At 60.3% G+C, this 56872-nt stretch carries 56 protein-coding genes (2 of these 56 only partly in view); 31 read left to right on the top strand and 25 right to left on the bottom strand.

The annotated features are described in order from the left end of the window. From AC1RQI_RS04345 to rpsB, 6 genes are all read right to left on the bottom strand, one after another. Window positions 1-595, bottom strand: the 5' portion of a protein-coding gene (locus AC1RQI_RS04345) for a phosphatidate cytidylyltransferase (RefSeq protein ID WP_481903802.1). 242 nt of this gene lie to the left of the window's left edge; only the first 595 of its 837 coding nucleotides appear in the window; it begins with the start codon at window positions 593-595; its stop codon lies off the left edge, out of view. Beyond that, complete coding sequence (gene uppS / locus AC1RQI_RS04340; protein ID WP_481903801.1) at window positions 596-1420, bottom strand: polyprenyl diphosphate synthase; 825 nt, start codon at window positions 1418-1420, stop codon at window positions 596-598. Window positions 1421-1440: 20 nt separating this feature from the next. Further along, a complete protein-coding gene (gene frr, locus AC1RQI_RS04335; RefSeq protein ID WP_416635626.1) occupies window positions 1441-1962 on the bottom strand; it encodes a ribosome recycling factor in 522 nt (173 codons plus the stop codon). Window positions 1963-2015: 53 nt separating this feature from the next. Next, window positions 2016-2750, bottom strand: coding sequence for a UMP kinase (pyrH, locus tag AC1RQI_RS04330; RefSeq protein WP_416635214.1), 735 nt, complete (start codon window positions 2748-2750; stop codon window positions 2016-2018). 119 nt (window positions 2751-2869) lie between these two features. Next, the gene (gene tsf, locus AC1RQI_RS04325) at window positions 2870-3730 is read right to left on the bottom strand and encodes a translation elongation factor Ts (RefSeq protein WP_416635215.1); all 861 of its coding nucleotides are present in this window, start codon (window positions 3728-3730) and stop codon (window positions 2870-2872) included. 54 nt (window positions 3731-3784) lie between these two features. Continuing rightward, window positions 3785-4540, bottom strand: coding sequence for a 30S ribosomal protein S2 (rpsB, locus tag AC1RQI_RS04320; RefSeq protein WP_416635216.1), 756 nt, complete (start codon window positions 4538-4540; stop codon window positions 3785-3787). Between the two features lie 336 nt (window positions 4541-4876). On the opposite strand from rpsB, the gene map reads away from it, so the two are divergent. From map to dapE, 4 genes are all read left to right on the top strand, one after another. Continuing rightward, window positions 4877-5647, top strand: a complete 771-nt coding sequence (map, locus tag AC1RQI_RS04315; protein WP_481903800.1) for a type I methionyl aminopeptidase — start codon at window positions 4877-4879, stop codon at window positions 5645-5647. Between the two features lie 30 nt (window positions 5648-5677). Beyond that, complete coding sequence (locus AC1RQI_RS04310; RefSeq protein WP_481903799.1) at window positions 5678-8398, top strand: [protein-PII] uridylyltransferase; 2721 nt, start codon at window positions 5678-5680, stop codon at window positions 8396-8398. A 308-nt stretch (window positions 8399-8706) separates the two neighbouring features. Continuing rightward, window positions 8707-9738, top strand: a complete 1032-nt coding sequence (dapD, locus tag AC1RQI_RS04305; protein ID WP_481903798.1) for a 2,3,4,5-tetrahydropyridine-2,6-dicarboxylate N-succinyltransferase — start codon at window positions 8707-8709, stop codon at window positions 9736-9738. 7 nt (window positions 9739-9745) lie between these two features. Continuing rightward, on the top strand, window positions 9746-10897 hold the full coding sequence (dapE, locus tag AC1RQI_RS04300; RefSeq protein WP_481903797.1) for a succinyl-diaminopimelate desuccinylase: 1152 nt from the start codon (window positions 9746-9748) through the stop codon (window positions 10895-10897). Window positions 10898-10915: 18 nt separating this feature from the next. Here dapE and AC1RQI_RS04295 read toward each other — a convergent pair whose 3' ends face one another. The 4 genes from AC1RQI_RS04295 to AC1RQI_RS04280 form a co-directional block, all read right to left on the bottom strand. Further along, window positions 10916-11392 carry a cold-shock protein gene (locus AC1RQI_RS04295; protein WP_481903796.1) on the bottom strand — a complete coding sequence of 159 codons (477 nt, stop codon included), beginning with the start codon at window positions 11390-11392 and terminating at the stop codon, window positions 10916-10918. 8 nt (window positions 11393-11400) lie between these two features. Beyond that, window positions 11401-12441, bottom strand: coding sequence for a hypothetical protein (locus AC1RQI_RS04290; RefSeq protein WP_481903795.1), 1041 nt, complete (start codon window positions 12439-12441; stop codon window positions 11401-11403). A gap of 55 nt (window positions 12442-12496) precedes the next feature. Next, window positions 12497-13912: a mannose-1-phosphate guanylyltransferase/mannose-6-phosphate isomerase gene (locus tag AC1RQI_RS04285; protein ID WP_481903794.1), complete on the bottom strand. Its 1416-nt coding sequence runs from the start codon at window positions 13910-13912 to the stop codon at window positions 12497-12499. 78 nt (window positions 13913-13990) lie between these two features. Next, window positions 13991-14371: a histone-like nucleoid-structuring protein, MvaT/MvaU family gene (locus AC1RQI_RS04280; RefSeq protein WP_416635224.1), complete on the bottom strand. Its 381-nt coding sequence runs from the start codon at window positions 14369-14371 to the stop codon at window positions 13991-13993. Window positions 14372-14693: 322 nt separating this feature from the next. Between AC1RQI_RS04280 and AC1RQI_RS04275 the strand changes: the two genes are divergently transcribed. Then, window positions 14694-15689 (top strand): IS30 family transposase, encoded by a 996-nt coding sequence (locus tag AC1RQI_RS04275; protein ID WP_481903793.1) that lies wholly within the window; start codon window positions 14694-14696, stop codon window positions 15687-15689. A gap of 281 nt (window positions 15690-15970) precedes the next feature. On the opposite strand, the gene AC1RQI_RS04270 is transcribed toward AC1RQI_RS04275, so the two are convergent. Both AC1RQI_RS04270 and AC1RQI_RS04265 read right to left on the bottom strand, forming a co-directional pair. After that, on the bottom strand, window positions 15971-18529 hold the full coding sequence (locus AC1RQI_RS04270) for a spermidine synthase (RefSeq protein WP_481903792.1): 2559 nt from the start codon (window positions 18527-18529) through the stop codon (window positions 15971-15973). A gap of 711 nt (window positions 18530-19240) precedes the next feature. Beyond that, window positions 19241-19687: a pilin gene (locus tag AC1RQI_RS04265; RefSeq protein ID WP_481903791.1), complete on the bottom strand. Its 447-nt coding sequence runs from the start codon at window positions 19685-19687 to the stop codon at window positions 19241-19243. A 378-nt stretch (window positions 19688-20065) separates the two neighbouring features. Here AC1RQI_RS04265 and pilB point away from each other — a divergent pair, with 378 nt between their 5' ends. The 12 genes from pilB to AC1RQI_RS04205 all read left to right on the top strand — a co-directional run bounded on the left by pilB (window position 20066) and on the right by AC1RQI_RS04205 (window position 32151). Then, on the top strand, window positions 20066-21799 hold the full coding sequence (gene pilB / locus AC1RQI_RS04260) for a type IV-A pilus assembly ATPase PilB (protein WP_481903790.1): 1734 nt from the start codon (window positions 20066-20068) through the stop codon (window positions 21797-21799). 3 nt (window positions 21800-21802) lie between these two features. After that, the gene (locus AC1RQI_RS04255) at window positions 21803-23020 is read left to right on the top strand and encodes a type II secretion system F family protein (RefSeq protein WP_481903789.1); all 1218 of its coding nucleotides are present in this window, start codon (window positions 21803-21805) and stop codon (window positions 23018-23020) included. 11 nt (window positions 23021-23031) lie between these two features. Further along, the gene (locus tag AC1RQI_RS04250) at window positions 23032-23922 is read left to right on the top strand and encodes a prepilin peptidase (RefSeq protein WP_481903788.1); all 891 of its coding nucleotides are present in this window, start codon (window positions 23032-23034) and stop codon (window positions 23920-23922) included. A gap of 1 nt (window position 23923) precedes the next feature. Continuing rightward, complete coding sequence (gene coaE / locus AC1RQI_RS04245) at window positions 23924-24541, top strand: dephospho-CoA kinase (RefSeq protein WP_481903787.1); 618 nt, start codon at window positions 23924-23926, stop codon at window positions 24539-24541. Next, window positions 24538-24882 (top strand): CidA/LrgA family protein, encoded by a 345-nt coding sequence (locus AC1RQI_RS04240; RefSeq protein ID WP_481903786.1) that lies wholly within the window; start codon window positions 24538-24540, stop codon window positions 24880-24882. Before coaE ends, AC1RQI_RS04240 begins: the two co-directional genes overlap by 4 nt. After that, entirely contained in the window at window positions 24879-25565 is a 687-nt protein-coding gene (locus tag AC1RQI_RS04235) for an LrgB family protein (protein WP_416635232.1), read from the top strand. The genes AC1RQI_RS04240 and AC1RQI_RS04235 overlap by 4 nt, the downstream gene beginning before the upstream one ends. Before the next feature lie 65 nt (window positions 25566-25630). Continuing rightward, on the top strand, window positions 25631-26632 hold the full coding sequence (locus AC1RQI_RS04230; RefSeq protein WP_481903785.1) for a hypothetical protein: 1002 nt from the start codon (window positions 25631-25633) through the stop codon (window positions 26630-26632). Window positions 26633-26634: 2 nt separating this feature from the next. Continuing rightward, the gene (gene tsaA, locus AC1RQI_RS04225; RefSeq protein WP_416635234.1) at window positions 26635-27339 is read left to right on the top strand and encodes a tRNA (N6-threonylcarbamoyladenosine(37)-N6)-methyltransferase TrmO; all 705 of its coding nucleotides are present in this window, start codon (window positions 26635-26637) and stop codon (window positions 27337-27339) included. Between the two features lie 74 nt (window positions 27340-27413). Further along, a complete protein-coding gene (locus tag AC1RQI_RS04220) occupies window positions 27414-27995 on the top strand; it encodes a YfaZ family outer membrane protein (protein ID WP_481903784.1) in 582 nt (193 codons plus the stop codon). Between the two features lie 92 nt (window positions 27996-28087). After that, window positions 28088-30181 (top strand): hypothetical protein, encoded by a 2094-nt coding sequence (locus AC1RQI_RS04215; protein ID WP_481903783.1) that lies wholly within the window; start codon window positions 28088-28090, stop codon window positions 30179-30181. Window positions 30182-30229: 48 nt separating this feature from the next. After that, a complete protein-coding gene (locus AC1RQI_RS04210; RefSeq protein ID WP_481903782.1) occupies window positions 30230-31123 on the top strand; it encodes a glucosaminidase domain-containing protein in 894 nt (297 codons plus the stop codon). Window positions 31124-31221: 98 nt separating this feature from the next. Then, the gene (locus AC1RQI_RS04205) at window positions 31222-32151 is read left to right on the top strand and encodes an acyltransferase (protein WP_481903781.1); all 930 of its coding nucleotides are present in this window, start codon (window positions 31222-31224) and stop codon (window positions 32149-32151) included. 51 nt (window positions 32152-32202) lie between these two features. Here the strand turns inward: AC1RQI_RS04205 and AC1RQI_RS04200 are convergent, their stop codons facing one another. The 3 genes from AC1RQI_RS04200 to zapE all read right to left on the bottom strand — a co-directional run bounded on the left by AC1RQI_RS04200 (window position 32203) and on the right by zapE (window position 36754). Next, on the bottom strand, window positions 32203-33561 hold the full coding sequence (locus tag AC1RQI_RS04200; protein ID WP_481903780.1) for a DUF1329 domain-containing protein: 1359 nt from the start codon (window positions 33559-33561) through the stop codon (window positions 32203-32205). A 56-nt stretch (window positions 33562-33617) separates the two neighbouring features. Next, window positions 33618-35417, bottom strand: a complete 1800-nt coding sequence (locus tag AC1RQI_RS04195) for a DUF1302 domain-containing protein (RefSeq protein ID WP_481903779.1) — start codon at window positions 35415-35417, stop codon at window positions 33618-33620. A 212-nt stretch (window positions 35418-35629) separates the two neighbouring features. Then, window positions 35630-36754 (bottom strand): cell division protein ZapE, encoded by a 1125-nt coding sequence (zapE, locus tag AC1RQI_RS04190; protein ID WP_481903778.1) that lies wholly within the window; start codon window positions 36752-36754, stop codon window positions 35630-35632. Window positions 36755-36938: 184 nt separating this feature from the next. On the opposite strand from zapE, the gene AC1RQI_RS04185 reads away from it, so the two are divergent. Further along, window positions 36939-37406 carry a Z-ring associated ZapG family protein gene (locus AC1RQI_RS04185; RefSeq protein WP_416635242.1) on the top strand — a complete coding sequence of 156 codons (468 nt, stop codon included), beginning with the start codon at window positions 36939-36941 and terminating at the stop codon, window positions 37404-37406. A gap of 13 nt (window positions 37407-37419) precedes the next feature. On the opposite strand, the gene AC1RQI_RS04180 is transcribed toward AC1RQI_RS04185, so the two are convergent. From AC1RQI_RS04180 to mlaD, 8 genes are all read right to left on the bottom strand, one after another. After that, window positions 37420-38181, bottom strand: coding sequence for a Nif3-like dinuclear metal center hexameric protein (locus AC1RQI_RS04180; RefSeq protein WP_481903777.1), 762 nt, complete (start codon window positions 38179-38181; stop codon window positions 37420-37422). Further along, on the bottom strand, window positions 38178-39254 hold the full coding sequence (gene hisC, locus AC1RQI_RS04175; protein WP_481903776.1) for a histidinol-phosphate transaminase: 1077 nt from the start codon (window positions 39252-39254) through the stop codon (window positions 38178-38180). Before hisC ends, AC1RQI_RS04180 begins: the two co-directional genes overlap by 4 nt. A 9-nt stretch (window positions 39255-39263) precedes the next feature. Then, window positions 39264-40571, bottom strand: a complete 1308-nt coding sequence (gene hisD, locus AC1RQI_RS04170; protein ID WP_416635247.1) for a histidinol dehydrogenase — start codon at window positions 40569-40571, stop codon at window positions 39264-39266. Between the two features lie 10 nt (window positions 40572-40581). Next, complete coding sequence (hisG, locus tag AC1RQI_RS04165) at window positions 40582-41226, bottom strand: ATP phosphoribosyltransferase (RefSeq protein ID WP_416635628.1); 645 nt, start codon at window positions 41224-41226, stop codon at window positions 40582-40584. A gap of 23 nt (window positions 41227-41249) precedes the next feature. Beyond that, window positions 41250-42512 carry a UDP-N-acetylglucosamine 1-carboxyvinyltransferase gene (murA, locus tag AC1RQI_RS04160; protein ID WP_481903775.1) on the bottom strand — a complete coding sequence of 421 codons (1263 nt, stop codon included), beginning with the start codon at window positions 42510-42512 and terminating at the stop codon, window positions 41250-41252. A 28-nt stretch (window positions 42513-42540) separates the two neighbouring features. Beyond that, window positions 42541-42786, bottom strand: coding sequence for a BolA family protein (locus AC1RQI_RS04155; protein ID WP_481903774.1), 246 nt, complete (start codon window positions 42784-42786; stop codon window positions 42541-42543). A gap of 111 nt (window positions 42787-42897) precedes the next feature. After that, on the bottom strand, window positions 42898-43593 hold the full coding sequence (locus AC1RQI_RS04150) for an MlaC/ttg2D family ABC transporter substrate-binding protein (RefSeq protein ID WP_481903773.1): 696 nt from the start codon (window positions 43591-43593) through the stop codon (window positions 42898-42900). Window positions 43594-43628: 35 nt separating this feature from the next. Beyond that, window positions 43629-44078 carry an outer membrane lipid asymmetry maintenance protein MlaD gene (gene mlaD / locus AC1RQI_RS04145; protein WP_481903819.1) on the bottom strand — a complete coding sequence of 150 codons (450 nt, stop codon included), beginning with the start codon at window positions 44076-44078 and terminating at the stop codon, window positions 43629-43631. A 120-nt stretch (window positions 44079-44198) separates the two neighbouring features. On the opposite strand from mlaD, the gene AC1RQI_RS04140 reads away from it, so the two are divergent. From AC1RQI_RS04140 to AC1RQI_RS04080, 13 genes are all read left to right on the top strand, one after another. Then, a complete protein-coding gene (locus AC1RQI_RS04140) occupies window positions 44199-45182 on the top strand; it encodes a calcium/sodium antiporter (protein ID WP_481903772.1) in 984 nt (327 codons plus the stop codon). Between the two features lie 8 nt (window positions 45183-45190). Continuing rightward, window positions 45191-46165, top strand: a complete 975-nt coding sequence (locus AC1RQI_RS04135) for a KpsF/GutQ family sugar-phosphate isomerase (protein ID WP_481903771.1) — start codon at window positions 45191-45193, stop codon at window positions 46163-46165. Between the two features lie 12 nt (window positions 46166-46177). Beyond that, window positions 46178-46714: a KdsC family phosphatase gene (locus tag AC1RQI_RS04130; protein WP_416635258.1), complete on the top strand. Its 537-nt coding sequence runs from the start codon at window positions 46178-46180 to the stop codon at window positions 46712-46714. Window positions 46715-46731: 17 nt separating this feature from the next. Beyond that, window positions 46732-47316, top strand: a complete 585-nt coding sequence (lptC, locus tag AC1RQI_RS04125) for an LPS export ABC transporter periplasmic protein LptC (protein ID WP_481903770.1) — start codon at window positions 46732-46734, stop codon at window positions 47314-47316. A 23-nt stretch (window positions 47317-47339) separates the two neighbouring features. After that, window positions 47340-47885: a lipopolysaccharide transport periplasmic protein LptA gene (gene lptA / locus AC1RQI_RS04120; RefSeq protein WP_481903769.1), complete on the top strand. Its 546-nt coding sequence runs from the start codon at window positions 47340-47342 to the stop codon at window positions 47883-47885. An 8-nt stretch (window positions 47886-47893) separates the two neighbouring features. Next, window positions 47894-48619 (top strand): LPS export ABC transporter ATP-binding protein, encoded by a 726-nt coding sequence (gene lptB / locus AC1RQI_RS04115; protein WP_416635262.1) that lies wholly within the window; start codon window positions 47894-47896, stop codon window positions 48617-48619. Between the two features lie 149 nt (window positions 48620-48768). Then, window positions 48769-50319, top strand: coding sequence for an RNA polymerase factor sigma-54 (locus AC1RQI_RS04110; protein ID WP_481903768.1), 1551 nt, complete (start codon window positions 48769-48771; stop codon window positions 50317-50319). A gap of 66 nt (window positions 50320-50385) precedes the next feature. Then, window positions 50386-50694, top strand: a complete 309-nt coding sequence (hpf, locus tag AC1RQI_RS04105) for a ribosome hibernation-promoting factor, HPF/YfiA family (protein WP_416635265.1) — start codon at window positions 50386-50388, stop codon at window positions 50692-50694. A 15-nt stretch (window positions 50695-50709) separates the two neighbouring features. Further along, a complete protein-coding gene (ptsN, locus tag AC1RQI_RS04100; protein ID WP_416635266.1) occupies window positions 50710-51189 on the top strand; it encodes a PTS IIA-like nitrogen regulatory protein PtsN in 480 nt (159 codons plus the stop codon). A 34-nt stretch (window positions 51190-51223) separates the two neighbouring features. Next, complete coding sequence (rapZ, locus tag AC1RQI_RS04095) at window positions 51224-52096, top strand: RNase adapter RapZ (RefSeq protein ID WP_481903767.1); 873 nt, start codon at window positions 51224-51226, stop codon at window positions 52094-52096. 15 nt (window positions 52097-52111) lie between these two features. Next, the gene (locus AC1RQI_RS04090) at window positions 52112-52381 is read left to right on the top strand and encodes an HPr family phosphocarrier protein (RefSeq protein WP_416635269.1); all 270 of its coding nucleotides are present in this window, start codon (window positions 52112-52114) and stop codon (window positions 52379-52381) included. Beyond that, complete coding sequence (gene yjgA, locus AC1RQI_RS04085) at window positions 52378-52902, top strand: ribosome biogenesis factor YjgA (RefSeq protein WP_481903766.1); 525 nt, start codon at window positions 52378-52380, stop codon at window positions 52900-52902. The genes AC1RQI_RS04090 and yjgA overlap by 4 nt, the downstream gene beginning before the upstream one ends. Window positions 52903-53162: 260 nt before the next feature. Next, on the top strand, window positions 53163-53456 hold the full coding sequence (locus AC1RQI_RS04080) for a ComEA family DNA-binding protein (RefSeq protein ID WP_416635272.1): 294 nt from the start codon (window positions 53163-53165) through the stop codon (window positions 53454-53456). On the opposite strand, the gene AC1RQI_RS04075 is transcribed toward AC1RQI_RS04080, so the two are convergent. Both AC1RQI_RS04075 and AC1RQI_RS04070 read right to left on the bottom strand, forming a co-directional pair. Beyond that, window positions 53453-54295, bottom strand: a complete 843-nt coding sequence (locus AC1RQI_RS04075) for a carbon-nitrogen hydrolase family protein (RefSeq protein WP_481903765.1) — start codon at window positions 54293-54295, stop codon at window positions 53453-53455. The two genes, AC1RQI_RS04080 and AC1RQI_RS04075, sit on opposite strands and share 4 nt — an antisense overlap. Further along, window positions 54292-56872: the 3' portion of a YhdP family protein gene (locus AC1RQI_RS04070; protein ID WP_481903764.1), read on the bottom strand. It continues 1409 nt past the right edge of the window; the window shows 2581 of its 3990 coding nt (coding positions 1410-3990); its start codon lies beyond the right edge, outside the window; its stop codon occupies window positions 54292-54294. Before AC1RQI_RS04070 ends, AC1RQI_RS04075 begins: the two co-directional genes overlap by 4 nt.

Genomic DNA, 56872 nt, shown 5'->3' with positions numbered 1-56872 from the left:
ACCAGGCCACGCCTAGCGCGAGTAACGCGACGACCGCCAGGCCGCCCCACACGCCCGCCCAGGTCTTACCCGGGCTGACTGCCGGAGCAAGCTTTCGGCGCCCGAAGGCTCGACCGGCGAAATAGGCCCCGATGTCGGCGCCCCAGACAACCAGAAAGGTATAGAGGATCAACAGAAGATTGTTGCTGGTATCCCCCAGGACCAGCTCGCCGGCGCGCAGATGGTTCAGCGCCAGCCAGGCCCCAACGAGTGCCAGCACACCTAAAGCCAGCCGCACTGGCCTGGGTTTCCAGAGCGCGGCTGCTTCTGGGTAGGCGGTCACCAAGCCGGCCACCCCAAGCCAGAAAACGGCCAGTACGCCCAACAGAGGGACAACCGGCAACGTCTTGAACACGCCCATCAACGCTACCACCGTGAGCGCGAACACCCAGCGGTGAACACGTCCGGCAAAACCGGAAAGGTTGGCCCACTCCCAAGCGGCAATGGCCAGCAATGCCCCTGTAAAAACAGCAAACCCTGTGGGAGGCAACAGAAAAAGACCGCAAAGGACGACAGGCGCCAGAACGACAGCCGTGATCACCCGCTGTTTGAGCACCTAACCTCCTGATCCATACGAACTCTGGGCCATCATTGGAGACCGGACGTCCGCACCGCCAGGGTTCGCGGACGCCTCAACTTGTTCATGGGTGCGCCCAAAACGCCGTTGACGCCCCGCGAAATCGGCCAACGCCTGGCGCATTGCGGTATGCTGGAAGTCTGGCCAGTACAGCGGTGAAAAATAGAACTCCGTATAGGCGAACTGCCACAGCAGAAAATTACTGATGCGCTGCTCCCCACCGGTGCGGATCAATAGATCCGGCATGGGACGGTCTCCCAGGCTGATGTACTGCTGCACGAGCCTCTCATCCACCTCTTCCGGCCGAATACGCTGCGCTGCAACCTCTTCCGCGATGCGCCGGCTCGCCTGGGCGATATCCCAGTGCCCACCATAATCCGCGGCAACCACCAGCTCCATGCCATCACAGTGCCCGGTTTCCCTTTCCGCTCGAACCATGTGCTCCTGAAGGGACTGACTGAACCGTTCCCGATTGCCAATGAAGGAAAGGCGGACATTGTTCTCGCGAAGCCGCCTTACCTCCTTGCGTAACGAACGCAGAAACAGCGTCATCAGGGCGTACACTTCCTCTTGCGGGCGACGCCAGTTCTCACTGCTGAACGCGAACAGGGTGAGAATCTCAACACCGGATTTGCCGCAGGTCTCAATAGCCGCCCGCACGGATTTGACGCCAGCCCGATGACCACTGATTCCCGGCTGACCCCTTGCACGCGCCCAGCGGTTATTACCGTCCATGATCACTGCCACATGACGCGGACAATCAGGCAGTGGCGGTATGGCTGTTTCCTGTTCGGTCTCGCTCATACTTTCCCAGGCACCCGGCCTCAGATCGCCATCAGGTCGTTTTCCTTGGCCTTGAGGAGTTCGTCGATCTTTGCAACGTACTTATCCGTAAGCTTCTGGATATCACCCTCAGCCTTCTTCTCTTCGTCCTCGGTGATTTCCTTTTCCTTAAGCAGTTCCTTGACGTCACTGTTCACGTCGCGACGCACGTTACGCACCGCTACCCGGCCCTGTTCCGCCTCGTTGCGCGCGTGACGCACGTACTCCTTGCGCTTGTCCTCGGTCAGCGTAGGCATGGGGACACGGACCACTTCCCCCGTTGTTGCGGGGTTAAGGCCCAGATCCGCCATCATGATGGCCTTCTCGATCTTGGGCGCCATGTTCTTTTCATACGGTGAAACGGCAAGCGTCCGGCCGTCTTCCGCGGAGACATTAGCCACCTGCTTGAGCGGCGTCATCATGCCATAGTAATCAACCTGCACATCATCCAGGATGCTCGGATGAGCCCGTCCGGTCCGGATACGCGCGAAGGCCTTGCTCACAGAGTCAACCGCCTTCTGCATGCGTTGTTCAGCGTCTTGCTTGAGCTCGTCTAACACGGTTTCCGCCCCTCTGTTCAGGCTTCCTCAATAAGTGTTCCTTCGTTACCACCAAGCGCGATCTCACGTAACGCGCCCGGCTTCCCCATATTAAACACACGCACGGGCATGTTGTGATCACGGCACAGGCAGATGGCGGTAAGGTCCATCACACCAAGGCGACCCGCCAGAACCTGATCATAGGTCAGCCGGTCGTACTTGAAGGCTTCGGTGTTGGAGACCGGGTCATCGTTGTAGACCCCGTCCACCTTGGTAGCCTTGAGCACCACATCCGCGTCGATCTCGATCGCCCGCAAACATGCTGCCGAATCAGTCGTGAAGAACGGGTTCCCGGTGCCGGCGCAGAACACCACCACATCGCCGCCCTTGAGTTCACGCATGGCCTCACGGCGATCATAGTGACCCACGATGCCGCTCATGGGAATCGCGGACATCACCCGGCTCTGGATGTTCGAGCGCTCGAGGGCATCCCGCATGGCCAACCCGTTCATCATGGTGGCGAGCATCCCCATATGGTCACCCGTCACCCGGTCCATACCAGCCTCATTGAGGGCGGCACCGCGAAACAGGTTGCCGCCGCCAATGACGATGCCCACCTGAACCCCAATGCTGACCAGTGAGTCGATCTCGACCGCCATGCGGTCAAGTACCTTGGGATCAATCCCGAATTCGTGATCACCGATCAGAGCCTCGCCACTGAGTTTGAGCAGAACGCGTTTGTATCGGGTCTGTGTCGTACTCTGGGTGGGCATGGCCTGTGACCTCCTGACCGGTATTCTGGATACAAACCGGCCGCAACCCCCTGAACGTCCCGGACGCCAGGCGATGCGGCCCGAATCAATGACGGGTCACGCCCGTCCGAACGCGGTGCTCAACCGTTGAGTTGCGCGGCAACCTCGGAAGCGAAGTCCGTATCGTCCTTCTGGATGCCTTCACCCACTTGATAACGAACGAATGTAACAAGCTCAGCACCATGCTCCGTAAGCAGATCCTTCACAGCCTGGTCCGGGTTTTTCACAAAACCCTGCTCAACGAGGCTGTTTTCCTTCAGGAACTTCTGGATCCTGCCGGTCATCATCTTCTCGACGATCTCGGGCTTCTTGCCTTCCATATCAGGCTGGGAGCGGATGACTTCGCGCTCCTTCTCAACCTCTTCTTCGGGCATGTCATCCGGCGTTGCAACCCGCGGGTTCACGGCGGTTACGTGCATTGCAAGATCACGTGCCAGTTCGGCGGAGCCGCCCTTGAGCGCCACCAGCGCCCCCATACCATTATTGGAGTGAACATAGCCTCCAACCACATCACCCTCAAGGCGCACGGCCCGGCGCGCGGTGATGTTCTCTCCGATCTTCTGGACCAGCTCTTCACGCTCCTTCTCAAGGTCGTCCACCACGAGCTGGTTCATATCGGTTTCGCCAGCCTGATACGCAGCATCAAGCACGCGATCCGCAAATGCCAGGAAATTGTCATCACGGGCGACAAAATCGGTTTCGGCATTGATCTCGATCATCATGCCAACACTGGCATCGTCGGCCACCTTAATGCGCACCACGCCCTCGGCGGCGGTGCGGTCAGCCTTCTTTGCGGCCTTCAGGCCGGACGACTTACGCAGCTCACTGATCGCGGCTTCCACGTCGCCTTCCGCAGCCACCAGCGCCTTCTTGCATTCCATCATGCCCAGGCCGGTGCGCTCACGCAGCTCCTTGACCTGTGCGGCAGAAATTGCAGCCATTATCTGTTCCCCACTTGAATCAATTCGGTTGTTGCCGTTCGCGCGGGCCGGGGCTTACTCAGCCGCCGGCGCCTGCGGTTCTTCGTCTTCGCTGACTTCGACAAACTCATCAGCGGCACCGCCACCACCTGCCTGGGTGCCTTCAATGACAGCGTCTGCCACGGCGCGAACATAGATCTGAACCGCCCGGATCGCGTCATCGTTGCCCGGGATGACCACGTCGACACCCTTGGGGTCGCTATTGGTGTCAACCACGCCAATTACCGGAATACCCAGCTTGTTGGCTTCCTTGATGGCGATGTCTTCGTGATCCACGTCGATGACAAAGAGCGCATCCGGCAGACCGCCCATATCCTTGATACCGCCGATGGAGCGCTCAAGTTTTTCCATTTCGCGACGGTGGTCCAGCGCTTCCTTCTTGGTCAGCTTGTCCAGGGTGCCGTCCTGGTCCTGCTGTTCCAGGTCGCGGTAGCGACGGATCGACTGACGGATGGTCTTGTAGTTCGTGAGCATGCCGCCGAGCCAGCGATGGTTCACATAGGGCATGCCGCAGCGCTGGGCTTCTTCCTTGACGATCTTGCTTGCGGAGCGCTTGGTGCCCACAAACAGGATCTGATTCTTGTTTTCCGCCATCTTCTCGACCTGGTGAAGCGCTTGATTCAGCGCCGGGACCGTATGCTCGAGGTTGATGATGTGGATCTTGTTACGCGCGCCAAAGATGTATTTGCCCATCTTCGGGTTCCAGTAGCGCGTTTGGTGTCCAAAGTGTGCGCCTGCCTTGAGCAGGTCGCGCATGCTTACCTGTGCCATTGCTATCACCTTTTAAGCTTGGGTTACGCCTCCACGCATCCCATCATCCGACCCCGAAGCCACCCGGCTATCGGAGCACCCGGGATAATGTGCCGATACGTGTGTGTATTGGTTTTTGCCGCTGCCCGATCAGCTCGTTGGGAACTCCCCGGTACGGCGCGCGAATTTTTACCACAAAACGCGACCAAAAGGAAGTTACACCTTACAACAGCCCCGTTAAATGTGGGCAAACACGACGCAAAGACCCAGAAGGGATCACAGCTCGTGCGCCAGCTTCAATCTGTCACCATGAGGCGGTAGAATAGCGGATTTGGATCACGATACTTCGGGAGCGGCATGAGCGTTCAGATCAAGACGGTCGACGAGATTGAAAAGATGCGGGCAGCCGGACGGCTGGCCGCCAGTGTTCTGGAGATGATTGGTGATTACATCAAACCGGGTGTGACCACCGAGGAACTTGACCGGCTCTGCCACGAGTACATCACCGAGCACGGGGCTACACCCGCCCCCCTGAACTACAAGGGCTTCCCCAAATCCGTGTGCATCTCCGTCAACCAGGTTATCTGCCACGGGATTCCCAGCGAAAAGAAGGCCCTGAAAAACGGTGACATCCTCAACATCGATGTCACCGTTATCAAGGACGGCTATCACGGTGATACCAGCAAGATGTTCGTAGCCGGCACCGCTCACCCCGCTGCCGAGCGGCTCAACCGGGTCACCCGGGAATGCCTGTTCCGTGGCATCGAAATGGTCCGCCCGGGCGCGACGCTCGGTGATATCGGCGCCGCGGTCCAGAAGCACGCCGAAGCCAATCATTACAGCATTGTCCGCGAATACTGCGGCCACGGCATCGGCAAGGGCTTCCATGAAGAACCCCAGGTGATGCACTTTGGTAAACCGGGCACCGGCCTGGAGCTGCAGGAAGGCATGACGTTCACCATTGAACCCATGGTCAATCAGGGCAAACGCCACAGCAAGGTGCTTCCGGATGGCTGGACTGTCGTGACACGGGACCGGAAACTATCAGCCCAGTGGGAGCACACAGTGCTGGTCACCGCGGACGGCTACGAGATCCTTACCCTTCGCGACGGTGAGGAGCCGGCCTGAGCCTTATCCCCAACGCGAGGTGCGCTTGCCATGAATACCACCGGTGCCATCTTTAACCCGGAGGAGCACCTGGATGCTGCCGCTCTGGCGGAAGAAATCCGCAACGCAGCCTCGCCCGGTGTGCCTGTACGCCGGCATCTTGAATACTTGCAGCAGGTCATGGCGGACGCATTCCGCGCCGGCACCGATGTGCGGTCACTGGTGCACGCACGGGCGCGCATCATGGATACGGTGCTGGCGCTGCTCTGGCAGCACTCGCCTCTCGGCGGCGCCCGAGACCTGTCGCTGGTCGCGGTAGGCGGCTACGGGCGTGGCGAGCTTCATCCCTATTCGGACATAGACCTGCTGATCCTGACCAGCAGCTCCGGCGCTGAAGGGCACGAAGAAGCGCTGTCGGCCTTCCTCACCCTGCTCTGGGACCTGGGCCTGGATATCGGCCACAGCGTACGCAGCATTGAGGAATGCGTATCCGCCGCGCGCGAGGACGCCTCCATCCTCACCAACATGCTCGAGACGCGGCTGATTGCCGGTAATGCCACACTCCCCGAGCAGCTGCGCGAACGCGTCTACTCCAGTGACACACTTTCCGACCGCGACTATTTTGCAGCCAAACGCCGCGAACAACAGAAACGTCATGGCAAATACGGCGCCACAGAGTACAACCTGGAACCCAACCTGAAGGGCTCGCCCGGCGCGCTGCGCGACATTCAGACCATCATCTGGGTCGCCCGGCGCCATTTCGGGCTGGATGACCCCGCCGACCTGATGCACTTCGCCATTCTCTCGGATGAGGAATTCGCCATACTGCGCGACGGTGAAACCTTCCTGTGGCAGCTGCGTTATGGGCTCCAGATCCTGGCGGGGCGCAACGAAAACCGGCTCCTGTTCGACTACCAGCCCGACCTTGCCCGCATGCTTGGCTTTTCCGAACAGGACGGGCGCCTCGGCGTGGAACTGATGATGCAGGCCTATTACCGCAGCGTGCTGGCGCTGGCCGAGCTCACGGACGTCACCCTGCAGCACCTGGATGAGGAGATCCTGCGAGCGGACGAGGCGGAACACATCCAGCCGGTGAACCGCCGCTTCCAGATCCGCAACGGCTACCTGGAGGCCAGGAACACCCAGGTCTTCGCCTATGCCCCTTATGCGCTGCTCGAAATCTTTGTGGTACTGGCCCAGCACCCGGAAGTGAAAGGCATCCGCGCTCCAACGATCCGTGCCATCCGGGCCCACCGGCACCTGATTGACGACGCTTTCCGCCAGGACCTGGCCTGCACATCGCTGTTCATGGAACTGCTGCGAACCCCGCACGAACTGGACACCACCCTGTCCTACATGAAGCGCTACAACGTGCTTGGCCGCTACCTGCCGGAATTCGGTAACGTCATCGGGCAGATGCAGTACGACCTGTTCCACGTCTACACCGTCGATGCCCACACGCTGCGCGTCATCAGCAACATGGTCCACATCCAGACCCCGGAGGGCCGCGACCAGTTCCCACTGGCGTCACGACTGAGCCACCAACTACCCAAGCCGGAACTGCTCTACATTGCCGGCCTCTTCCATGATGTGGCCAAGGGCCGAGGTGGCGACCATTCAGAGCTGGGCGCCATTGACGCCACCCGATTCTGTCAGCAGCACCACCTGAGCGACCGCGACACCAAGCTGGTGGCCTGGCTCATCGAGAACCACCTGCTGATGTCGCTCACCGCCCAGAAATGCGATATATCCGACCCGGCCATCATCCGCGAGTTTGCCCGCAAGATCCCGAGCAAGGTCCACCTCACCTATCTCTACATCCTGACTGTATGCGACATCGCCGCCACCAACCCGAGTCTTTGGAATACCTGGCGGGATTCGCTGCTGCGTCAGCTCTATATCGAGACCCGGCGAGTCCTGCGCCAGGGTATCGACAGCCCCTTTGACCGCAACGACTGGATCCGCGCCACCTGCGAGGAAGCCCGCGACATGCTGCGCAACCAGGGTTACAGCAACGAGCGGATTGACGCGGTCTGGAACACCCTGGACGACGACTTCTTCCTCCAGGATGCCACCGTGGACATCGTCTGGCAGACCGCCGCCATCATCCGCCATGGCGATAACCCGGACCCACTGGTGATGATCCGGGACACCACCGGTGGGCCCACGGACGGCTATACGCATATTGTGATCTATATGCGCGACCGGGACGCGCTTTTCGCGGCCCAGACAGCGATACTGGAACAGTTGCACCTGAATATCGCAGACGCCCGCATCCTTTCCGGAGAAGGCCCCTTCAACCTGAGCAGCTACATCGTGGTGGATGAACAGGGCCAGCCTCTGGGGAAGGACCCCGAACGCCGGGATCATGTGCGCGAACGCCTCGTGGAGGAACTGGATGACCCCGATGACTACCCGGCCATCATCGAACGCCGTGTTCCGCGCAAGCTCAAACACTTTGCCTTCCCCACGGAGGTGACCATCTCCACCGACACCGCCAACCACCGCACCATGGTAGAAGTGGTCACCCCGGACCGGCCCGGCCTGCTGGCCCGTATTGGCCGCATCCTGCTGGATCATCACATGCGGCTGGTGAGCGCCAAGATCGCCACGCTGGGGGAACGGGTGGAAGACATCTTCTTTGTGACGGACGAGCGCGGCAACCCGGTGGAAGATCCCCAAGCCTGCGAATCCGTGCGGGACGCCCTCTGCCAGCAACTGGATGAAGTGGCCGGCCTCAGCGGCCAGAACGAACAGGAAATCTCCGTATGACCCCCAGGCCCGACGACCGCCGCTCCAGGGTCCGATTGTGCTATCCATTGGGGACCCCAAACACCGGGAACCTGAGCCTCATGGATGATGAGACCTTTGCCAGGGCGCTCCACAACGAGGAGAATGTAACGGTATTATCGGGGCGCTAGCTATCGCGCACCAGCGGGGGCATCAACCCGGGCGAAAACCGGGTCCGGATGGCACTGGTTGCGTCCCAGGAGGCGTGCGTCGAGGCCGCCCAGCGCATCGCCCACTTCATTGAACGCCGGACACAGAACGGATCCACCTAACAGGAGAGAGTCAGGACCATGAGCTTTGCATTCGGCATTGGTATAGGCACCCGCAATCAGAAGCAGGAGTGGCTGGAGGTCTATTACCAGCAGCCCGTCCACGCCCCCGACAACAGCCTGGTTGAGATTGTGCGCAACAACATTGAGGCACTGGACGCCGGCAACGCAGCGGTAGCCGCCGACGCCAACCAGCTCCAGACCCTGGCGGACCGGCTTGAGGAAGCCGGCTACGCAGACCTTGGCGCGCTCGCCGACCAGGCGAGTGAAAGCTCCCTGCCGGTGGTTGTCACCCTGCTGAACACCGATGCCGAGGCCGCCAGCACCCCTGAGGTCTACCTCAAGCTGCACCTGCTTTCCCACCGCCTGGTGAAGCCCCATGGTGTCAACCTCAAGGGCATCTTCCCGCTACTGCCCAACCTGGCCTGGACCAACGAGGGCGCTATCGACCTGGAGGAGCTTCCCCAGCGCCAGCTCCAGGCACGCGCCGCCGGCCGCGTCCTGGAGGTCAAGGCCGTGGACAAGTTCCCGCCGATGACCGACTACGTCGTCCCCAAAGGGGTCCGGATCGCGGATACCGCCCGTGTCCGCCTGGGTGCCTATATCGGTGAAGGGACAACCGTCATGCATGAAGGCTTCATCAACTTCAATGCTGGCACCGAAGGCAAGTCCATGATCGAGGGCCGCATTTCAGCCGGTGTGGTCGTGGGCGAGGGGTCCGACCTGGGGGGCGGTTCCTCCACCATGGGCACCCTCTCCGGTGGCGGCAACATCATCATCTCGCTGGGCGAAAACTGCCTTCTGGGCGCCAACGCCGGCATTGGCATCCCGCTGGGAGACCGCTGCACCGTGGAAGCAGGCCTCTATGTGACCGCCGGAACCAGGGTGCAGGTGCTCGATGACAACGGTGAGCCGGTACAGACCGTGAAGGCACGCGAGCTGGCCAGCCAGTCCGACCTGCTGTTCCGCCGCAACTCCGAAACAGGGGCGGTGGAGTGCCGGACCAACAAGACAGCGATCACGCTGAACGAAGAACTCCACGCCAACAACTGAGCACCGCATGAACGAGACGCGCACTGCCACCCTCCAGCTCGCCCGGGACCTGATCAGCCGCGCATCGGTCACGCCGGATGACGCCGGCTGCCAGCCGATGCTGGCGGAACGCCTCGCCGAAGCGGGCTTCCGTGGCGAGGACTACCCTTTTGGCGAGGTGCGCAACCTCTGGTTGCGCCGGGGGCAGAACGGCCCCCTGTTCGTGTTTGCCGGCCATACTGACGTGGTGCCCCCTGGGCCGGAAAGCGAGTGGACCACCCCCGCCTTCGAGCCCACGGAAAGGGACGGGACGCTGTTCGGCCGGGGGGCGGCGGACATGAAGGGCTCTGTCGCCGCCTTTGTGACGGCCGTTGAGCGCTTCGTGAGCCGCAACCCCCAACACAGCGGCAGCATTGCCCTGCTTCTCACCAGTGACGAAGAAGGACCAGGGCGGGACGGTACAAGGCGCGTAGTTCAAGCCCTGGCCGATCAGGGCATCCGCCCGGACTGGTGCCTGGTCGGTGAGCCTTCCAGCAGCCACCAGGTCGCGGATACCCTTAAAAACGGGCGCCGGGGCTCGCTTTCCGGCCACTTGGTGGTGCGGGGGGCGCAGGGCCATGTCGCCTATCCCCAGTTCGCGGACAACCCGGTACACCGGGCTGCCCCGGCACTGGCGGACCTGATCAACACCGAGTGGGACACCGGCAACGACCATTTCCCGCCCACCAGCTTCCAGATCACCCGCGTGGAGGCCGGGGAAGGCGCCATTAACGTCGTCCCTGGGACCGTCGCCGTGGACTTCAACTTCCGGTTCTCCAGCGCCGTCACGGAGGCCCAGCTTCGCAAACGGGTCACAACGGTTCTCGATCGCCACCGGCTGGATTACGAACTGGAATGGCACCTCAGCGGCGAACCATTCCTGACCGAGCGGGGCGAATTCATTGATGCAACAGTGCGTGTGATCGAGCGGATCACAGGCCAGCGCCCAACCCTTTCAACAAGCGGTGGGACTTCGGACGGCCGCTTCATCGCGCCCACGGGCGCCCAGGTAATGGAACTCGGCCCCCGCAATGCCACGATCCATAAGGCCAATGAGTGCGTGGCGATCGAGGATCTGGAAACCCTTTCTGAGGTCTACGAGGGGGTTCTTGAGGAACTGCTGGCGGGCCAGCCGGGCTGACCCGCACGGAGGAAGGACTCAGTTGTCTTCGACGATGGTCACGTCATTGGCCTGGAGACCTTTTTCCGCCTCCACCACCTTGTAGCTCACCCGCTGGCCCTGGCGCAGGACGCGCCGGCCTTCACCCTGAATGGCGCGGAAATGGACGAACACATCGCCGCCGCTGTCACGGGTAATAAAGCCAAAGCCTTTCTTAACGTTGAACCACTTGACGGTCCCTTCTTCCCGATCCTTGTCTTTCTTGCCGCCCCCCAGAACCTTGCCGCCCTGGCCGGACTGATTGCGTGACCCACCACCAGTACGTACAGCAAGACCGGATGCCACCAGCGCTACGATGACAAAGAGCGCATAGGTAAGCAGGTAGTCACGGACCAGCGAGCCGGAGGTGTCCAGATACAGATCGATGTCGGCACCCAGCGGAATCAGCGCCAGAATGAGCGGCGCCGGCAGGGAAACCAGCAGTGATGCGTAAAGTGCTTTGCGATTGATTGGCATGATTGATGTTACTCTCTTGTGACCTCTTTGTTCAGGCAGCGCGCATCATACCAGAACGCATCCGATGCTGACGAAGCCGGACTACGCCCCTCAAGCCAGGACATGACGGCGGCCTGATCCAGCACCAGCTCCGACGGCCCCTCACGCCATTCCCCCTCCAGCGCCGAATGCTCAATCGACGCTTCCGGATCCAAAACCTGCTGCGGCGTCTCACCCCGGGCCAACGCCACCACTTCCGCCTGCTGATCCATGGTGCTGCGCCGCTCCAGATGGGCCAGCCGCACAGGCCCACAACGCCACTCAAAACGCAGCATCGCCGCGGAAGCGCTGAGCACCGACATCACATGCTCTGGTTCGGCGGCGCGCGCCAGCTGCGCCTCGTCAAAAAAGCTGAAGCCCCAGTCATCCCAGGGCGAGGTTGTTGCCGCCCTTACCGCCACCTCTAGAGCCGACTGTTCCACGGCCATTCCAAGCCATACCTCAATCGCTGGCTGGCGTTTCCGGCACCAGGCCATCACATCCGCAACGCTGGCATCCGGCACCCTGATACTGTGGCGCATCCTCAGCGAACCACCCGAGCCCCGGGCCAGTGGTGGTCCATCATGGGCCACTATCAGGGCAATCGAGGGATCACCCACCAGCTCCGACCATGCCAAAAGGCCTTCGGCCTGAACCAGTGAAGCGAGCAGCTCAGCATCTGTCGACTCAAGCAGGAACCAACAGGCACTGGCCCCGCTCCCCGCACGGATGTCCCTCATGGTCTGCCATAACGCATGCCCTTGCCGAAGCAGGGCCAGTACGGGGAGGAGCCAGAGTTCATGATCGTCACCCGTGGCCCTTTCCGCGGCCTGACAAGCAGCTTCTGCCAACCCTCGAGCGGTCAAGGCTTCGCCACGGCATAGCTCAACCGGGCCGCGCACGGACCCGGCGAGCGCTGCCAAGCGGCGTGACTGAGCCAACGAGGCTTCACTGACTGGTGCAATCCGTTCGGGATGGGGATTATGGTCGTGAACAGGAAGTGGTTCTGTGACGTGATGCCGGTTTTCCATACCAAGTCCCTCTGGTTCCCACGGGCGGCGTCCCGCCGCCCCGTGTGTCTTTCAATCAAACGCGATTGTAATGGTCTTCATAGCGGACGATATCATCCTCGCCCAGATAGCTCCCGGTCTGAACCTCAATCACCTCCAGAGGAATTACCCCCGGATTGGACAGACGATGGGTCACACCCAGAGGAATATACGTGGACTGATCCTCGCTCAGCAAGGTTTCCTCCTCGCCACGGATCACGCTGGCCGTGCCGCTGACAACCACCCAATGCTCCGACCGATGATGGTGCTTCTGCAAAGACAGGGTTGCCCCGGGATTCACCGTGATGCGCTTGACCTGAAAGCGTTCACTCCGTGCCACGCCCTCGTAGCTGCCCCAGGGGCGATGCACCTTGCTGTGAAAGCGGTACTCATCCCGACTGTCCGCCTTGAGGCGGTTCACGAGCTTCTTCACATCCTGAACGCGGTTGCGATCCGCCACCAGCACCACGTCATCCGTTTCGACAATCACATGATTATCCACACCGATTGCCGCGACCAAGCGTCCTTCAGAGTGAAGATAGGATTGGGAGACATCCTCGGCGATCACATCACCGCGCATCACGTTGCCGTCATTATCCTGATCCTGAAGCTCCCAGAGCGAGGACCACGAGCCCACATCGCTCCAGCCGGCATTCAATGGCAACACCACGGCACGTTCAGTGCGCTCCATGACCGCATAGTCAATGGAGTCTTCCGGGCACTCAGCGAAAGCCTCTTCCGAGACCCGGACAAAATCCTGATCGTCCCGCCGTGATGCCCAGGCCCGCTGACAGATCGCCAGGATATCCGGCCTGTGGCGCTCCAGCTCTGCCAGGTAATCGCTTGCCCGGAACAGGAACATGCCACTGTTCCAGTAATAGTGGCCCTCATTGAGATAACCCTGCGCCGTTACCGCATCCGGTTTCTCAACAAACGCGGCAACCGGCAGCGCACCACCGGCCACAACCTCCGGTTCCGCCCGGATATAGCCATAACCGGTATGCGGACTGTCCGGCACAATCCCAAAGGTGACCAGGCGCCCCTGGTGCGCCGCTTCCTCCCCCGCCTGTACCGCGTTGACGAAGGCATCGGTATCGCGCACCACGTGATCGGAAGGCAGTACCAGCATCACCCCGTCCGGGTCCTGCTCCTGAACGCGAAGAGCCGCCAGTGCTATGGCAGGTGCTGTATTACGCCCGACGGGCTCCAGAAGAATCCGCCCGTGCTCGGCCTGCTCACCATAACGCTGCAGGTGCGCGGCCACGATGAACCGGTGCGCCTCATTGGTGATGACCGACAGACTTGAGCACCCAGGAACCGCGCAGGCGCGCTGAAGGCTTTCCTCCAGAAGGGATTCCTGCGTATTCAGGGCCAGAAACTGCTTTGGATAGGTTTCGCGTGAAAGGGGCCAGAGACGGGTTCCTGAGCCGCCGGAAAGGATGACTGCGTGCATGGTTTTTCCCTGTTGAACAATGCCCCAAAGGGTACCGCAGGCGGCGCCGCACGAAAAGCGCCGCCCGCAGCCGCCGCCTCAGCTTTCCTGCCAGCGGGCCACTTCTTCCTTGCCGTACTGCTTGCGCCAGGCGTTCAGGGTCTTTTGATTGCCCCCACGGGTCTGCACCACTTCACCGGTATGCGGGTTCCGGTACGTCTTGAGCGGACGCTGCTTGCGACCATCATTACTGGCAGCACCACCGCCCTGTTCCAGCTTATTCTTGACGCTCGAATCCAGCGTCGCAAGCACTTCCAGCATGTCCTTACCGGACTTGCCGTATTTGTTCATAAGCTCGTTCAGCTCTTCCTTGAAGTCGAGCTCTTTCCGCAGCTCCTTGTCCTCTTCCATCTTCTGGATTTCATCCTGAAGCTGCTTGAGCGTTTGCTGCTTTTCGTAGTAGGTGGAGATTTTACCCATTAACTAACCTCGTGTTCATCATTTGTTATGACTCGGGGTCCTTAACTGTTCATGCTTGAACGTCCTTTGTAAGTTTATTCTATAGTTATTTTGAATTTTGACAAGGGCCTTTCGGTTTTTCCCGATGACTACTTTTTTATTCGTCAAATCACCCCATGACCGAGCGCAGGAAACGAATTGACCCTGGATTCAAGTAATAAATGCAGCACCGCCTATATTCCTGAATTCAGATAATAACTGCAGCACTTTGGCGTGAACCGGTAGAGATAGGAGGGCCGTCGCCGGTACCCTCCGCGCCTTTACCGACCAAAGTGAAGTGCAGATGGGATACCGACAACTGACCCAGCGACAACGATACCAGATTGAGGCGGGCTTGCAGCACCAGTGCCGTCTTCGAGCCATAGCAAGAAAGGTCGGATGCAGCAGTAGCACGGCCTCGCGTGAGATCGGGCGCAACCGCACCGGCACCGGCGAGTACTGCCCGGAGCAGGCCCAGCAATACAGCGACAAGCGACGCCGCAGTGCCCGAAAGGCGCATAAACAGGCCCTGTCGATCATTGTGTGGGTCAGTGCCCGCTTGCGCGAGCGCTGGAGCCCGGAACAGATTGCCGGCTTTATTCGTCGCTGTGGCAGCCGTCTGGTGTCGCATCAGTGGATCTATGAGTTGATCCACTGGGATAAGGCCGCCGGTGGTGATCTGTGGCGCTACTGCCGTCATCCCAGTCACAGGCGCTATCAGCGCCATCTGGCCAAGAGAGCCGGGCTGGGACGCATCCCCAACCGGGTTGGCATCGAGGATCGGCCCGGGCACGTGGATGAACGCCTCACGATTGGCGACTGGGAAGGCGACACGGTGCTTCATGGCCATAAGCAATCCGGCATGGTGACGCTGGTGGAGCGGCGCAGTGGCTACCTCCTTGCGGAGGTTCTGCCACAACTCAAGGCCGAACCCACGGGCGAGGCCATCATCCGCCAATTCCGGCGCATCCGTGGGACTGTGAAGACGCTGACGTTCGATAACGGCTTTGAGTTCGCTGCCCATCAACGGGTGAGGGAGGCGCTCAACGCGGCCACCTACTTCTGCGATCCCTATTGCTCAAGCCAACGGGGAAGCAATGAAAACACCAATGGACTGTTGCGCCAGTACTTTCCGAAAGGGACGGATTTCAGCACAGTCAATGATTGCCAGCTCAAAGAGGCAGTGGAGCAGCTCAATGACCGACCCCGTAAACGGCTCGGTTACCGCACACCGGCGGAGGTGTTCTGGGGTGAGTACTCAAGAGCACTGAATACAGGGGGTGCTGCATTTATTAATTGAATCCGGGAACGACTCTAACCCCACCAATTCCGGCACAGCAGCCTTACCAATAACGTCCATCATCAACGAGTTACGGATTCAGGTAGCAGGGAGTCATAATGGTGGCGACAATAACTATGATCGCCACCACAATCATCACCTCCGATAAGGGTGAAACTGCGGGCTCACATTCCTCTCGTTGACATCAGCAATGGCAGCCAGTAACCGATCCATGCTGATAAGGCTGATCAACGCAGTGGAACACAAATGCCATACTGAAAATCGCCCTACAATTCACCTTCTCAATCGCCGGAAACTCCAACAGACGAAGCCAGTTCCCTGAACAACCGGCGGACTCTACGGGCATTACGGGGAACCGTCAGATCCAGCTCGGCCAAGTCATCCTGTCCCGTTTCCATCAGCACCATGCGCTTGAACCCCACACAGGCTTTACTCTCGCAGGGCACCGGCACCGCCTCGACCACTGGCCCAATGCGGGCTCTCACCTGCGCATGAGTCAGCGTTCGGTAGGCGTCAAGCAACTGCCACGCCAAAGTCAACTCCTGTGGAATGGAATCCAGCGCACCGTCTGCTGCTGCGGCATTTCTTGAAACCTGCATCTCGCGCATGCTTTTTTCGAGTTCCGCTGGCAGCGCATCCATCTCACCCATCAGATACTTGTAGACTTGGCGATTACCTTCAGAGTAAGCACCCGTCTGTTCCGACGCATACTGCAGACTGTGCGCCCAGAGCCGCGGTTTCAACGAGCGTTCTGTCATATCCCGATTTTCCAAGGCTCCCAAGGCTGTGTCGAAAAACGACTCATCCAGTGCGCCTGGGACCTGCTCGTACAGAAAACCAGCACTGGATTGGTCTGCCGAGGTTGGCACGTCCAGTCGTTTGGCAATGGCGTCATGGTAATTCACCCGGAGCCCTGCAAAACGTGCTTTTGACGAGCTTGACGCCACCACGGGAAACTCCAGGCTCTGAATAAACTCAAAATCCTCCGTTACCGACGAGACGCCCCAGTTGGTCAACAATTCGGTACTCAACCAGTAGAACGGACTCTCTCTCAGTGGTCCTTCCGGGAGGCGCGTCTTGTACCGCTGATGGATGGTTTCCATGTGGCTGGCATCAACCCGGAGGGGACTGTTACTGGCCATAATAGACAGGACCCCATCCGCCACAGAAAACACCCGCACATGCTCAAAGGACTGTCGGAACGTGTTGAGTATGATCATCACCGTGCCGGGCTGTACGTCAAACAGAGGAAACCACTGGCAATAAACGCCCTGGGGAGCCAGACGCTGACTCACCACCTGCAGGAACTCGCGTGAAAAGAGATTTTCCACACCGTTGACCCAGGGATGATTGGGTTCCGATACAATAATATCAAACTGCCTCTCGCTCCCCTTCAGAACCTTGAAGGCATCGGAAGGGATCATGTTCACCTTCTCGAAATAGGGCTGCTGGGTAAAATTGTCGTTTTGCTCGTCGAACTCGGGCAAGGCCTTGATCACCCCTCTGGCGATCTCGGCCACCTGTACGGACTGCACCGTGGGACTCTCGGCAAATATCGAGGTGGAAAGCCCACCGCCGAGGCCTACCACGAACACGTCACGGGGGTTCTTGACGACTCCCAACGGATACAGCGCATTCATTGCCCGAACCTTTACATCCCTTTTTCCAGTATTCGGATTGCCATTGATAAAGAGCGCGGGATAATCGTTCTTTTCCGCAACAGCAACGTGTGCGGCAGCCCCATGATAAACGGAGTTCACCTCGTAGGGATCACGGAGTTGGCGTAATGCCGGTTCCACACTGGTCGCGGTAGGGGACAGCTTCTGTATTGAGGCCGCGCCCGGGATGAAGCGGCTGTCATCCCAGGCAGGCAGCCAGAGCACACTGATCATCAGGACCAGCGCCAACCCCGCCTTCGGTTTCCAGCGCTCCAGCAACGGCTTTCCCGCAAACAGAATCATCAACAGGGTCACGCCCACCAACAGCATGTTGATCTTGAACACTTCGCCCCACCGGAAAAACAGAAACAGGTAATAGCCCCCCAGCATCGAACCCAATACACTACCCAGGGTATTGATGGCATAAAGGCGACCCGCGGTATGAGAAAGATGCTGCGACCGTGACCGCAGGTAGTTGAACAGCAGGGGCAGGTTCATGCCCATGAGCCCCACGGGCACCAATAGAATCAGCGTTAGGAACAGGAATACGGCGGTCCAGTAAAGCGGGATATTGATAAAACTGCCGGCAAATACGGTGCGTATTCTGGTCAACCATTCCGGCCACAACGGAACGGAGAAATACAGGGCAACCAGACTCAACACCATCGCGAGCTGGACCCAAAAGAAAAAATTCCGGTCGGTGACCTGCCGCCGGCCAATCCAAAGGCTGCCGGCTGCAATACCGAAAACAAAGGCGGCCACGATCATGGCAAAGGTGTAACTGGAGGACCCCAGGGTCAGCCCCGCTACCCGTATCATCAGGTTCTCCAGGGAGAAAACGTAAAACCCGGAAAGGAACGAAATGCCAAACAAGAGCCACAACCACCAACCCTGATCCTCGTTGGATTGTTTTTCAGGTTCTTGTTGAGGCGTAACACCCTGGAAGTCATCCGGTGCGCGTTTGAACATGAGCCAGGTGACGAAGGCAATTCCCAGATTGACAAACGCGGTAAACAACAGCGTGAGTGGCAACCCCCAGGTATCGATGAACACAAAACCGGTGAGCAGGGCACCCAGCACGGCGCCCAGAGTGTTCAGCCCGTACACCAGCGCGTGCGTGCCATGGCTGGCACCGAAGGAACGGGAGAGCGCCTGAGTCAGAACCGGAATGGTGGCGCCCATCAACAGGGTAGGGAAGCCGATGAAAAGGGCGCAGAAAACGAACCCCAGATAGAAATCCGTCGTCGGGCTTGCCCCACCGGCCGGCATCAATGCGACCAACTGGTGGTACAGCTGGGGCGAAACCAGCACATAGGCTCCAATGGCCCCCTCGATCAGCCCATAGAGAAAGAGACGGTTGCGAATGGGCATGCGATGGATGTTCCGTCCGATGAGGCTGTAGCCCAACGAAAGAAACAGAAAGAAAACGGCCAGCACCAGACTGGTGGCCATGGCATGGCTGCCGAGGTAAAAAGACAGGTACTTGTGCCAGGTCACCTGATAGACAAGCCCCGTCAAGCCGGTAAGAAAGGTGAACAGGTAGGCGAGCGCGTAGCGCATTGAGATTCCCTTTTCCTGTGAGATGGCAACTACCTCTGTTTGAAACAGACTTACTTCAGGCATTCCAGGGCAATGATTTGGGCAGGCTCAGTCTATTGCCATAATTCCGCAACGGCTGTACACGGATCAATAGGGTCTGGCCGCACAGCTATAAATGCTGCGAGTCGACGATAGGAGCCGTGAGCATGGCCGGCTAACAGGTTCAATAATTGCCCAGGTTTACGGGTTTGCCGGCTTCGCCGGACAAAAAAATCCCCTCGGTTTACCGAGAGGATTTTTTCTTGCTCTCAACTCACTGTGGCCGAGGATGCCAGCCCCCTTCCACAGGTCCCATCAACGACATTCAGACGGACGGTATTCGGAAGTAAGACTCCCCCCTGAACAGTCCCAGGAAATCCGACCTGTAGGCGGTGTACCAGCGGTAAGCATACCCGCATTGTCCATTGGTACAAAGGTTATCGTACCCATGCCTGCTGCTGCCGTGGTCGTGACCGTGATTGTACCATCCGTGCCATCGATTGCGATCATAGAAACATTATCGGTTGCATTAGGTGTGGTGTATCCAGCAGACAAATCCATTGCTGCTGAGGCCGCATTCTCACTGACTGCCACTTTCGCTCCTGATGCAAGAGAAAGGGCCTCTGAAACACGGGATCTAACGGTGTAATCCTGATAGGCAGGAATAGCCACAGCCGCAAGAATACCAATGATCGCCACTACGATCATCAGCTCGATCAGGGTGAAACCCTGCTGTTTCTGATTTGTTCGGACCGATTGCATATCGTCACCTCCGGGGTGTTGTCATTATGTTCACTTAAGCAGCGCCTAGCGGCATCACCGCTATCAATAACGCCTTAACAGGAGTAAAGCAGTGATTGTGCCAAATGCCGCCCAATCTTTTTATTTGATAAATTTCAATCGGTTACAGAATAATGCCCCACCGACCGCCACCCCCGGAAAGCTACAAACCGACACTCTAAGTCAGCGCAAGTGACGCTTTCTGTCACCCTCAGCGCGAAAAATGACGCCCCAGCTTTACCCTGCCCCCCCTTCCTTAATTGGCCTTCCGCGAGATGACCATTTAAACTTCCCGGATCTAGGAGCAGAAGCAATGCACATTCGCGCTCTTACCGTTCACCAACGCAGCAAGATGAGACCATGGCCTCAGATCCCTCCAATGTCACCCTGACCGGCCTGGCCCGGCGCTTTGTCGACGATGGCATTCTAGAGGAATCCATCGCTCGCGAGGCCTTCGTCAAGGCCAACCAGGACCGGATCCCGCTGATCACCTACCTGATCCAGAACGAACTGGCCCCCGGCCAGGCCCTTGCGTTCTCGGCTGCCATGGAATTCGGCGTTCCGGTGATGGACCTCAATGCCTTTTCCACTGGCATGATGCCGGATGGGCTCGTCGCGGAGAAACTGATCCGCACTCACAGCGTCCTTCCCCTAATCCAGCGTGGTAAGCGACTGTTCGTGGCCATGGCGGACCCCACGAACCTCCAGGCTTTGGACGAGATCAAGTTTCACACCGGCCTGAGCACCGAGGCGGTCCTGGTCGAGGAGAGCAGTCTGCGCCAGGCCATCAACAACTACCTGGAGTCTCAGGACACTGCCGCTCAGGACCTGGGGGGGGATGCGGAACTTGAGAATGTGGAGTTTGAAGGCGATGGCGAAGAGGCCAGTCAGGACAAGAATGCGGTTGATGCGACGGATTCCGATTCAGACGACGCTCCTATTGTAAAATACGTCAACAAACTGCTTCTGGATGCCATCAAACAGGGCGCTTCGGACATTCATTTCGAACCCTACGAAAAGATGTACCGCGTCCGTTACCGCCAGGATGGCATCCTCAACGAGGTTGCCAAACCCTCCATCAAGCTTTCCCATAAACTGGCGGCCCGCGTGAAGATCATGTCCCAGATGGATATTTCCGAGCGCCGGGTGCCTCAGGATGGGCGGATCAAGCTCAAGCTTTCCAAGTCCAAGGCCATTGATTTCCGGGTCAACACTCTGCCCACCATCTGGGGCGAGAAGATTGTTCTGAGGATACTCGACCCCACGGCCGCCCAGATGGGCATCGACCAGCTCGGTTATGAGGAGGACCAGAAGCAGCTTTACCTGGAAGCTCTCAAGTCCCCCCAGGGTATGATTCTGGTCACCGGGCCCACCGGATCAGGCAAGACGGTTTCACTCTATACCGGCCTGAATATCCTGAACACCCCGGAAGTCAATATATCCACGGCGGAGGATCCAGCCGAGATCAACCTGGAGGGCGTCAACCAGGTCAACGTGAACAACAAGGTTGGCTTGACCTTCGCCGAGGCCCTGCGCTCCTTCCTCCGGCAGGACCCGGACATCATCATGGTGGGCGAGATCCGCGACCTGGAAACCGCCAACATCGCCATCAAGGCCGCCCAGACGGGCCACCTGGTCCTCTCCACCCTGCACACCAACAGTGCCGCCGAAACCCTGACACGGATGATGAACATGGGGGTAGCCTCCTTCAACCTGGCCACCTCCGTGAGCTTGATTATTGCCCAGCGGCTTGGGCGCCGGCTGTGCAAGGAGTGCAAGGAATCGTATGAGGTGCCACAGGACGTCCTACTCCAGGAGGGCTTTACGCAGCAACAGATTGATACAGGGTTTACCCTTTACAGACCGGCAGGCTGTGATAAATGTAAAAACGGGTATAAGGGGCGGGTCGGTATCCTCGAGGTGGTTAAGGTCACTGAGGAGATGGAGAACATGATCATGAACGAGGCCAGCTCCATCGAACTCGCCCGCCAGGCCCGTAATGAAGGCTTTAACAGCCTACGCCAGTCCGCGCTCGAAAAGGTGATGCAGGGCGTGACCAGTCTGGAAGAAGCAAACCGTGTAACCAAGGATTAACGCATGGCGGCCAAAGAACAGAAGCTCGACACCTACATCTGGGAAGCCAAGGACCGCAAAGGCAACAAGACCAGTGGTGAGACAACCGGTGCCTCCGTGGCACTGGTTAAAGCTCAGCTGCGTAAGCAGGGCTTCACGCCAGGCAAGATCAAGAAAAAGAGCAAGCCCCTGTTCGGCGGCCAGAAAAAGATCACGCCCTTTGATATCGCCACCTTCACGCGCCAGATGGCAACCATGATGAAGGCGGGCGTGCCCCTGATCCAATCCTTTGACATCGTCGCTGACGGCCTCGAAAACAAGTCGCTTCAGGAGCTCATCATCACCATCCGGAACGATGTGGCCTCCGGTAACAGCTTCGCCAACGCCCTGCGCCAGCACCCGAAACACTTCGACGAGTTGTATTGCAACCTGGTGGACTCGGGTGAAAGCGCGGGCGCACTGGAAACGATGCTGGAGCGCATCGCCACCTACCTTGAGAAAACGGAAAACCTCAAGCGCAAAGTCAGAAAAGCGATGATTTACCCCATCGCGATCATCGTGGTTGCGGTGATCGTTACGGCTGTTCTTCTTGTTAAGGTGGTTCCCCAGTTTGAATCCCTGTTTCAGGGGTTCGGCGCCGATCTGCCAGCGTTCACGCAGATGGTCATTGGCATGTCTGAATGGCTTCAGGCCTGGTGGTGGGTCGTGTTGTTGGGGATCATCGCTACCTTTTTTGGGTTTCGGACCGCCAAAAAGCGTTCAGCCCGATTTTCCGACCTTGTGGACAAATACGTGCTCAAACTGCCCATCGTGGGTGCGATTCTCGACCAGTCAGCAGTAGCCCGATTCGCCCGAGTCCTGTCCACAACATTCGCTGCTGGTGTGCCACTGGTCGATGCGTTGGATTCAGTCTCAGGTGCTACAGGCAATGCGGTTTTCCGGGATGCGGTACTGAATGTTAAACAAGAGGTTTCCTCGGGCACCCAACTTCAAACCGCCATGCGCCAGACTAACGTCTTCCCAGTGTTGGCTATACAGCTCACTTCAATCGGCGAAGAATCCGGGAATCTTGACGAAATGCTGGGTAAAGTCGCCGACCACTACGAAGCGATCGTGGATGACATGGTCGATAACCTGACTGCTCTCATGGAACCGGTGATCATGGCGGTTCTGGGTATCCTCGTCGGTGGCCTCATCATCGCCATGTACCTCCCCATCTTCCAGATGGGCTCCGCCGTCTAAGAGCCATAGCCTTGCAGAACCTGACCCATTCGCTTCTCAACACCCCCTGGCTCTTCTGGCCAGCCCTGGTGTTCGTCTCACTGTGCGTGGGCAGCTTCCTCAACGTCGTCATACTGCGCCTGCCCCGGATGATGGAGCAGGCCTGGCGCCAGGAGTGCCAGGCGCTTTTCGGCGAAGCCGGTGAAAGCGCAGCCACCGGCGAGGCGGAGAGCCCTTACGGTATTGCCTACCCGCAGTCCCATTGCCCGGAATGCGGCAATACCATCCGCGCCCTAGACAACATCCCGGTCATCAGCTGGCTGCTGCTGCGCGGGCGCTGCCGCCATTGCAATACCCGCATCCCGGCGCGCTACCCGGTCATCGAGGCGCTGACGGCCGTACTGTCCGTGCTGACGGTCCCCATCCTTGGCCCCAGCCAGGCAACACTGGTGACGCTTCCCTTCCTGTGGGCCCTGATCGCCCTGACGGTCATTGATCTTGAAACCACTCTGTTGCCCGACAGCATCACGCTGCCTCTGCTCTGGGGCGGCCTGGTAGTCAGTGCGCTGGGTCTTGGCCAGGTTGGCTTGCAGGCCGCCTTCTGGGGCGCTGTTGCGGGGTACCTCAGCCTTTGGAGCGTTTACCACCTGTTCCGATTGCTGACCGGCAAGGAAGGCATGGGGCACGGGGACTTCAAGCTTCTGGCTGGCCTGGGCGCCTGGCTGGGCTGGACCATGCTGCCGACCATCATACTGCTCTCCAGTCTCGTGGGTGCCGTTGTGGGCATTGCGATGATTGCCGTTCGCGGGCATGATCGCAACATACCGATCCCCTTCGGCCCTTACCTCGCCGCCGCAGGCGTCATTGCCCTTTGGTACGGGCCGGAGCTTCTGGATCTCTGGCTGGCCACGATAAGGGTATAAGATGTTTGTAGTAGGCCTGACCGGCGGCATCGGCAGCGGCAAGAGCACCGTTGCCGAGCTGTTCCGGGACCATGGCATTTTTGCGATTGACGCCGACGATGTTGCCCGGGAGGTCGTGCTTCCCGGCGAGCCCGCACTCGACGCCATACGGCAACACTTCGGTGAGGGCATTCTTACGCAGGACGGCACCCTGGACCGGGCCGCTCTGCGCCAGCGCGTATTCAGCGATGACGAAGAACGCGAGTGGCTTGAATCCCTGCTGCATCCACGGATCGAGGCGCGCCTGAAACACTATCTCGCCGAGGCCGATTCCCCCTACCAGCTCCTGGTGTCTCCCCTGCTTCTGGAGACGGCGCAGTATAGGCTCTGCCAGCACATCATCGTGGTGGACGTCAGTCACGAGACCCAGCTCCAGCGCACCATAAGCCGTGATGGCAATGATCGGGATCAGGTGGAGCGCATCATTGCCACCCAGATGCCACGGCAGGAGCGCCTCGCGGCCGCAGGCAACGTCATCGACAATGACCAGCCCCTGGAGCGGGTTCGGGACGCTGTGGCCGGCCTGCATCAGCATCTGCTGGCCATGGCCGCCGAGGTCTCCGGAGACCGCCTTTCATGAAGGGCAGCTTGGTTGCCGGCCTGGCGCTGATCCTGGTGTTCCAGCTCGCCGGCCTGGCGTTGGAGCAGATTCCCGGCATGCCCTTGCCTGGCCCCATCTCGGGCATGATCCTGTTCTTTGTCTATCTGGTACTGACCGGCGGAGGCCATGAGCCAGAGAACGAAGCCGCGCGCCATCTGCTCAGCCACATGGCGCTGTTCTACATACCGGCCGGTGCCGGCATCGTGACCGTGGGCGGCCTGCTCATGCAACACGCACTCGGTATTACTCTGGCGCTGACGCTGGGCACACTGGTCGCTTTCCTCACCGCCGCCCATCTGATGCAATGGTTGAGTCGATGAATACTGTCCTCAATTCGCCCCACTTTGCCATCACACTGACCCTGCTGGCCTATCTCGCCGGCCATGGCCTGTATCGCATCTGTGGCAAGCCCAGCTTCCTCCAGCCAGTGGTTTCCGGCATTGCGATTGTTGGAGGCACACTGCTGGTTCTGGATCTGGACTACAGCACCTATATGGAAGGCGCAAGCATCATCCACTTCATGCTCGGCACCGTCACCGTGGCGCTGGGGCTGCCGCTTTACCAGAACCTGGGCCTCATAAGGCGTCATCTGGTGCCACTGATGGTCACCCTGGCTGTCAGCGGGGTGGTGGCAGTGGGCAGCGCCACGGGCCTTCTCTGGCTCACGGGCTCCGACCGGGCAACACTGCTGTCCATGGCCACCAAATCCATCACCACGCCCATGGCCATCTCCGTGACCGAATCCATAGGCGGCTACCCACCACTGGCCACCGGTTTTGTCATGGTGACCGGCATTCTGGTCGCGGCTTTCGGCAGCCCGGTACTGCGCTTGACGGGCGTAACCCACCCCGCGGCCCAGGGCTGTGCCATGGGGATGATCGGTCATGGAGTGGGCACCGCCCGTGCCTTTGAAATGGGCAAGGAAGCAGGCGCTTTTTCCGCGCTCTCCATCGGCCTTATGGGCCTCTATACCGCCATTGGCCTGGGGCTGCTGATGCCGTGACACGGTTGCGGGCTCTCATAGGCATGATCAGCCTGGCCGTTGCTTACGCCAGCCCAGTTGGCGCCATGCAGACACAGCCACCCGCCTCAGAGCCGCCCGACAGGGTGACCATTGAGGATCTCCCGCCGGATTTCTTTGAGTGGGACGGCCCCCGCTACCTGGAGCCCCAGGATAACTGGCTGGACCATCTGGGCCACTGGGTCGTGCGGCGGCGGCGCATCCATTCGCGTCACGTGCAAGCCCTGGGCCAGGGCATTGACCGCACCCTGTCCGGTCAAACCTGGGTAGCCCAGGATAATGACAGCTACCTGCGGCTGGGTGCATTCAACCGCTATACCGAAGATGGCCGGATGGGCTATGAGCCGGAAGCGCGCTTCAAGCTGGACGTGCCAACCTCGGAAGAAGCGCTCCGCATCGTTGTTGAGAGCGATGCCAATGATCTAGCCTCCCTCTCGGACCAAAAGCAACGCGGCACGCTGTCGCCGGAAGAAGAGGAAGAAACCAGCTTCACCTCAGGCGCCCTGCGTTTTCTGTCGCCCTTATCAGACCGCTGGCAGGCCAGTACCGACCTGGGCGCACGACTCCACCTGCCCCCGGAACTGTTCGCCCGGGCCCGCACCTGGTCCGACTGGCAGCTGGACGATGACTGGCGGCTGCGCGTTGATCAGCGGCTGATGTGGTATCTTCAGGAAGGATGGATCAGCCGTTCCTGGTTTGGCTTCCACCGTTGGCTGGGCCCCCACTGGCAGTTTCGTGCCTCATCGGAAGCGCGCTGGGTACACCGTAAGCGTGGCTTCGAGCTGGCGCAGGTATTCCGTGTGCAGCGCCGCTACCGGAACCGCCACTTTGTGCGCCTGCGCCTTGGGGTCCTGGGAAACTCTTTCGATAACTGGGCCCGTACGGAATACTTCACGGATGCCGTCTACCGCAAGCGCCTCCACGACAACTGGCTGTATGGCGAAGTCGTGTCATCGCTGCGCTACCGTCGCCAGCAGGACTTCCAGCCGGAAGCAACCCTGACCTTCCGCATTGAAATGTTCTTCTCAACAAGCGGGGACCTCCAGTGACCATGGAGACCATGATCAAGCCGATTGGAACCATCCACTCCTGCTTCCCGGACAAGTTCGGCGTGCCCCGCCAGCCGTCACTCTGCCCGCACGCACGGGGCGAGGTCATACTGCATCCGCCCTGGAACTCTGAAGACGCGTTCCGGGGCCTGGAGGCCTTTTCCCACGTCTGGGTCACATTCCTGTTCCACCAGGTACCAGCGGATCATCCGCCTTCCACCCTGGTCCGGCCCCCGAGGCTGGGTGGCAACACACGGGTCGGCGTGTTCGCAAGCCGCTCGCCTTTCCGCCCCAACCGCCTTGGCCTTTCCCTGGTGCGCAACCAGGGGCTGAATCACCGCAACGGTGCCTTGCGCCTGGCGATCAGCGAGATCGACCTGGTAGACAACACCCCAGTCGTCGACATCAAACCCTTCCTGCCCTGGTGCGATGCGCCTGCAACAGCAACCGGCGCCTGGGCCAACGAAGCCCCCGCCCCAAGTCTCAAGGTGCAGTTCACCACTGGTGCGGCACAACGGTTACAGCAGCTTCAGCCCCTGTACCCCGAGCTGCCCGAGCTCATCAAAGAGGTCCTCGGCCAGGACCCGCGCCCGGCCTATCACAGGGAGGACCCACAACGGCGTTACGCCCTTCGCCTTCACGATCTGGACATCCACTGGTCCGTCCAGAACGGCGCCTGTATCGTTGAACGGCTTGAGAACGCGTAATTGTGGAACGATGCCGGTAACACTATCATGACCCACTGAGTCACAATGGTTACCGACAGGAGTACAAGCTCTCTATGCCATACAACCGAGCGATCCGAGCCTGTTTCGGCACGGCTCTTCTCGCCACACTGGTGACCCCTGTACAGGCCGACAGCCTGGACCTGAGCCTGACCGATGACTCAGTACGGGGTGAATACCGCCTGACAGACCGCCATGACGAGTTCGGTGGCGGTGTGGGCTACACCTACCACGAGGGCAGCCGTCACCTTGCCACGCTTGACCTGCACATCCAGGGCCGCACGGCCATCCAGAACGTGCCCATGACGGTGGGACTGGGCGTGCGCAACATGTACTTCGACGACAGTGACCATGACATCGATGGCGGTGCAACCGCGCCCGGGGCCTTTGTGCGCATGAACATCCCGGAAGTACCCGGCCTTTCCCTGGGCGGCAGCCTCTACATGTCGCCATCGATCCTGTCCTACGGCGATGCTGACGGCATGCGCCATACGGATGCGACCGTGAGCTATCACCTGATCCGCAATGCGGAAGTGTTTGCCGGCTACCGCTACGTGGGCGCGGACCTCGACCGGCGGGGCGATGACGATTACCGGTTTGAGGAAGGGGTGATTGGCGGCATGCGCATCCTCTTCTGAAAGAACCCGGACTGGTTCACGGCAAAGGTTCCGGAGCTTGGCTAGACTCGCATGGCGATCGTCCAACAGGTACAGCAGCTCCGGAGTCCTCCATGCGCGCCTGCCTCTCCCCCCTACTCCTGACAATCATCAGCCTCGCCCTGACCGCCTGTGGCAGCGGGGATCCGTCTGTGAGCGATGAGAATTCCTTCGACATCAGTGATCCCCCCGACTTCCAGGACGAGGGCTCGGGGTTGCAATGCAAGAGCACCCGTAACCTCGAAGACAATCAGCTGCTGGTCAGTGTCCAAACGCCGGCCAGCGGCCCGGGTGCCCAAAAAGGCAGCAGCCTGAGCAATACAACCCAGGCCGACCTGCGCCTGGTTGAGATCGGAGGCCCGCGCTCGAAGCCCCTGAGCTCTGAAACAACTGACGACAGCCTCATCGTTACCTTTGAAAACGGCGTTCCACGCGGGATCGATCTTGCTATCAAGGCTTCCGTGGACGGCAGGACAATGAGGGCTCCCGTGGCCTCGGAATGCGGGCACGTTTTTGTGACCCCGATGTCCGAGGTCCTGATCGAAGAGGTCGTCTCGGATCTATCCACCAGCCGGATCAACGCCATCAACAGCTGCAACCAGGTGGCCTGCACTTATGATCTGCTCTGGCAGCCAGTAGCTGACCGCGTACACGCCTTTGAGATTGATGTCTCCGGAGGGGAAGCCGCGCTCAGGGAGCGGGCGGATTTCATGGCCTTCCTTGATCACACCGAAACACTGCTGGGCCAGAAGGCGGCGTCCCTTACCAGCGACACCAGCGACAAAAACGACCCAATCGCACCGAGCTATAACACCGTGCAGTACGGCGTCAGCCTGAATGCCGGGGCCAGTGGCTTCTGGGCCACCCATACACTTAACCGGGGCGTAAGCAGGGCCAACGGCACCGCCTACACCTACCCCCACTACTCGATTGGCGATATCCCGCTACCACAACTCGGGATCGAGCTGTCGCTGGGCACTGTCGACATTCCCCGCAAGCGCCGCTCCTTTGATTCCCCACTGGATGACGCCTTCAGGAGTTACAGTACCCAGGCGAACCAGCTCTTTACCCCCCGGGATGCGGAGAACGGAGGCAGTATGATGCTTTCCAGTCTCCGCCCCGTCCTTCAGACCATCAGTCATGAACACCCCCAGCCCATTGGCTGGGCTCCCAACCCCCATGTCTACCGCGCAGGCGCCCACAGGGCTGAGGGCAAACCTCCCCAGGCGATGCTGAGCAGCTACTTCCATGCCGCCCGGGGCTGGGGTCTGTCCGGCTCAGAAGACAGTGGCTATGAACGGGAGACGATCCGTGAAGAACAAGCCATTGCGACTATTGAGATCAACCTGTCTGAATGGGATGACGCAAGCGCCTTCCGCTCCAGCTCGACGTACCGGTTTGCAGGTTTTGAACTGAAGCCCGGCCAAGCGGGCAATGTGGCGTTGGCCAACGCCAGCCTTGGAAGCTGGAACCTGAAAGGCAACCGGGGCACCGAGACCCAGGCAACGACCTGGTCCCTGCACGGCAAGCCATCGCCCAGCTCTGGCGGGTTTGCTCTCAACCCTGTCCGCCCCAGAGAAACCCCCGATGATGCCCCGGAGACATTCAGGGGGCATCTCTCTCTCAACTATGACGCAGCGAACCAGGAACGCAACTCGGCAACAGACCCCATCCCCAACGCCGCTGTCTCCGCCGATGAACGCTGGATCAGCGCTTCCTCGCGCCCTGCATCGACTAACAGCCGTGGCGGCTCACTTTTCCGGGTTGCCTATAAGCCTGGCGCCTCGGACGAGCTTCCCTCCGGGACCCCCACTTACAGGGTCCAGGGATTCAGTATCAGCGAGGCCAACACGCTCACCCAGCATGACCATGCCTGTCTGCAACTCGGGACCACTGCTGACTTCAACGCTTCAAGCCACACAACGGGATACGATCAGGGATCGGATACCCTGAGCATAGCGCAGAGGGATGAACGATCTGAAAGCAACTGCCCACTGACCGAGCACAATGATGGCACCTTCAACATCGACTGTGGCTCAACAGGGTTGGACTTCAATGGATTTGCCGCGGACGGCGGCGATACCCTGATCATGATCACCCGGACTGACCAGAGCATCGGTTTCCTGCTAGGCTTCAGGGATGATGGCGCGGCGGGTTGTTCCAACTGATCCCAATTCCAATGCGCCGCGTAGAATGTGGCAAATGCGGAGGTATTCATGGAGCTGCGCGCTGCACCAGCCCTTTGTCTGGTGGCCGTTTTAACGATTGGCGCCCTTGCCGCTGGCCTGGTTGCCAGCCAGCTGGCGTTTGAGCGCCCCGTCCCTATGGCCGCGGCACCTGGGCTGCTGAAAAGCGAGCCACAGCCCGACTGGGCGGGCACCCCCCTGCCCGATTTTTCGCAGTACAAGGTCGTATCCGAGAAAAAAGAGGCTTTCTTCGGCTACCTTTTCCCTCGCGTCGCCCTTGCCAACCTGCGCATTCAGGCGAACCGGCATCAATTGGCACAGCTGCGCAAGCAACCAAAGCTCAACGAGGATCAACGGCAGTGGCTGAATACCCATGCCACGCGCTTACGGGTTAGTGGATCAACACCAGCGGCCCTGATCGACGGCCTTGAGCGGCGCATGGATATTGTGCCCCCGTCCCTGGTTCTCGCTCAGGCCGCCAACGAATCCGCTTGGGGCACCAGCCGCTTTGCGACCCAGGGGAACAACCTGTTCGGGCAATGGTGCTTCACCAAGGGATGCGGTCTCGTGCCCGGCAGCCGCTCTAAAGGCAAGACCCACGAAGTGGAGGCCTTCCCGTCCCCCTACCATTCCATCCGGAGCTATCTAACCAACCTGAACCGCCACAACGCCTACAGAGGACTTCGGGAGCGCCGGAGGGCGTTGCGAGGCAAGAACGAGTTCCCGGATGGGATAACACTCGCGGGAGGCCTTAAGGCCTACTCGGAACGGGGACAAGCGTACGTGGACGAAATCCGTGCCATGATCCGTGCCAATGACCTCTCCAACTACGACCAAAGGCTCGAGAGGCTCCTGGCAGCGCAGGATCCGCTGGACCAGCTCAATGTCCTCGTCACCGACTACCGGACCCGATTTGGCAACTGAGCCAACATCTGTGCGCTCATAAATTGGCACAACCGACAGCCAATGTATAATGGCGACCGTCAACGCATTTCCCATTCACTGGACAGGCGGTCGTCAAAATGCTGGATTTCCTTCCTGCACCGATCAAGGGCACACTCTGCATACTGCTGATCCTTCTCAGCACTCTGGTCGGATACCCACTGCTTCTGCTGCTGGCCATTCTCAAGCTGATCATCCCCATTACGGCAGTCCGCAAACAGTGCACCAGGGGGCTCAATGCCATCGCCTTCCTCTGGATTGAGGGCAACAGCTTCTTCATCCGGCTTCTGAACCGCATTGAGTGGGATGTTCAGATCAACGCGAACCTGCGCCGCGACCAGTGGTACTTCGTCACCTGCAACCATCAGTCATGGGCGGACATCATGGTGACGCAGGCCATCCTCAATCGCCGCATCCCGCTCATGAAGTTCTTCCTGAAAAAGGAACTCATCTGGGTTCCCTTGCTCGGGATCGCCTGGTGGGCGCTGGACTTCCCCTTCATGAAACGCTACACGCAACAGCAACTCATGAAGAAGCCCCATCTGAAGGGCAAGGACCTGGAGACCACCCGCAAAGCCTGCGAAAAATTCGAGTACACCCCGGTGGCCGTGTTCAACTTTATGGAAGGCACCCGGTTCACGCCCGAAAAGCACGAGCAACAGAACTCCCCCTACCGCAATCTCCTCAAGCCCCGCGCCGGAGGCACCGGTTTTCTGTTGGGGGCCATGGGCGACCTGATGGGCATCATGCTTGATATCACCATCGTCTATCCGGATGGGCCGGGCGGCATCTGGGATTACCTCTGCGGCCGCACCAAACGGGTCATTATCCGGGTTGATGAAAAACGGATTCCCGAGCAGTTCCTGGGACGGGACTACCAGAACGACCGGGAATTCCGGATCGCGTTCCAGAAGTGGGTGAGCGAGCTCTGGACCCGGAAAGACGAGCTGATTGACCGCATGAAAGACGAAGGGACGGCGGCCCCGTCACAAGCCAGCACGGAAACGTAAAAAAACCCCGCGTATGCGGGGCTTGATCAGTCCTTTCCCGATCACCAGAAGTCAGCGGCGACCGGAACGCCGCAGCGCGGCCGGAGTATAATCCTTGAACCGGCGCTTTATGCCAAAGTTATAGGGGTCATCCATCTCATTGGTAAGGCCGAGCACAAGATAGCGGCCGTTGAGCGTGTCATAAAGGGCTTCAAACGCGTACCAGGGAACCTTCACATCGTAAAACGGCATGAGGTGGCCCTCACCAACGCGCCAGAGCTCACCGCGTCCATCGTAATGGTCCACAACCACGGCGGCCCAGGTGTCCTCGTCAAAGTAGAAATCACGCTTGGCGTAGATGTGGCGCTCGCCCTCCTTGAGGGTGGCCGTCACGTGCCAGACCCGATGCAGTTCATAGCGGGCGTATTCCTGATTGATGTGACCGGGCTTGAGCAGCTCATCATAACTGAGTGACGGATCGTCCAGCTTATAGCCGTTATAGGGAACGTACATCTCCTTTTTCCCTTTCAGCTCCCAGTTGTAACGATCCGGAGCACCATTGAACATGTCCAGATTGTCCGACGTACGCTGACCATCGGATGCTGTGCCCGGCCCATCGTAGGCCACCTGGGGCGCCCGGCGCACCCGGCGCTGGCCCGCGTTGTAGACCCACGCCCGGCGCGGCTCCTTAACCTGGTTCAGGGTTTCATGCACCAGCAGTACGTTGCCCGCGAGGCGGGACGGTGATTTGATCTGCTGCTTGAAGTAAAACAGAACGTTCGAGTTCTTGCCGGGCTCATAATCCTGAAGCGCCGTCCGCCACGTCAGTTCCTCATCAAAGTGCACAGGCGTGTAGTCGCCATTTTCCTGAGGCGTTACCTGATGCACATTACGGTTCACGGCCCCACCGCGATAGCGGGTGATGTGGTTCCAGATGACATGAAGGCCATTCTCCGGGATCGGGAAGGGCACAGCGGTATCGAAGTTCTCCAGGCCATTCCCGCCCTCAACCAGGGTTGTGCTGGTGGCGTTTTTCTGTGCCTTTTTGTAGATCTTCTCCGGCAAAGCCGCGGTACGACGGGTCTTGTAGACCGGCATCTTATAGTCGTCGTACTCCCGGATCATCTTGACCTGCCCCGGGCTCAACCGATCCTTGTACTCGTCAACGTTGCTTTGATCGATGACGAACAAAGGCTCGTCGTCTGGGAACGGGTTCAGGTAGTGCTTTCCCTTATAACGATCGGGCGCCTCGGTCAGGCCTCCGTCCCAGGCTGGTATTTCATCGCCATTGCCCGCTTTCTTGGCACCAATCGGAGTCAGCTCATTACCCAGCTTGGCGGCCTCATCCTCGGAGACCGCAGCAAGCGCCGGGGATCCGACGATTGCCAGTGACAGGATGCCACTGGCCAGGGCATTCATTTTCAATGTCATTGGTTGTCTACCTCACAAGGCTAATGTGGTACAGCAAGCGATTGAACCCATCACCATCAGAACGCGTATGAGACGCTCGCTGTTACGTGGTCCCGATCCGAGATCGCGTTGTAGTCACCACCAAAATAGCTGGTGTACTCAATACTCGCCTCATAGTTGCTCTGGTAATTAGCCGTTACTCCGAGCCCCACGGCCTTGTTGCCCTCGCCGAAGGCACCGCCGGGTTCCGGTGCATAACCTTCAACGTCATGGGACCAGGACAGGGACGGCTTCAGTGTTGCACCAGCAATCGCATTGTTATACGTCAACGTCGCCGACATGCGATAGCCCCAGGCAAAATCTGTTACAAACCCTTCGTTCGTACAGTTGCTGGGATTGATGTTCTGCTCTTCGCAGGAGGTGCCAAACCCTTCGAACTCACCGATGCCCCAGATGCCGGACCGACCGTAGCGCGCTTCCGACTTGGGAGGCAGGTCATGGACATAGGTCATGCCGACCTCCCCCACAAAATTCAGACGACTGGCGCCGAACACCCGGTCAAAGAACTTGATGAAGGTTGCCTGCGCCTGGGAGACCTTGTACCGGTCATAGCCTTTAACACGCTCACCCTCAAGTTCGGAAACGGGCGTGTTTTCCGTACGCTTCTGGAAGAGTTTGGAGTAAGGCGCTTGGTTGCCCCCGGTGATGAGTTCAAAGGCGTTCCACTGCAGGGGCATGTTCTCACGAAAACTGTATTCGCCCCCCAGTGACCAGCCCCCCGGGATGTTGGTGTTCATGCTGATCCCGTACAGCTTGATGTCGTCCGGATAGCCGATATCGTAGTTGGGCAGGGGGTTATTCGGCCCGGAAACGCGCCCGTTCACATAAGGAAGCCGGCTGTGGTAACGCACGTGATAGAGACCGAATTCAGTGTTGCCCAGCTCCGGCGAATACCACTGCAGGGCCACCCCGAACTGATCTTCGCCATCGGGACGATGATCTCCTTCGCGGTCAAGGATTGCGCCAAGATCCTCCGCCGTGGCCTCGTTCACTTCCCCAAGCGCATAAACAGGTCCGCAACCATCAGCTGTAAAATCGTTCGTGCTGAAGAAGGTACCGCAGTCATCAATCTCGGTGGGCTCCCAGTCAAACTGGGCATAAGCCTTGAACGTAAGCGACTGGGTCAACCCTATTGAGGTGAATAGAGCCTCAACGGGCAGAAGTGCTTCCTTGAGCTCAGCTCCCGGGGAGCGAATGGCGCCAACATCAATCGGGTTGGTGGCGTTGATCCCACCCTGAATGAAGGTGCTCTCCCCCCAGTTGAAGACCTGATTGCCATAACGCACGCTGACCGGGATATCACCCAGATACCAGTCCGCCCAGACATACGCATCCAGGAGCTCTCCCCCTGAGGCGTTGTCCCTGCCGTCCTCGCTGATGGTTTCACGCCCATCACGCTTGAACTCATCATCCTTGATCCGGAAATCGTACCAGTACCGGCCCCGGACAAAACCGCCCAGCCGGCTCAGGTAATCGCCATAGAAGTTCTGGTTCAGGTAGAGCTCACTGGTGCCACGCACGATCTCTGAATAGGTGTCACCCGCGTCAAAATTCTGGTTGCCATCATCATAGTTGATGGTGGATGAACCTGTTCTGGACCCCGCAGGCACACCAGGCAGGTTACCCTGACCGATGAAGTCCTTGTCAGGGCTTTCCGTGCGCCACCCGGCCGCTGCGGTCAGCGTGGTATCAAAAGCGCCTTCCACATCGCCCACGTTAAAGGTGAAGGCACTGGCCGGCATGGAAAAGCCGGCTGCAACGGCCGCGGCCAAAGGCATCCGCACCCAGTGTTGCCGCTGTCGTATTGTTTTTGTCATTGAACGCTACTCCGTTTGTCTGGATCGCTGCTCAGGTATTGTTACCGCAGATTAACCCCCAATATAGACGCAAAACAGCAACTCCACCAATGTCATGCGTCAGATTTTTGTGATCATGGCTGCAGTTGCTGGCCGCAGCTGACCTTCACAGGGAACGGCCAGGCTCAGTACGCCCCCGGCGCAGCGGGATGGCGTTACGTAACCGGGAGACCTCAGGCTTTGTGGGGCAGTTCCAGATAGTCATGGGACTGCATTTCCAGCAGCCGGGACTCCGTGCGCTCGAACTCGAACGCCAGGTTGGTCCCGGTGTAGAGCTCCGGGATCGGCGCCTCGGCCGAAATGATCAGCTTCACACAGCGGTCATAGAATTCATCCACAAGATTAATGAACCGCCGCGCCCGGTCGTCCGATTCCGCCCCCATCACCGGCACATTGGACAGGATAACCGCATGGAACTCACGCGCCAGCTCAATGTAGTCATTCTGGCTGCGCGGTCCATCGCACAGCTCGCTGAACTCGAACCAGACCACGTCATCGGCATGCCGGCGAGCATGGATGATACGGCCATTCACTTCCAGGTCCTGGCCCTGGTCGCTCCCCATCAGGGCCAGTTCCTCATAGCTTCTGAGCAGGCTCTGCTCGGCCTCTGGGCCCAACGGTGAATGGAACAGCTGCGCCTGTTCGAGCGTGCGAAGCCGGTAATCCACCCCACCGTCAATGTTGAGGACCGTCGTGTACCGGTTAAGCAGATCAATCGCCGGAAGGAAGCGGGCACGCTGAAGCCCATTCCAGTAGAGGCCGTCAGGCTCAATGTTGGACGTACACACCAGTGTCACCCCCCGGCGGAACAGTCCATCCAGCAGGGTTGCAAGAATCATGGCATCGCCAATCTCGGAGACGAAGAACTCATCAAAGCAGATGACCCGGCACTCATCCGCAAACCGGGCGGCAATGGTGTCCAACGGGTCGCTGTACCCCTCCAGCTCCGCGAGCTCACGGTGAACCCGCTGCATGAAGCGGTGAAAGTGCACGCGCAGCTTGCGCTGGAACGGCAGCGCATCGTAGAACAGATCCATCATGTACGTTTTGCCGCGACCAACGCCGCCCCAGAAATAAAGCCCGGTCACCGGCTCTTCGCGCCCGCGCCGGAGCTTGCGCTTGAGTCGATTGCCAGGGCTGCTGCGCTTTTTCTCAGCCGCCACCAACGCCTCATACAGACTCTGGAGATGCCGTATAGCCGTTTCCTGGGCGGCGTCTCGCTGGAAGCCGGCGTGCTTCTGGTCTTCCCGGTACCGGGCCTCTGGCCCCGAGGATGGAGCTGCATCACTGGCGCTCATGCGTGCCTCACAATTGCCATTTGAAGGCGCCATTATCCGGATTTAACCTCTGGCCTCCAAATCCGTTGCAATAGCCGGCTTCCACCACCGGACGGGTCTGTTGCCGGGGCTCGCTTTGTCATATCATGACGCTGTCATGGCTGGTTGTTGACCAGCGCCTTCCCGGCAACAGAAGGATGCTTTTATGGAATCCATGCTCGCCGTTGGTATCGCGGCATTGGTGATCGGCCTCGCTCTGGGGTGGGGGATCGCCCGGGTTACGGGCGGGCGCAATGTGCGCCAGCGCCGGCTCGCGCAACAACTGGATGCGCTCCAGAGCGAACATACCCGCTATCAAGCCCAGGTTAACGAACATTTCATGGAGACGGCGGAGCTCTTCCGGCGGCTCAATGACTCCTACCGGGACGTCCATGAGCACCTTGCCAAGGGGGCATCACGGCTTTGCACGGAAACCGATGCCCGCGAGGAACTGGAGCAGGTTCAGAGGGATCATCAGCTGGGCTATAAGGGGCAGGGAAACGACGAGTCCGAAGTTGAACCCCCACGCGATTACGCCCCGCGCAACACACGCGATGACAACGGCATGCTCGCCGAGGACTTTGGCCTCAACAAAACGGAAGCCAGGGAAGCCTCGCGCCCCTCATCATCCTGAACCCTGGCCCGGGCTAAGCCGGGCTGGGGTCTTCAATGAAGCGGTGCTCAATGCCGAATGCCTCGGCAAGCGCCGCCCCCAGCGCCTGAACCCCATCACGCTCCGTTGCGTGGTGACCCGCAGCCACATAGTGAACACCCTGTTCGCGGGCACTGTGTACTGTAGGTTCGGATATCTCGCCTGAAAGGTAGGCATCAACCCCCAAGGCAGCCGCGCGGTCGATCATGCCCTGGGCGCCGCCGCTGCACCAGCCGATCCGCTGGATCGAGGCCGGGCCACCATCGATGGCCAACGGCTCTCTGTCGAGGCGTGACTTCAGCCGGGAGGCAAGCGCCTCCAGGGTCAGGGGTTGATCCAGGGTGCCTGTCCACATCAGCTCACAGGGGTCGTCTGACACCGGAACGCCATCGAATGCGCCCAGGGTCCGGGCCAGACAGGCATTGTTCCCCAGGGTCCGATGCGCATCCAGCGGCAGATGGTAGGCCACCAGCGACACATTATTGTTGATCAACAGCTGGAGGCGGCGCTGCTTCATGCCCCGGATGCACGGATCCTCCCCCTTCCAGAAATAGCCGTGATGCACCAGGACCATGTCCGCGCCAGCCTCAATGGCCTGCTCCAGGAAGCGCTGACTGGCGGTCACCCCGGAGATGACGGTACTCACCCGCTCACGCCCTTCCACCTGCAGACCATTGGGGCAGTAGTCCCGGAACAGTTCCGGCCGCAGCCACTGATCCATGGTCGCGACAAGTTCATCCCGCTGTGGTGTGCTCATGGCTGAACCTCTCCACCGTTGATAATGGCATCAAGGCCAGCCAGCAGCGCATCCATCTGCTCTGCGGTGCCGACCGTGATGCGCAGGTACTGTTCAATACGGGGCTTGTTGAAATGGCGCACGATGATGTGGCGATCCCGAAGCCGTTCCGCCAATGCCTCACCGCTGAACGCCGGATGCCGGCAGAACACGAAGTTGGCCCTGGACGGTACCACTTCGAAACCCAGGGCCTCCAGGCCACTGCTGAGCCGTTCGCGCTGCTCGATCACCGCCTTCCGCCCCGCCCGGAACCCCGCTTCATCCCGGAAGGCGGCGGTCGCCCCGGCCTGGGCCAACCGGTCCAGGGTGTAGGAATTGAAACTGTTCTTGATCCGCTCCAGCCCCTCGATCAGGTGCTGCTGCCCCAGCGCATAGCCGACCCGGAGACCAGCCAGCGAACGGGACTTGGACAGGGTCTGGGTGATGAGCAGATTAGGATAGTCCGGAATCAGCCGGGCCGCACTCTCACCGCCAAAATCCACATAGGCCTCGTCAATCACCACCACCCGATCAGGGTTGGCGGCCACGATCCGTTCCACCGACTCCAGCTCCAGGAAACGGCCTGTGGGTGCGTTGGGGTTCGGGAAGATGACGCCACCGTTGGGCGGCTGGAACGCGTCCACCGGCATCCGCAACTGGTCATCCAGCGCGACAGCGCGGCTTTGCAGACCGTAGAGACCACAGTACACCGGGTAGAAGCTGTAGCTGATGTCCGGGAACAGTACTGGTTCGGCCGGCTGGAAGAGCCCCTGGAAAATGAACGCCAACACTTCGTCCGAACCGTTGGCCGGGAAGACCTGCGAGGCTTCCAGCCCAAACCAACCCGCGATGGCCGCTCTCAGCTCCGTCGCATCCGGATCCGGATACAGACGCAGGCCCTCATCCGCGACTTCACGGATCGCCTCAGTGACAGTCTCTCCTGGCCCGAACGGATGTTCGTTCGTATTCAGTTTAACGAGGTTGCTCATCCGCGGCTGCTCCCCTGGTACATAGGGCGTAAGCTGCTGCAGCCGCTGGTTCCAGAACCGGCTCATGATCGCTCCTCAGTCGCGAATACGGTATTCGGCCGAGCGCGCGTGCGCCGTCAGCCCCTCGCCCTGGGCCAGCACGGAGGCACAACGGGCAGCGCGATCCGCGCCCGCCGCCGAGAAGTGCACCACCGAAGAGCGTTTCTGGAAATCATAGACGCCCAAGGGGGATGAGAAGCGGGCCGTGCCGCTGGTGGGGAGAACGTGATTCGGGCCCGCACAGTAGTCCCCCATCACCTCGGCTGCCCATGACCCCATGAAGATGGCCCCAGCGTGGCGGATCTCGCCAAGCAAGGCGTCCGGGTCAGCCAGTGACAGCTCCAGGTGCTCCGGGGCAACCCGATTGCTCACCCGCGCTGCCTCTTCCAGAGACGCGCACTGGATCAGCATCCCGCGGTCGGCCAGCGACTGACGGATGATGTCCGCCCGTTCCATCTCCGGCAGCATCCGCGCCATGCTGGCCTCAACCCGGGCGATATAGTCGGCATCGGGCGATACCAGGATGGCCTGCGCCTGCTCGTCGTGCTCAGCCTGAGAGAACAGATCCATCGCCACCCAGTCCGGGTCAGTGTGGCCATCAGCAATCACCAGGATCTCGGAAGGCCCGGCCACCATGTCGATGCCAACGCGCCCGAACACTTCGCGCTTGGCTTCCGCCACATAGATGTTGCCCGGCCCAACAATCTTATCCACCGCCGGTACGGTTTCGGTACCGTAAGCCAGTGCTGCAACCGCCTGGGCGCCTCCCAGGGTGTAGATGCGGTCAATGCCCGCGACGCGCGCCGCCGCCAGAACCAGGTCGTTCAGCTCACCGCCCGGTGCTGGCACCACCATCACGATCTCCGCAACACCGGCAACCTTGGCCGGAATGGCGTTCATCAGCACCGATGAGGGATAGGCCGCCTTGCCGCCGGGCACGTAAAGGCCGGCACGATCCACGGGCAGAACACGCTGGCCCAGCCGGGTGCCATCAGCTTCCTCATAGAACCAGTCACCGGGCAGCTGCTCACGGTGATAGCGCCGTATCCGGTCTGCAGCGGTTTCCAGGGCCTGGAACTGGTCATCGGTAATGGCGTGCATGGCCGCATCAATGCGTTCACGCGCCACTTCCAGCTCGCTCACGGCGGCAACCTGGAGGTTATCCAGCGTCGCGGTGTACGCCAGAACCGCCGCATCACCCTCTTTCCGCACCCGATGCAGGATATCGGCCACGGTCTCGCGAACCCTGGTGTCGACGCCTTCTTCCCATTCCGTGTGGCGCCGCAGCGCCGCATCAAAATCGGAATCAGCGGTATTGAGCCGGGTAATGGACAGTTCACTCATGGCTGTTCCCTCACTGCGTCTGCTTGCGGGCGACGGCCTCGCCCATGCGCTCCAGAATCGGTTGAATCCAGGCATGCTTCATTTTCATGGAGGCCCGGCTGACCACCACCCTGGAGCTGATGTCGGCAATCGTCTCACGCGGCTCCAGCCCATTCGCCTTCAGGGTATTGCCGGTATCAACGATGTCCACGATCTCATCTGCCAGCCCCAACAGAGGCGCCAGCTCCATCGCCCCGTAGAGCTTGATGATATCCGCCTGCTTGCCCTGGGCCGCGTAATACTCACGGGCCAGCCGGGTAAACTTGGTGGCCACCCGCACGCGACCCTCGGGGACCGGTTGGCCGGTCACGCCCGCGGTCATCAGACGGCACTTGGCAATGCCCAGATCCAGCGGCTCGTAAAGACCGTCACCACCATGCTCCATGAGCACATCCTTACCGGCCACGCCCAGGTCCGCCCCACCGTACTGCACATAAGTGGGAACATCCGTGGCGCGGATGATGAGCAGCCGAACACCGGGCACGCTGGTCTCAAACACCAGCTTACGGGTTTTCTCGGGATCAGCCTCGGGCTCGATCCCCGCCGCGGCCAGCAGTGGCAGCGTTTCTTCCAGAATACGGCCCTTGGAAAGGGCAATGGTCAGCTGTTCCGACATAGTCCTGTCAGTGTCTGCAGAGGTCATGAAGGCATCCGGCGGATGGTAGCGCCCAGCAACTGGAGCTTTTCCTCAATGCACTCGTAACCCCGGTCAATGTGATAGATGCGATCCACCATGGTTTCGCCTTCGGCCACCAACCCGGCAATCACCAGGCTGGCGGAGGCACGCAGGTCGGTGGCCATGACCGGCGCCGCTGTAAGCCGGTCAACGCCCCGCACAATGGCGGTGTTGCCTTCCAGGCCGATATCGGCGCCCATGCGGATCAGTTCCTGCACGTGCATGAAACGGTTCTCGAAGACGGTCTCCGTCACCGACCCGGTGCCATCAGCCACTGAATTCATCGCCACGAACTGCGCCTGCATGTCCGTCGGGAAGGCTGGGTAAGGCGCGGTTCTCAGGTTCACCGCCTTGGGGCGACGGCCATGCATGTTCAGCTCAATCCAGTCGGCACCGGTATTCACCTCGGCACCCGCCTCCTCAAGCTTGAGCAACACCGCTTTCAGGATATCCTCGCGCGTATCCTTGAGCAGGACGTGGCCCTGAGTGGCGGCCGCCGCGGTCAGGTAGGTGCCGGTTTCAACCCGGTCTGGAAGCACTTCGTAATGACAGGGCTTGAGCCGTTCAACGCCATGAATCTCTATGGTCGCAGTTCCCTGCCCGCGAACGTCCGCGCCCATGGCGTTGAGGCAATCCGCCAGATCCACCACCTCCGGCTCGCGTGCGGCGTTCTCCAGGATGGTGACACCATCGGCCAGCGCCGCCGCCATCATCAGGTTCTCGGTGCCGGTGACGGTCACCGTATCCAGAAAGATGCGCGCGCCCTGGAGCCGCTGGGGAGCGTAAGCGTGGATATAGCCGCTATCCACCTGGATTTCGGCGCCCATCTGCTCCAGCCCCTGCAGATGCAGGTTCACCGGACGGGTCCCGATGGCGCAGCCGCCCGGCAACGATACATGCGCTTCCCCGAAATGGGCCACCATGGGGCCCAACACCAGTATCGAGGCACGCATCGTCTTGACCAGCTCATAGGGAGCGGTCAGGTCCTTGATCGTGGTTGAGTCCACCTCAACGCTCATGCGCTCATCAATCATGAGCTCAATGCCCATGTGGCCGAGCAGCTCGATCATGGTGGTTACATCATGCAGGTGCGGCAGGTTGCCCACGCTCACCTTGCCGTCAGCCAGCAGGGTTGCCGCCAGTATGGGCAGTGCCGAGTTCTTGGCGCCGGAAATCCGGATCTCGCCATGCAGCGGCTGCCCGCCCTGAATCAGCAGTTTATCCACAGTATGCTCCCGGGGCTCTGGGCCACCCTCACTGCTTCTGGCGCGCCTGCCATTCCTGCGGCGTCATGGCGCGGATGGTCAGGGCGTGTATGGTGCCTTCCGACAACAGATCATCAAGCTCCCCGTAGATCAACTGCTGGCGCTTCACCCGATTAAGTTCTGCAAACCGCTCCCCCACCGCGACGACCAGAAACCGGTTGCCATCATTCTGCACTTCAATCTCGCAGTCAGGCAGCGCTTCCGCGAGCCGTTTCTGAACCTCTTCAGCCTGCATCCAAACTCCCATTATCTACGGCGGTTACTAGGGTCGGCGCGGGAACCGCGCCGGGGGCGCGATTATAGACCAGATGACGCCTACTTGACACGGTGCATCCTCAGCAGCGACTCACCCGCTGTCATTTTCCTGCTCCTGGTCAACGGCACTTTCCAGACCCTCGATATCCTCAACATCCGCTGACCATTCATTGATCACCTTACTGACATTGCCGTCAGTAGCCTGCATCTGCTGCTGGAACCGGTCCCGGAAGGCCAGTCCCATGTTGACACCCTCCACAATGACATTCTCAACCTGCCAGTTGCCGTCATCCGGGTTATACATGGAGTAGGCCACCCCGTAACGCTCGCCCGAGTTGGTGATGATGGAGAGGTTAACGGTCGCACGGTCCTCATGCCGGGGATTGATCTCAACGCTGTCCACTTCCAGCTCAAAGTCACTACTGTCGATACTGACCGCAGCCCCCCCATAGGCATCGTAGAGACTGCGGCGGAAAGCGCGCACGAATTCGTCCCGCTGCTCAGGTGTGGCCTGGCGCGCATACTTGCCCATGATGCGGGCCGCCACACGCCGGAAAGCAACGAACTCACCAAGCGCGTCATCCATGGCCTCGTAGAACGCCTCGCGGTCCGACTCATAGAGATCCCGGATCTCGACCAGCTGATCCACCAGACGCACACTGTTTTCGCGCACATAGTCCTTCAACGCCTCCTCCTTCGAGGAGGCCGACGCCGCAGGCATCGCCAGAAGCGCCATGACCAGGCTCAAGAGCAAGGGGGCCGGGGTAAGAAATCGGGTTCTGTTCACTACTTCCTCCTATTCACTGTAGGGCCGCGCCAACCTCAGCGCGGGCTTACCATTCGGCGACGGATCAGTGTCTCAACATTGATCGCCGACTGCGTGTCCTCGATATAGTCATTATCCGCCAGTGTTTCCGGGTGACCGCCGGGAGAGATCTCGATGTAATGCTCGCCTACAAGCCCCGCGGTCATGATGACGGCGACACTGTCGATGCCCAGGTTATCGAGGCTCTCCCTGATGCGCATCCGAACCTTCGCGCGGTACCCTCGTGTATCCAGCTGGACGTCGGTTACCTCTCCCACGGTTACACCGGCTACCGTAACGCGGGCACCTGGCGCCAGTGTGCCGGCATCAGCGAACTCGGCATAGAGGGTGTAGTAACCATCGGCATCCGGGCCGGCACTGCCCTGGGGCGGAACCTGCCACCCCGCCATCATCAACACCACCAGAGTGGCCATGCTCCCCAGGGCGAAAAACACGAGACGTTGCATACGCAATAAGATCGCCACTCCTGCCTGGGTCGTCTCCTCAGCGCCCGACTGTACGAAGCGCCATCCAGCGGATACAGTACGACGCCAGTTTTCCGCCCACAACCCAGGGAGCCTTACATCATGGTCACCGCCCTGCTTGCGGTCCTGCTCGGCCTGACCCTGCTCGTCTGGAGCGCCGACCAGTTTATCACCGGCGCTATCGACATCGCACGGCGACTCGGCATGAGCCCGATGCTGATCGGGCTCACCCTGGTCGCTTTCGGCACCTCAACCCCGGAAGTTCTGGTCTCGGTCACTGCCGCCATCACGGATGCGGGCGATATTGCCGTGGGCAACGCCATTGGCTCAAACATCGCCAACCTCGGCCTTGTGCTTGGCACCACCGCCTTGCTGGCGCCCGTGGCGCTGGCCCGACCTACCCGGCGCATTGAACTGCCGCTACTGGCTATTGTCACCATAGGCAGCTGGCTCCTGTTCCGGGACGATCACCTGGATGCCATGGATGGCCTCGCCATGCTCGCCATCCTGGGCGTAACCTTCACCCTGCTGGTTCGTTTTGGCCAGGCCGCAAACCTCTTCGCGGAGGAAATACCAGAACCCCACGACAACCGCTCCTCCGCTTTTCTGGCGCTTCAGCTCACAGCCGGACTCCTCCTCCTGCTCGCCAGCTCCAGACTCCTGGTCTGGGGAGCAGTCGAGCTTGCACTGGCTCTGGGCGTAAGCGAACTTGTAATCGGCCTGACAATGGTGGCTGTAGGCACAAGCCTGCCGGAACTGGCGACCAGCATAGCCAGCGCCCTCAAGGGCCGCCACGACATGGTGCTGGGGAACCTGATCGGTTCCAACCTGTTCAACCTGCTCCTGGTCCTTGCTGTGCCGGCGCTGATCACAGGCATTCCACTTAACGAGGAAGCCATGACACGTGATTACGGCGCCATGGTGGCAACCACCCTCCTATTGTCGGCACTGGCCATTATCCATCACCGTCAGGGGCGGCTGAACCGCGTTGGCGGTGGTATACTGCTGGCGTTCTATATTGGCTACATTGCACTGCTGGTTACGGGTGATGCGCCGGTACCAGCGGCAACGCTGTCTGCACTCTGAGGAGAACCATGGCGCCTTCGGATGGACTCATCGAATCAGCCCGCCGCACAATCACACTTGAGCGCGACGCCATAGACGCTCTGCTGCCCCGCATTGACGACCACTTCAGTCGAGCCTGCGACCTGATTCTCCAGTGCACCGGGCGTGTGGTGGTCACCGGCATGGGCAAATCCGGCCACATTGGCACCAAGCTCGCCGCCACCCTGGCCAGCACCGGAACGCCCGCCTTCTTCGTGCATCCAGGCGAGGCCAGTCATGGCGACCTGGGCATGATCACCGGCGAGGATGTGGTTATTGCGATTTCCAATTCGGGCAGTACCGGCGAGCTGGTTACCATTCTGCCGCTGATCAAGCGTAAGGGAGCCTCGCTGATCAGCATGACCGGCAAGGCGGACTCCCAGCTGGCGCGCCAGGCCCATGCCAATCTCGATATTGCCGTCGCCCAGGAAGCCTGCCCCATGAACCTTGCGCCCACTTCCTCCACCACGGTAACGCTGGTGATGGGTGACGCCCTGGCCGTGGCATTGCTTGAGGCGCGTGGGTTCGGTGCCGAGGACTTCGCTTTCTACCACCCCGGCGGCACCCTCGGTCGGCGTCTGCTGCTGAAGGTCTCGGACCTCATGCATACGGATGATGCCCTGCCGCGGGTGACACAGCAGACCCCGCTGGGCGAGGCATTGCTGGAGGTCTCCCGCAAAGGACTGGGGATGACCGCAGTGATCGATGACAGCCACCGGGTTATCGGCATCTTCACTGATGGCGACCTGCGCCGGACCCTGGACCAGGGGGTGGATATTCATGCCACCCCGATCGGCGATGTCATGACCAGCCACTGTCGCACCGTGGGGCAGAACATTCTCGCCGCAGAAGCGCTCAAGGTTATGGAGGACAGCAAGATCAACGGCCTGCTCGTAACCGACGACGACCACCGGCTGACCGGCGCACTCAACATGCATGACCTGCTTCGCGCGGGTGTGGTCTAGGAGGCCCATGTAATGACACCCTCCCCGAATGTGAGTGAACGCGGTGCCAGGATCCAGCTTCTGGCCATGGATGTGGATGGCGTACTGACCGACGGCAGCCTCTACTTCGCTGCCAGCGGGGACGAGCTCAAGGCCTTCAGCATCCTCGATGGGCAGGGGTTACGCCTGATCCAGAAACAGGGGCTGCTCACCGCGTTTATCACCGGCCGCACCTCCGCGCTCACGGAAAACAGGGCCCGCAATCTGGATATCGACCACCTGATCCAGAACCGTACCGATAAGCTTACGGCCCTGCGGGAACTGGCGGAACGCACCTCGGTGCCGCTTGAGGCCATGGCCTATGTGGGCGACGACCTGCCGGACCTCGCTGCCATCGAAACCGTGGGCGTAGGCATCAGTGTGCCCAACGGCTGCGCTGCCGTGCGAACGGCAGCGCAATGGTGCACCACCACCCCTGGTGGGCAGGGCGCCATCCGAGAAGTTTGCGAATGGCTTCTGGCATGCCGTGGTGTGCTCGATCAGCTGATTGACGGGTACCGCGCGCCATGAAAGAGCCTAACTGGATCATGCCCACCTGGCTCCGAGACCGCTCCATTGCCCTGTGGGGCATGGTTGGTCTCGTTCTTCTTGGCCTGGCCGTTGTGGTCATCCAGGAAGAGGACCCGATACGCGACACCACGGCCAGCGACCTGCGCGGCCCCAAGAAACCGGACGGTTTCGTGACTCATGCCACCTTTCGGTCCTTTGATGGCGAGGGCAGGCTCAACACCCGTATCCGTACCCGCCGTGCGGAGCAGTTCCAAACGGAGGACCGGGTCACCATGGAAAAACCCCATGCCATGCTGCTGGGCCGCAAGGGCGGCGCGCCCTGGTTCGTGAGCGCCCATACCGGTCTGTATCACCCCGATGCGACGGAACTGACTCTGGAACAGGATGTCCGGGCCCGCCACCGCAGCGCCGAACGCGGCGATGTGCTTATCCTCAGCGAACGCATGACGCTGGATAACAACCGACGGATTGTGCAGACTGACGCTCCGGTGACCCTGATCGACCGCAGCAGCGTGACCCAGGCCGTCGGCATGACCGGCTGGATCAACGACCGCGCCTTCAGGCTTGAAAATGACGTCAGCACCCGCTTATTCAACCGCTGACCTACAGGGGAGATAGCCCGCTCATGACCAACCCGGCACGCGCCCGACAAGCCTGGCGGCTCCTGGCAGGCCTGCTAACGGCCGGCCTTATACTCCCTGCGCACGCCTTCAATCTGGACTCGGACAACCCCATCAAGGTGGCATCCGACAATGCCCGGCTGGATGACCAGCAGGGAACCGCCACCTATTCGGGTAATGTACGCGTAAGCCAGGGCGAAGCGCTTTTGACCGCGGACAAGGTCATACTCTACCGGGGTAACAGCCAGAACCTCAGCCGCATGGAAGCCACCGGCAACCCCGCCACCTATAAGCAGCCGCAAACGGAACAGGCCCCAGCGGTCTATGCCGAAGGCAAGACGATCATCTATGAAGCCAAGGAAGAACGCATCATCTTCGAGCGAGAAGCCCTGATCCGCCAGCAGGGTGACCGGTTCCGGGGCAACCGGATCGTGTACGACGTGGGCGAACGCATCGTAACCGCCTCCAGCTCGGAAGACGACGACCAGGACCGGGTGGAGATGACCATCCAGCCGGACCGCGATTCCCCTGACAACAACGGCAGTAACTGAGCACCCCCATGGCGACACTGGAAGCCCTGAACCTGGCCAAGAGCTACCGCCGCCACCCAGTGGTGATGGACGTCTCCCTTGCCATCCAGAGTGGCCAGATTGCGGGGCTTCTGGGGCCCAACGGGGCCGGCAAGACCACCTGCTTCTACATGATTGTGGGCCTGGTCCCCCACGACCGGGGCCGCATCCGGATCGACAACCGCGACATCACCCACCTGCCCATGCACGGCCGGGCCCGGGCAGGCATCGGCTATCTGCCCCAGGAGGCTTCGGTCTTCCGGCGCCTGACGGTGGCGGAGAACCTCATGGCCATCCTGCAAACACGCAGCGACCTTACGAAGGCACAACGGCAAGAGCGCATGGAAGCGCTGTTACGTGAATTCCACATCAGCCACATCCGCAACAGCCTTGGGATGAGCCTATCCGGCGGGGAGCGCCGACGCGCCGAAATCGCCCGCGCCCTGGCCGTGGAACCGGCTTTCATCCTGCTGGATGAGCCCTTTGCTGGCGTGGATCCGATCTCGGTCAGCGACATCAAGCAGATCGTGCGCCAGGTACGTGACCGCGGCATTGGGGTGCTGATCACCGACCACAATGTGCGCGAAACGCTCGACATCTGTGAGACCGCCTACATCGTCAGCGAAGGCCACATCATCGCCTCCGGCACCGCCGAGGACATCCTTGCCAACCAGCAGGTCAAGGAAGTCTACCTGGGCGACGAGTTCCGTCTGTAACACGTGCACTCTGGAACCGTTGTCGCCCTGCCCAGTTCGCCTGTACACTCGATCCAGAAGGGGTAAGCAAAATCCCTGCCGGTCCTCTGGAGGACCCATTAAGGTTTCTAAATGCTGGACAATCGGGAACGGGAAAGCAGTCGATGGTCATGAAAGCGTCCCTGCAGTTGAAGATGGGCCAACAGCTCACCATGACGCCCCAGCTGCAGCAGGCAATACGGTTACTCCAGCTCTCCACTCTCGACCTGCAGCAGGAAATCCAGCAACAGCTGGAATCCAACCCCATGCTTGAAACCGCCGAGGAAGCCGAGGCGGAGACGGATACCGACACCGATACTGAGGCCGATCAGGCAGCGGACAGCGGCGACGGCGACCATGAAAGCGCTGAAACCACCGGCGAAGGGGGAGAGGAGCCGAGTACCAGCAATACCGACGCCAGCAGCTCGGAGAACGAGAACTGGCAGGACAACAGCGAGATCCCCGACAACCTGCCCGTGGATACCGCCTGGGATGACGTCTACCAGAGCGCTCCCGCCACTCCCGCTGCCTCACGCCCCGAAGACGATGGCAGCGAAATGGATTTCGAGAGCCGCAACAGCCGCGGCGAAACCCTTCAGGATCACCTGCTCTGGCAACTCAACCTCACTCCCATGTCCGAGCGCGACCGGGTCATCGCCCATGCTCTGGTTGATGCCACCGACAACGCCGGCTATCTGACCCAGGGCCTGGAAGAAATCCACCAGGGGCTCAGTGCGGCGGACGACGAAGACCCGCTGGAAATGGACGAAGTCGAGGCGGTCCTGCACCGCATCCAGCACTTTGATCCGCCCGGCGTTGCCGCGCGGGACCTGCGGGAATGCCTGCTGATCCAGCTCAACCAGCTGCCCCCGGACACCCCCTGGCTCAAGCAGGCACGGCTGGTCGTCAGCCATTACATTCAGCTGCTCGGCAACCGGGACTACCGCCAGCTCATGCGCCGCAGCCGTCTCAGCGAAGCGCAACTCAAGGAGGTTCTGGGCCTGATCCAGAGCCTTAACCCGCGCCCCGGTGATGCCATCGGTGAGGACGAAACGGAGTACGTGGTCCCGGACGTCATCGTCTCCCGCCAGGAAGGACGCTGGAAAATTGAACTCAATCCGGAAATCGCCCCCCGGCTCCAGGTGAACAACCTGTATGCGTCGCTCATCCGCCAGTCCGATGCCAGCGCCGACAACACCTACCTGAAGGATCAGCTCCAGGAAGCGAAGTGGTTCATCAAAAGTCTTCAGAGCCGTAACGAGACGCTGTTGAAAGTCGCCTCCCAGATCGTCGATCATCAACAGAAGTTCTTCGAGGAAGGCGAGGAAGCGATGAAGCCGCTGATCCTCTCCGAGATCGCCCAGGCTGTGGACATGCATGAGTCCACCATTTCCCGTGTCACCACCCAGAAGTACATGCATACCCCCAGGGGCATTTACGAGCTCAAGTATTTCTTCTCCAGTCACGTGAGCACGGACGAAGGCGGCGAATGCTCATCCACCGCCATCCGCGCCATGATCCGCAAGCTCATCAACGAGGAGGAAAGCCGGAAACCGCTGAGTGACAACCGCATAGCGACTATACTCAGTGACCAGGGCATCAATGTGGCGCGCCGAACGGTTGCCAAATACCGCGAGGCGATGCACATCCCGCCCTCAAACGAGCGCAAACGTCTCGTCTAGAGGGCCTGACGCCTGTATGATGGCCACCTTCCGGTGGCCGGGCCTAAGCGACAACAGGAGCGGACTATGCAACTCAACATTTCAGGTCACCACATCGAGCTGACAGAAGCCCTGAAGGACTATGTCCGGAGCAAGATGGAAAAACTTGAACGGCATACGGACCAGATCAGCAACACCCAGGTGACGCTGTCGGTGGTCAAGCAAAGGCAGACCGCCGAAGCCACGCTCCACGTTACCGGGGGCGACATCAACGCCAAGGCCCAGCACGACGATATGTACGCGGCGATCGATCAGCTTGTGGACAAGCTTGACCGGCAAATTCTCAAACACAAGGAAAAGCAGGTGGAACGCCAGCACGGTGCGGCCACCCGCTGATCCCAAGCGGTATCCATGGTCCATTCATCACTGTCCATCGAATCCATTCTTGCCCCGGAGCTGGCCCTCTGTGGCGTTCCGGGGACCAGCAAGAAGCGCATCCTCGAGACCATTGCCGAGAGAGTAGCCCAGCACTACCCGGAGCTTGAGGAAAACCAGATCTTCAATAATCTGGTTGCACGGGAGCGTCTTGGCAGCACCGGCATCGGGCAAGGCATCGCCATCCCGCACTGCCGGCTGGAAGACTGTAAGCGCGTAGTAGGCGCGCTACTGACGCTGGACGCCCCCATCAACTTTGATGCCATCGACAGTGAACCGGTGGACCTGCTGTTCGTGCTCCTGGTGCCGCAGAATGCCACCAGTGAGCACCTGGAACTGCTCAGCCAGCTGGCCGAGAAGTTCAATGACCGCAGCCTGTGCCGGCGCCTGCGCCAGTGCCAGGACTCGCAGGAACTGTACGACCTGATCGTCGCCAGCGAAAAAGCGTCCCAGTAACGTCGCCCTTACCCACACGGCGGGAGATCGGCCTGTGAAACTGACCATCGTAAGCGGCCGCTCGGGCTCCGGCAAAAGCACGGCCCTGCATGTACTGGAAGACCTTGGCTATTACTGCATCGACAACCTGCCCATCGGGCTGCTCCAGCCGCTGACACGCAAGGCCCTGGAATCCGATGAGCAGCAACGCGACGTCGCGGTCAGCATTGACGCGCGCAACCTCTCCGCGGACATCGCCGATTTTGAAAACCTCTACCGCCAGCTCCAGCATCCAGAGCTGAGGGTGGAAATCATCTACCTGGATGCGGCGGACAGCATCCTGCTGCAGCGCTTCCACCAGACACGGCGCAAGCATCCGCTGAGCACCTCCGCCCGCTCCCTTTCCGAGGCGATCCAGGATGAAAAGAGCCTGCTGGAACCGATTGCGCGACTGGCGGACCTGCATATCGATACCACTGAACGCTCCATGTACGAACTGCGAGACATGGTGCGTGAACGCATCGTCGGGCGTGACGAACAACAGATGGCGCTGTTGATCCAGTCCTTCGGCTATAAGCACGGCGTTCCCATTGATTCCGATTTCGTCTTCGATGTGCGCTGCCTGCCCAATCCCTTCTGGGATGACTCGCTCCGCAGCTACACCGGACTGGACGCCCCCATCCGCGAGTACCTCAAGGGCCAACCCGGAACGGACGCCCTGCTCGGTGATATCAAGGGATTTCTGGACCGCTGGCTGCCGGCATTCCACACGGTCAACCGCTCCTACATGACCGTCTCCATAGGCTGTACCGGCGGCCAGCACCGATCAGTCTATATGGCCGAAGAACTGGCGAATCACCTGCGGCGCGCGTTCAGCACCGTCCAGGTCCGACACACAGAGCTGCCTGACGCGCCACCGACGCCCTGAACAGCGGAAACGCACATGATCCGAGACACCGTCACCATCATCAACAAACTCGGGCTGCATGCCCGCGCCGCCGCCAAACTCGTGAGCTGTGCCGAACAGTTTGACAGCAGCATCCACCTGGTCCGCGATGACCGGGAGGTGGATGCCAAAAGCATCATGTCCGTTATGATGCTGGCAGCCAGCTGTGGCACAGACATCGAGCTGGTCATTGACGGCGACGATGAAGCGAGCGCCCGGGATGCCCTGGTGGAACTGATCAACAACCGGTTTGATGAAGACGAATGAGTGATACTGACACCACAGGGCAACAGCCGGAAGCACTGCCCACCAAAAGCCAGGCCAAACGGGAACTGCAGGAACTGCGGGAACTGGCCTCAGCGCTGGCTGCGCTGCCAGAGATGCGGATTCACCAATTGCCTGCCTCAACAGCCCTGATTGAAGAGCTTCTGGCGCTTCGAACCCTGCAGGATGGCGAGCCGAGACGCCGCAAGCTCCACTACCTGGGCCGGCGCATTCTGGAGGAAGACGAACAGGCCCTGCGCCAGGCCGTGGCCGGCCAGACGCACGGCACCCCCGAACACACCCGGCGACTGCACATGACCGAACGCTGGCGCGAGCGCCTTCTCAACGAAGGCAAACAGGCGCTGACGGAGTTCATGAGCCGATATCCCCAAACCGATGGCCAGCACCTGCGCCAGCTGATCCGCAACGCCGCCAGGCAGTCGGGCGACGGGGACCGCAACAGCCCTCGCCGGCGCCTCTATCGTTACCTCAGGGAACGCATTGATGAGGGGGAGTCATTGTAGGAAATCGCTTACAGCATGGGTCAGCGATTTCCTATTTGCCTCACGCTCGCACCGCGTAAAATAAGCACCAGTAGGGACACACAACGGTGCAGGACGCGCCTGATCGCAGGGACGGACAGTTGCCCAGGGAAACGGGCAGGGACGGGACAGCGCGGGTGCCAAGGACGTCGCCTGCCTGGACCACCTCACTCGCCTCGTTACCGCCCTCTCCGGGACTGTTCCGTGCCCATCCAAACAGGAACAGACAGGAGCTCATCACCATGAATGCAATCCTATCAGCAAGCACCCGCGTGCTGGCGCTCGCGCTCGTCCTTCTTGCCATGCCGGGGATCGCCCAGGAAACCGCGGACAAGGCGGAAACGGTCAACATCAACACCGCCAGCGCTGACCGCCTGGCAGAGGCACTCCAGGGCGTAGGCCCCGTCAAGGCTCAGGCCATCGTGGACTGGCGCGAGGGGGAAAGCGAATTCACCACCCCGGAGCATCTTGAAGAGGTAAACGGAATCGGGCCGGCCACCATCAAGGAAAACCGGGAAAGGATCCGCCTGGATTAAAGGCGCCGATGCCCCCAAACCGGGATGGCACTCCGCGTGCTGGCCAGCTGGTCGCGATCCAGCGCCGCGCTGACCACACCGGGGCCATCCTCCGAGCGCTCGGCGACCACATGCCCCCAGGGGTCAATGATCATCGAATGGCCCCAGGTCCGCCGGCGCTCATCATGCTGACCTCCCTGATTGGGTGCACAGATCCACACCTGATCCTCAATCGCACGGGCACGCAACAGCGGCTCCCAATGCGCCTCACCGGTACGATGAGTAAAGGCCGAGGGCACGACCACCCATTCCGCTCCCGCCTCGCGCAGCTGGCGGTACAGCTCCGGAAAACGCAGATCGTAGCAGATGCTGAGTCCCAGCCGGCCCGCGGGCGTATCCACGGTCACCACCTGGTCGCCGGGCTCAAACAGGTCGGATTCCTGATACCGGCCCTGTGAGTCGCCCACCTGCGCATCAAACAGATGAATCTTGTCGTAGCGGGCGACCTGCTCCCCCTGGTCGTTCCAGACCATGCAAGCGGCCCGGACACGGTTCCCGGGCACGACGGTGCCATCAGGCCGGGTCCCCATGGGCAGTGAACCGGCTACAATCCAAAGGCCCAGACGGGCCGCCTCGCGGCTGACAAAGGACTGGATGGATCCGTCTTCGCCCTGCGCTTCCGACTGTCCCAGCTCAGCCAGCCGACGGTTCTGGAAAGCCGCGAAGTTTTCCGGAAGCACCGCTACGCCAGCCCCGTCCGAGGCCGCCTGTTCCAGAAGCTCGCGTGCGCGCACCAGATTCTGCTCCACGTCGAAGCCACTGACCATCTGAATCGCTGCTACCGATACGGCTGCCGTCATCGCCTGATCTCCCCTGCGGGCCTTTCGGGGGCTTCCACGCCCACCTTGGGCCGTTCATAGCTTTCCAGGTCCGACTCCGTGTCAAACAGGTTACGAAGTTCAATCTCTGGCTCGTTCCAGCTGCCTTTCACCCTGTAGGTGGCACTGGTTACCCGACTCAGGATACCGCCAAATACCTTGTCAATCACGAAGAGTGCTCCCCCTACGGGCGGCGCATAGCCGAACAACACCGCCGCCAGTGGCAGGTTCTGGGTAACCGGCAGCACCACCACAAGCGACATGTCGAGGCTCTCACGGATCAGGTCCGCCTCGCCACTCATCCGGAAACCCCCGGATGGGGCCTGGATCACGACAGTGGGATCAAAGATCAACCGGCCCTCATGGATCAACGCTTCGCCTTCAATATGATCAAACGGAATGCCGGACTCATAGACATCCGAGAAATCCAGTTGCAGCCGCCGCCAGAGCGTATCGGTATTGAGAAGGCCAAAGACCCGGAATACGCCCGCCCCCTCGATTTCCTGATCAATGATGCCATCCTCAAACCGGAAATCCATGGCCGCGCGCAGCTCCGAGAGGCTGAAGTCCGTGGGGACGCCGGGCCAGGCCATGTTAAGCGACGCCTCTACCCGCTTGCTGGTAATCGGCACACTGGTTTGCCCCACTACCGCCTCCAGCCCTTTAAGGTCGCTGCCCTCCACGGTTCCTGAAAACTCGGTAACACCATCAGTCACCGCCGGCTGCCATGTCAGGCTGCCCTTCAAGGCCAGATCCTCCATGTTCAACGCAAGCGATTCAACGCGAATATCACTGCCATCAGGCACCAATTGAAACTCAAGATGATCAATCCGGCGATCACCAACAGCAAGACGCCCAATGCGAACACTGGCCTCTGGCCACTGCCGGGCGCCCTGGGCCAATGTGGCACTGTCCAATTGCGTCATGGGCCGCTCGTCCTCCGATCCCATGCCGGGAAGCACAAGGTGGTCAAGATCCACGGACAGTACGCCGGCATCATCAAGACCCAACGAACCACTAACCCAGTCGGAATCCAGGGTCACCTGCCAATCATCCCAGGTATGTGCTTCAGCCTGGACCTGCAACGGCGAAAGAACCCAATCATTGAGGCGTGGCTCCCCGATACCGAGCTCAAGACTGAGATCCGGAAAAAAACGCCGACCCGGGCCACGACCAGGCTCGCGGTCACCGGCTCTTGTAACCTCTGGTGCCGGCATATCCGCCATTGCCTGCCACCATTGGTGCAGAGCCACACCTGGGAGGTTTCCGGTAATACTAAGCACAGGTTGCTCTGGAAGGTTCGTATGGCGTACGCCAAGTCCGATGCGACCGCGCTCCAGAACGCCATCACGCAACACAAGCCGCAACGCTCCCAAAGGCTGCCAGCTCCCCCGGATGCGGACTGTTCCGTCCCGCTCTCCGAAATCCACCTGCGCGCTCAGGCTGTGCGCACCGCCCGCTGCTTTATTGAGGGGGGCTGGCCAATCCAGCACCAGCTTCGAAAGATCGGCTTCGAGCCCCAGGTTCGGTCCCTGGGTCGGACGCAGTGCCGCGCTATAGCTCAAGCGACCGCTGGTCCGGGGCAGTGACCGGCCAAGCCACTGTTCCAGCTGAGCCACAGAGAGCTTGCCTTTCTGGCGAAAAACCGGACCCTGTTCAGGCCCATCCCGCACCTCCAAAGCCACCGGCTCTCCCATGAAACGGGCTTCGAGGTCCGTGCTGTCAAAACCGGTATCCGTGGTGAACCGGATGGGCCCGGTCACCCCCCGCCACTCAATACCACCAGGAGCGAAACGCACCCGAGTGTCGGCAAGCTTCAGCTGGGCCTCAACCTCGGGATCGCGCTCCTGGTCAGGCCAAAGGCTGAGAGCCAGGTCCAGGTCACTGCTTCCTTTCACTTGCAGTTTCTTAACCCAATCGCCAACAAGCTTCCCGAAAGGGCTACTCTGGCGCCACTGGTCAGTGAGAAGCGCCCCGTTACGGCGAGCGCCGGTATTCACATCAACCCTCGGCCCCTTCTGACCATCCGCCACCCGGATCTGGCTCGGCTTGAGAGCCACTCCCCCCACCGTGCCTTGGTCCAACTGGATAAGACCCTCATCATCCTGAACTCGGACTTTACCAGCCGCATCCTCAAGGGCTGGCCAATCCGGATCGTAAGTCAGCCGCATGTCCTGGAACCGATAGGCGACACTCGAGGTGAAAGCACGCCCTTCAGCCGACACCTCATCCCCAATCTCTCCATGCCCGTAATACCATGCCCAGGGCACCGTTCCGCTATGAATGGATTCGGTCAGGAATGAGTAGAGCTCCGGGGGCACCCGGTACTTCGGCACGAGGCGTCCCAGCATCCCGGCCCTGGCACCGGCAATCCCCACCCGCAGCGACAGGGTGTCCGCGCTGTTCTCCCGCAAACGAAGCCGGAAACCACCGGTGATGTCCACCCCCTCGTGGCGACCCGCAAGATGCCGTGACATGACGCGCCAACCGTCACCACGGCGGGTCCACTGGATTTGACCAGTGCCCCGCTCAAAGCCCCAATCGGTATGAAACAATTCT

This window comes from Salicola sp. AFF1, from assembly GCF_056783195.1.
Note: the sequence above shows the minus strand (reverse complement) of the source record. Positions and strands in the feature narration are given on the sequence as shown.

Bases quoted from the DNA above. Each gene is read 5' to 3' on its own strand.
- AC1RQI_RS04235 (WP_416635232.1), top strand. From the start codon at position 24,879: ATGAATACTGTCCTCAATTCGCCCCACTTTGCCATCACACTGACCCTG.
- AC1RQI_RS04295 (WP_481903796.1), bottom strand. From the start codon at position 11,392: ATGCCAATCAATCGCAAAGCACTTTACGCATCACTGCTGGTTTCCCTG.
- AC1RQI_RS04140 (WP_481903772.1), top strand. From the start codon at position 44,199: ATGGTCACCGCCCTGCTTGCGGTCCTGCTCGGCCTGACCCTGCTCGTC.
- AC1RQI_RS04215 (WP_481903783.1), top strand. From the start codon at position 28,088: ATGCGCGCCTGCCTCTCCCCCCTACTCCTGACAATCATCAGCCTCGCC.
- lptA (WP_481903769.1), top strand. From the start codon at position 47,340: ATGACCAACCCGGCACGCGCCCGACAAGCCTGGCGGCTCCTGGCAGGC.
- AC1RQI_RS04075 (WP_481903765.1), bottom strand. From the start codon at position 54,295: ATGACGGCAGCCGTATCGGTAGCAGCGATTCAGATGGTCAGTGGCTTC.
- pyrH (WP_416635214.1), bottom strand. From the start codon at position 2,750: ATGCCCACCCAGAGTACGACACAGACCCGATACAAACGCGTTCTGCTC.
- AC1RQI_RS04130 (WP_416635258.1), top strand. From the start codon at position 46,178: ATGACACCCTCCCCGAATGTGAGTGAACGCGGTGCCAGGATCCAGCTT.
- tsaA (WP_416635234.1), top strand. From the start codon at position 26,635: ATGGAGACCATGATCAAGCCGATTGGAACCATCCACTCCTGCTTCCCG.
- uppS (WP_481903801.1), bottom strand. From the start codon at position 1,420: ATGAGCGAGACCGAACAGGAAACAGCCATACCGCCACTGCCTGATTGT.
- AC1RQI_RS04290 (WP_481903795.1), bottom strand. From the start codon at position 12,441: ATGGAAAACCGGCATCACGTCACAGAACCACTTCCTGTTCACGACCAT.
- pilB (WP_481903790.1), top strand. From the start codon at position 20,066: ATGGCCTCAGATCCCTCCAATGTCACCCTGACCGGCCTGGCCCGGCGC.
- hisG (WP_416635628.1), bottom strand. From the start codon at position 41,226: ATGTCGGAACAGCTGACCATTGCCCTTTCCAAGGGCCGTATTCTGGAA.
- AC1RQI_RS04205 (WP_481903781.1), top strand. From the start codon at position 31,222: ATGCTGGATTTCCTTCCTGCACCGATCAAGGGCACACTCTGCATACTG.
- AC1RQI_RS04255 (WP_481903789.1), top strand. From the start codon at position 21,803: ATGGCGGCCAAAGAACAGAAGCTCGACACCTACATCTGGGAAGCCAAG.
- yjgA (WP_481903766.1), top strand. From the start codon at position 52,378: ATGAGTGATACTGACACCACAGGGCAACAGCCGGAAGCACTGCCCACC.
- hisD (WP_416635247.1), bottom strand. From the start codon at position 40,571: ATGAGTGAACTGTCCATTACCCGGCTCAATACCGCTGATTCCGATTTT.
- rpsB (WP_416635216.1), bottom strand. From the start codon at position 4,540: ATGGCACAGGTAAGCATGCGCGACCTGCTCAAGGCAGGCGCACACTTT.
- ptsN (WP_416635266.1), top strand. From the start codon at position 50,710: ATGGTCCATTCATCACTGTCCATCGAATCCATTCTTGCCCCGGAGCTG.
- AC1RQI_RS04230 (WP_481903785.1), top strand. From the start codon at position 25,631: ATGCAGACACAGCCACCCGCCTCAGAGCCGCCCGACAGGGTGACCATT.
- hpf (WP_416635265.1), top strand. From the start codon at position 50,386: ATGCAACTCAACATTTCAGGTCACCACATCGAGCTGACAGAAGCCCTG.
- lptC (WP_481903770.1), top strand. From the start codon at position 46,732: ATGCCCACCTGGCTCCGAGACCGCTCCATTGCCCTGTGGGGCATGGTT.
- AC1RQI_RS04200 (WP_481903780.1), bottom strand. From the start codon at position 33,561: ATGACATTGAAAATGAATGCCCTGGCCAGTGGCATCCTGTCACTGGCA.
- dapD (WP_481903798.1), top strand. From the start codon at position 8,707: ATGAGCTTTGCATTCGGCATTGGTATAGGCACCCGCAATCAGAAGCAG.
- AC1RQI_RS04090 (WP_416635269.1), top strand. From the start codon at position 52,112: ATGATCCGAGACACCGTCACCATCATCAACAAACTCGGGCTGCATGCC.
- AC1RQI_RS04285 (WP_481903794.1), bottom strand. From the start codon at position 13,912: ATGCACGCAGTCATCCTTTCCGGCGGCTCAGGAACCCGTCTCTGGCCC.
- hisC (WP_481903776.1), bottom strand. From the start codon at position 39,254: ATGAGCCGGTTCTGGAACCAGCGGCTGCAGCAGCTTACGCCCTATGTA.
- AC1RQI_RS04310 (WP_481903799.1), top strand. From the start codon at position 5,678: ATGAATACCACCGGTGCCATCTTTAACCCGGAGGAGCACCTGGATGCT.
- AC1RQI_RS04220 (WP_481903784.1), top strand. From the start codon at position 27,414: ATGCCATACAACCGAGCGATCCGAGCCTGTTTCGGCACGGCTCTTCTC.
- zapE (WP_481903778.1), bottom strand. From the start codon at position 36,754: ATGAGCGCCAGTGATGCAGCTCCATCCTCGGGGCCAGAGGCCCGGTAC.
- frr (WP_416635626.1), bottom strand. From the start codon at position 1,962: ATGCAGAAGGCGGTTGACTCTGTGAGCAAGGCCTTCGCGCGTATCCGG.
- AC1RQI_RS04280 (WP_416635224.1), bottom strand. From the start codon at position 14,371: ATGGGTAAAATCTCCACCTACTACGAAAAGCAGCAAACGCTCAAGCAG.
- tsf (WP_416635215.1), bottom strand. From the start codon at position 3,730: ATGGCTGCAATTTCTGCCGCACAGGTCAAGGAGCTGCGTGAGCGCACC.
- AC1RQI_RS04240 (WP_481903786.1), top strand. From the start codon at position 24,538: ATGAAGGGCAGCTTGGTTGCCGGCCTGGCGCTGATCCTGGTGTTCCAG.
- AC1RQI_RS04210 (WP_481903782.1), top strand. From the start codon at position 30,230: ATGGAGCTGCGCGCTGCACCAGCCCTTTGTCTGGTGGCCGTTTTAACG.
- mlaD (WP_481903819.1), bottom strand. From the start codon at position 44,078: ATGCAACGTCTCGTGTTTTTCGCCCTGGGGAGCATGGCCACTCTGGTG.
- AC1RQI_RS04270 (WP_481903792.1), bottom strand. From the start codon at position 18,529: ATGGGCGCCACCATTCCGGTTCTGACTCAGGCGCTCTCCCGTTCCTTC.
- AC1RQI_RS04180 (WP_481903777.1), bottom strand. From the start codon at position 38,181: ATGAGCACACCACAGCGGGATGAACTTGTCGCGACCATGGATCAGTGG.
- dapE (WP_481903797.1), top strand. From the start codon at position 9,746: ATGAACGAGACGCGCACTGCCACCCTCCAGCTCGCCCGGGACCTGATC.
- map (WP_481903800.1), top strand. From the start codon at position 4,877: ATGAGCGTTCAGATCAAGACGGTCGACGAGATTGAAAAGATGCGGGCA.
- coaE (WP_481903787.1), top strand. From the start codon at position 23,924: ATGTTTGTAGTAGGCCTGACCGGCGGCATCGGCAGCGGCAAGAGCACC.
- lptB (WP_416635262.1), top strand. From the start codon at position 47,894: ATGGCGACACTGGAAGCCCTGAACCTGGCCAAGAGCTACCGCCGCCAC.
- AC1RQI_RS04135 (WP_481903771.1), top strand. From the start codon at position 45,191: ATGGCGCCTTCGGATGGACTCATCGAATCAGCCCGCCGCACAATCACA.
- AC1RQI_RS04195 (WP_481903779.1), bottom strand. From the start codon at position 35,417: ATGACAAAAACAATACGACAGCGGCAACACTGGGTGCGGATGCCTTTG.
- AC1RQI_RS04185 (WP_416635242.1), top strand. From the start codon at position 36,939: ATGGAATCCATGCTCGCCGTTGGTATCGCGGCATTGGTGATCGGCCTC.
- AC1RQI_RS04275 (WP_481903793.1), top strand. From the start codon at position 14,694: ATGGGATACCGACAACTGACCCAGCGACAACGATACCAGATTGAGGCG.
- AC1RQI_RS04155 (WP_481903774.1), bottom strand. From the start codon at position 42,786: ATGCAGGCTGAAGAGGTTCAGAAACGGCTCGCGGAAGCGCTGCCTGAC.
- AC1RQI_RS04080 (WP_416635272.1), top strand. From the start codon at position 53,163: ATGAATGCAATCCTATCAGCAAGCACCCGCGTGCTGGCGCTCGCGCTC.
- AC1RQI_RS04110 (WP_481903768.1), top strand. From the start codon at position 48,769: ATGAAAGCGTCCCTGCAGTTGAAGATGGGCCAACAGCTCACCATGACG.
- AC1RQI_RS04265 (WP_481903791.1), bottom strand. From the start codon at position 19,687: ATGCAATCGGTCCGAACAAATCAGAAACAGCAGGGTTTCACCCTGATC.